Source organism: Microbacterium sp. Leaf159, from assembly GCF_001423615.1.
Lineage (GTDB): Bacteria > Actinomycetota > Actinomycetes > Actinomycetales > Microbacteriaceae > Microbacterium.
On the sequence record NZ_LMOU01000001.1, the window covers coordinates 1,465,893 to 1,521,025 of the forward strand.

Sequence of the window (55,133 nt, forward strand, 5' to 3'; positions counted from 1 at the left end):
TGGCCGTGGATTGTGACCACGGTCGGGTGCTCTAACACTAGGACTGAAAGGTCTCGCGTAGGGGTCGCCGATGTTTCGGTGCGTTAACGATCCGACACCGGGTTTCGCAGCCGTTGATCCGCCGGTTCAGACCAGCTCGGGCTGCGCGCTCCTCCGGCCTCGGCGGGCGGCCAGCAGCAGGTCGATGATGAACACGGCGATCGCGATCCAGACGATGACGAAACCGAGCCACCGCTCGAGCGGCATGGGCTCGCCCAGCACCGCTGCGCCGATGATGAACTGCATCACGGGAGTGACGAACTGGATCATCCCGATCACCGTGAGGTTGATGCGTCTCGTGCCCGCGGCGAACAGCAGGAGCGGCACGGCCGTGGCGACACCCGCGAAGGCGAGCAGCACGGCGTGCCACGCACCGTGGGCGCCCATCGTGATCCCGGTCGTCATCGCCACGACGATCAGCTGCACCACCGCGATCGGGATCAGCCAGAACGACTCGAGGGTGAGCCCGCTGATCGCGTCGACCGCGGGGCCGATCTTCTTCTTGATGAGTCCGTAGACGCCGAACGACGCGGTGAGCGACAACGCGATCCACGGGAACGAACCGTAGAAGAGGACGATCACGATCACCGCGACCGCGGCGATGCCGATCGCCGCCCACTGCAGCCTGCGGATGCGCTCCTTCAGCACGAACACACCGAGCAGCACGGTGGCGATCGGATTGATGAAGTAGCCGAGGCTCGTCTCGATGACGTGACCGTTGAGGGTTCCGATCAGGAAGACCTGCCAGTTGACGTAGATCAGGACTCCCGCGAGTGCAGTCCATCCCAGCAGCCTGGGCTGCCGGATGATCGCGCCGATCGCCGTCCAGCCGCGAGTCACCGTCAGCAGAAGGATGCAGAACACGAAGGACAGCAGCACCCGCCAGGCCACGACTTCCCACGGCCCCGTCGGCACGAGCAGCAGGAAGTAGAGGGGAAGGACGCCCCACAGCAGGTACGCCCCGCCGGCATACGCGACCCCCGCGGTCTGCGTCGCTCGGGCGGTGGCGGTGTTCGTCAGGGTCACCGCACAACCCTATTCCCGGCGCGAACAGGCTCCCGGCCCGGGGACCATCTCGGCCGGAGAATGGCAGGAATCGGTGGCCACGTGGCGGGATGCAGAAAGGGCCCGGATGCGAGAAGCATCCGGGCCCTTCCGAAGACGTTGTCTCAGCGGACGACGACTGCGAGCACGTCGCGCGCCGACAGGACGAGGTACTCGTCTGCGCCGAACTTCACCTCGGTGCCGCCGTACTTGCTGTACAGGACACGGTCGCCGACGGCGACGTCGAGCGGAACGCGGTTGCCGTTGTCATCGATGCGGCCGGGGCCCACGGCCACGACCTCGCCCTCCTGGGGCTTCTCCTTGGCGGTGTCGGGGATGACCAGGCCACTCGCGGTGGTCTGCTCGGCCTCGACCTGCTTGATGACGATGCGGTCCTCGAGCGGCTTGATGGAAACCGACACGGTCTACCTCTTCTTTCTTGACGCTGACAGGAAGACTTTTCGCACTCTCAACCCGAGAGTGCTAATCCAGTCTAGGCGCTTCGCTGGCACTCACGCAATGCGAGTGCCAATGCGCCGATCGGGCCGCCGCCTAAGCTGGGCAGGTGGAGATCTCCGAGCTGCGCGCCCTGCTCACGCCCGAGGGCCTCGAGCTGCTGGATGCACTCGGCCCGGTCGATCAGGTCGCCGACGTGGCCCGAGCCGTGTCGCGCCTGCGATCGGCCGGGCACTCCCCGGATCTCGTCTCGGCCGTGGTCGGGCAGGCGCACCTTCGAGTCAAGGCGAAAGCCAAGTTCGGAGACTTCGCGGCGAGGATGCTGTTCACCCGTGCGGGACTCGAGCAGGCGACGCGTCTCGGCGTCGCCGCCCGCCACGCGCAGCGGATGCGTCGGGCCGGAATCACGAGCGTCGCCGACCTCGGCTGTGGGATCGGCGGAGACGCCCTCGCCTTCGCCGGCGCAGGCCTCGACGTGCAGGCGGTGGACGCCGACGAGGTGACGGCCGCGATCGCGGCGTACAACCTCGCGCCCTTCGGCGAGAGCGCGGTCGTGAGACACGGTACGGCACAGGAGAACGTGCCGTCCGAGGTGAGCGGCACCGGGGCGATCTGGATGGACCCTGCTCGGCGCACCTCGGGGCACAGCGAGACGCGGCGAGTGTCGTCCGACGACTACTCGCCTCCGCTCGACTGGGCCTTCGACCTGGCGTCCCGCCGACCGACGGGCATCAAGCTCGGCCCCGGACACGATCGTGACTCCCTGCCCGCCGATGCCGAGGCGCAGTGGGTGAGCGCCGAGGGCAGCGTCGTCGAGCTGGTGCTGTGGACGGGAGCGCTCGCGCGTACGGGTGTCCGACGCTCGGCACTCGTGATCCGCGGCGAGCGCTCACACGAGATCACGGCCGGGACCGACGCGGAGGATGTCGCGGTGCGCGGACTCGGGGCATTCCTGCACGAACCCGACGGAGCGGTCATCCGCGCACGGCTGATCGGAGACGTCGGACGGAGCCTCGATGCGGGCATGCTCGATGAGCGCATCGCCTATCTGACCTCGGATGCCGCGCTGACGAGCCCGTTCGTGCAGTCGTTCCGGGTGCGCGAGACGATGCCGGCGAACCCCAAGGCGATCAGTTCCGTCCTCAAGGCGCATGACATCGGCACTCTCGAGATCAAGAAGCGCGGCATGGACGTCGATCCCGCGGCCTTCCGCAAGAAGCTCAGTCTCAAGGGGAGCCAGTCGGCGACGTTGATCCTCACCAGGATCGGCGACCAGCGGCGTGCGATCCTCGCCGACAGGGTGTCGGCGGCGGACTGACCGCTCACCCCTCGGTGTCGTCGGACGGGATCTCCACCTGGATCGGGTCCTGGTACTCCCCGCCCAGCTCCAGCGTCTCGCCGGGCCTCACGGTCGCCCCCGGGTTCACGGCCTCCACTGACGCCGCGTCTCCCGCTATCACGAGGTATGGGGTCTGGTTCGATGTGAAGGCCAGGGTGATCCTCCAGGCATCCTCGACCTCCCCTGAGCCGTCCACCGTCTCCCCGCCGAGGCTGAGGCCGGAGGACTGCGCCTGACCCAGCGGCCCGCACGCGATCCCGGCGATCGCGTCGACCACCAGGCAGTCCTCGGCGGTCGCTCCCTCGAGACGCTGGCCGTACCAGATCGGCGCATCCCGGAAATAGCCCACGACCGAGATGGAGTACTCCTGGAAGCCCTGCTGCAGGAGCTCCTCCGCCCGCACGCGCTCCTCACCCGGGAACTGCGACAGCCAGTCGTTCTCCGAGCTCGGCCACCGCTGGATGATCGCGACGAGCTCACCCTCTGTCGTCCGCACGGCAGACGCCCATATCTGTTCGGCATCCTCGCTCTCGCCCTCTCCGGAATCGAGGTTCACCGAGACACCGACAGCGTTGCCGTTCTGGACGTCCTCGCTCCGCTGGCACTGCGTCGCGGAGTCCTGCGGGGTGTCGAGTATGAGGCAGACCATCTCGCCGTCCTCCTTGGTCGCGTGCCAGACCAGGACATCCTCCTCCTGTCCGATCGCCCGCAGGCTTCCGGCGTCGTACCCGCCGTCTGCCTGGAGTTCTGCGCGCCGCTCCTGTTGATCCGCGGTGAGCTCGACTCCTCCCGCCCGACCGAACAGGGCCCACCCGGCCGCCAGCCCGACCACCAGCAATACGGCGGAGGCGGCGGCGATCGCCTTCCAGTGCCGTCGAAGGGCAGGGCGCAGAGCGGTCGTCTCGCGAGCGTGCACGTCGCCGGTCGGTGCGTTCGTGTCCGCCGCATCCGCCGAGTCGTCGTCGACGGACTCCTCAGCGACGGACCCATCAGGCGATTCCCCGTCGGACGATTCCCCGTCGGTCGTCTCCGGTACGGCAGCGTCCGATGCCGCAGTCGCTGTCGGCTTCGCCCCCCTGATCGCCTCGAGTGCACGCAACCGTGCGGCATCCGCATCGGTCAGACCGCCGTCGCGCCCGTAGGCTTTCACCTGCAGGGCGCGCAGCTCGGCGGCTTCACTCTCCTGCAGCATCGTCGGCACCCGGTCCCTTCGTCACGGTGAGGTACTGCTGACCGTAGCTGAATCGGTACTCGTAGCGCGTGATCTCGCCGTCATCGGTGCCGGCGACGTCGAGCACCAGCGTGCGGTCGGCATCGGCGAGCATCAGACTGTCGTCGCACACCATCGGGGGATCCGGCATCGATCCGTCGTAGACGAGGCAGTACCGCTGCGTCGACATGTCGATCCCGGTCCAGATCGGCACGTCGTCGTCGTAGCCGGCGACCATGATGCTGCGGCTGTCGAGACCGGTCTTCTCGGCGAGGGCCGCCGCAGCCTCCGCCTCGGCCTGGCTGGCGAACGTCGACGTCGACTGCGGAGACGCGATGTAGCTGCGGGCGATGACCGCCGGCCGGCCGTCCGCGGTGAGGAACATCTGCGCCTGGATGTCGTAGCTCTGAGACGCGTCGACGGCCTTCGTGAGCGTCGCGTTCACACCCTGGATCGTCGCCTGCTCACGGGTGGTGCACGCGGGAGCGGTGGCATCGGCGCTGGCGAGCACGAGGCAGACGTCTGCGCCGTCGTTCTTGGTCGCGAACGAGATGACGACGCCCTCCTCCTCCACCATCGCGCGGAGAGAGCCCGAGTCGAAGTCGCCCGACGCCACGATCGCGCTCTGCCACCCCTGCTGCTCCGCGGTCAGCGGGATGGGGGCAGCGCCTCGGTCGGAGAACAGCAGCCAGCCGACCGCGACTCCGATGAGGGCGAACCCCACGGCGATGGCGAGTGCGAGCCTCCAATGCCGTCGCAGGGTCGCGGCGAGGCGCTCGCCCCGCGAGTCGGCATCCGCCCCGGCACGATGACCCGGTGGCGCGGCGGTATCAGCCCCGGCGAAGCGCGCGGCGGCCGAGGCGGCCGTCGCAGGCACCGGTGCGACCGTGGCCACCGACGGCGCCGTCACCGGGGCGATGACCTGCTCCGGCACCTGCGGTCGGGGCTTCTCCGTCGTCCGCGACTCGCGCTCCGACGTTCGCGCCGCCTCCAGCTCGCGCAGGCGCGTCACCTCGGGTTCACTCAGCGCACCGGAACGACCGTAGGCGCGTGCCTGCAGGGCACGCAGCTCGACGGCGTCCTCGGCGTCGAGCATCCGCTAGCCGAGCCTCTCGAACTGCATGCCTGCCCACACCAGCCATCCGAGGCTGTACACGGTCGCGCACAGGCCGAGGACGAGCGCCCATCGCGCGATCGCGCGGCTCTCGACCGGCCGCCGCAACGACATGATCGCCGCGATCACCGCGACGACGGCGATCGGAACGCCCCAGCCGACGAAGAAGGACGCCACCAGAGCCACGATCGCCGCCATCAGCGCCCACGGCGCGAGCCTGGTGTCATCGACGGCTGCATCCGAGGTCGACGGCTGCCACTCGGCATCGTGACCGATGTCGTCAGCGACCGGTCCGCTCACGACCACCGGTTCGATACCGACCGGTCCCGTGGGCAGCTTGGTGTAGCCGTCACGCCGTGCGCCCGGAATCCGCGCCGAGCCGGCCGGGTGCTCGACCTCGCCGCTGGGCCCCTCGATCCTCGGACGAGGGAGGGCGGCATCCGGCACGGCAGCGGGGTCGCCTCCGTGCGGAGCGGGGGTGCGGGGAACGTCGCTCATCACATCACCGAGACGCGCTCATCGACCTGGATCTCGGTGACGGGCAGGGTCGAGTCCGCGCCGAACGCGAATGTCGACGGGCGGCGGCCCGACGCGATCAGCTCGGCTGCGAGAGCCGCGATCATCGCCCCGTTGTCGGTGCACAGAGACAGCGGAGGGATGCGGACCGTGACGCCCGCGGCCTCGGCCCTGGCGAGCGCGACCTCGCGCAGTCGACGGTTGGCGATGACGCCGCCTCCGAGCAGCAGACGGGGGACACCGAGGTCGGCACAGGCGGCGAGCGCCTTGGTCACCAGCACATCCACGACGGCCTCACGGAAGCTCGCAGCCACATCGGCGACGGGCACGGGCACGCCGTCTGCCTCGCAGCGCTCCACCCAGCGCGCGACGGCCGTCTTGAGGCCCGAGAACGAGAAGTCATAGCGGTGCTTCGCCAGGTCCGACGCCCGGGAGAGGCCCCGCGGGAACCGGATGGCTTTCGGATCGCCGTCGAGGGCTGCCCGATCGATCTCCGGCCCGCCCGGATACGGCAGCGACAGGAGGCGGGCGACCTTGTCGAAGGCCTCACCGGCCGCGTCGTCCATCGTCTCGCCGAGCATCTCGACGTCGGTGGTGAGGTCGCGCACGTGGAGCAGCGACGTGTGTCCACCCGAGACGAGCAGCGCGATCGTCGGATACTCCAGAGGATCGGAGTCAGGGGTGAGGATGTCGGCCGCGATGTGGCCCACGAGATGGTTCACCGCGTACAGAGGCTTGTCGAGCGCCACGGCGAGGCCCTTGGCCGCACCCACGCCGACCATGAGCGCGCCGGCGAGGCCGGGGCCGCTCGTCACGGCCACCGCGTCGAGGTCGTCGAGTCGCACACCCGCCTCGGCTAGAGCCGCGTCGATGGACGGCTGCAGCGCCTCGAGGTGCGCACGTGCCGCGACCTCCGGAACGACTCCTCCGTAGCGGGCATGCTCGTCCATGCTCGAGGCGATCGTGTTCGACAGCAGGGTGCGCCCGCGCACGATCCCGATCCCGGTCTCGTCGCAGCTCGTCTCGATGCCCAGCACCAGCGGTTCGGTCATGCGGTGGCCTCCTTCGCGGCATCCGTGCTCGCCTCGTCCTGATGGGCGGAACGAGGATGCTGCAGGGCGAGTCGCATCACGATCGCATCGACGTCATCGGGCTGGTAATACCGCGGACGGCGGCCGATCTCCTCGAACCCCTCGGACAGGTACAGTCCTTCGGCACTCGGGTTGTCGGCGCGGACCTCGAGGAAGACCTCACGGGCGCCTCTCTGCCCCGCGGCGTCGAGCAACGCACGCAGCAGCGCGCGCCCTCGCCCCGCGCCTCGGTGGTCGGCGTCGAAGGCGATCGTCTGGATGTCGGCATCCCGAGAGCCCTCGAGGGCTCGGACTCCCCCGTAGCCGATGATCGCACCGTCGAGGTCGTCGACGAGGTAGCGCCCATGCGGACTGGCGAGCTCGAGCGCCATGGCCTGCGGGCTCCACGCGTCGGTGGGGAAGGATCGGTGCTCGATCGCCATGATGGCGTCGAGGTCGTCCGGAGTGGCGTCGCGCAGAGTCACCGGCCCACCTTCTTCGGCGCGCCGGGCACGGTCACATCGGGGTGTCGCAGGTACAGCGGCTCGTCACCTGCGAGGGTGCGCCCCGCGGCCACGGCCCTGGCACCCACACGGGCGAGGTCCACGGCCGAGAGGGTCGCGACGTCGATGCGACGGACCCCGCCGAGGTGCTCATCCGCGTCCGCGCTCGGCACCAGCCTCGTGTCGACGGTCACGAGCGGGATGCCGTCGGCGTCCGTCCCGTCGAACACCGTGACCGCCACCTCACGACGACGCGCGTCCGTGACGATCGCGAACGGCCCCGAGACGGCATCCCGTTCGATCGCGGTGAGTGCCGCAGCGAGATGGCTCGGCACGGGGATGACGGGGATTCCGCGCCCCAGCGCGAATGCGCGCGCGGCCGCGATGCCGATGCGGAGTCCGGTGAAGGGGCCGGGCCCCATTCCGGCGACCACGTGGCCGATCTCCCCGCGTCCGGTCCCGCTGATCGCTCGGACCAGCAGATCTCCGATGACCTCGGCGTGCCCGAGGGGGTCTGCGGCGGAGGCGTCGGAGAGACGGGTGCCGTCGTCGTCGATGAGGGCGAGGGCGGTGCCCAGGGAGGTGTCGACGGCGAGGATCACCTCTCCAGGGTAGTCGGCGATCAACCGGCGATCGCTGAGCGTCCGCCGCGCATGATCGTCACATGCCGCGGAGCGTCGGCATCGAGCGCGGACGGGTCCAGATCGTCGTCGCCGCCGACAGGACGCTCGAGCTCGATGTCCCACCAGGTGTCGGCGAGGTCCTCGGCCAGCCCGCGCCCCCATTCGATCACGACGACCGAGCGGGCGAGGTCGAGATCGAGGTCGTCGAGCTCCGCTCCGGAGCCGAGACGGTAGGCGTCCACATGCACCAGCGGCGCACGTCCGACGAGTGAGGGGTGCGTCCGCGCGATCACGAAGGTCGGGCTCTGCACCGGACCACGCACGCCGAGGCCCTCGGCGAGCCCTCGCGTGAACGTCGTCTTGCCGGCGCCGAGGGGTCCGGTGAGTATCAGCAGGTCTCCCGCGTCGAGCTGCTCGCCGATGCGGAAGCCGAGCTGCTCCATCGCCTCCGAGGTCTCGATGTCGCGGCGTCCGAGGAAGCCCGGTTCGACGCTCATGCCGACCGCCGGGCGACACGTGCGCCGATGCGCGTCACGATCTCGTAGTTGATGGTCGAGGCGGCGTTCGCCCATTCCGCCGCCGACGGGACTCCGAGTGTCGGGTCGCCGAACAGCACGACCTCGTCGCCGATCGACACGGGCGCATCGCCCACGTCGACCACGAACTGATCCATCGCGATGCGGCCGACGTTCGTGTAACGGCGTCCGCCGATCGACACGGGCAGCCGGCCGGATGCGTGTCGGGGCACGCCGTCGGCATAGCCCAGCGGCACGAGCACGAGAGTGGTGTCGTGCGGCGCGCGGTGGTCGTAGCCGTACGAGACTCCCGCACCGGCCGGCACCCTGCGCACAGCGGCGATCGCACCCCGCAGCGTCATGGCGGGGCGGAGACCCAGCTCGGCGGACGAGCGGTCCTCGAACGGCGAGAGTCCGTAGATGCCGACGCCGATGCGGACCGCATCCAGGCGCATCTCCGGCAGGTCGATCGCGGCAGCCGTCGCCGCGATGTGGCGGATCTCCGGACGGATGCCGAAGGATGCCGCGGCGGCGACCCCCTCCTCGAATTTCGCCAGGGCGTCACGGTCGTCCTGCGCGGAGGTGTTCGACAGATGGCTGAACAGCCCGATGATGCGAAGGCGTCCGATGCGCTCGAGACGAGCCGCCTCCGCGAGCACACGACGCCAGTCGGCGGGCGCGATCCCGTTGCGCGACAGCCCCGTCTCGAACTTGAGGTGCACACCCACCGGACGATCGACGGACGCCGCGGCCCCCGCGGCCTCGAGCTGATCGAACGACGAGATGCCGACCTCGATGTCCTGCTCGGCGGCCTGCTCGAACCGCTCGCCCGGCGCGTGCAGCCACGCCACGATCGGCGCGGTGATGCCCTGTCGTCGCAGCTCGAGGGCCTCGGGGATCTCGGCGACGCCGAGACGCGTCGCACCGCCGGCGAGCGCTGCGACAGCCGCCGCGGCGGCGCCGTGGCCGTAGGCGTTCGCCTTGACGACGGCGATGACCTGCACGCCGGTGAGCCGACGGAAGTGGCGGACGTTGTCGGTGATGGCATCCAGGTCGATGCGCGCTTCACGGAACGGAACGGTCACAGCGGCTCTCCTTCGGCGACGACGAATGCGGCGGCGAGCCCCGCGTCGTGAGTGAGTGTCAGATGCAGTCGGGTGATGCCACGCTCGGCGACCACCTCGGCTGTGGTTCCCGTCAACACGAAATGCGGTCGCCCTGAGGCCTCGGAGGCGATCTCGATCTCGATCCAGTGGACTCCGTCAGAGCCACCGAGAGTCTTGATCAGGGCCTCCTTCGCGGCGTACCGCGCGGCGAGGGACGGAAGCCGCAGCGCCCGCTCCCCCGGCGCAAACAGTCGCTCCAGAAGTCGTGGCGTGCGCTCGAGTGTGCGCTCGAACCGCGGGATGTCCACGAGGTCGATGCCGGTCCCGATGATCACCAGTTCAGCCTAGTCGCGGCATCCCCTGGCGGCTGTCGCCACGGCCCCTCGGCCACCTGCCGCCCCGGAAACCCGAATCCATGCTCAAAAAACGGATGCATGTCCAGATCGCTGATCCGGGCATGCATCCGTGATTCTGACCTGCACGTGTACAGGCGGGGCCGACGAGCGCCGGCTAAGCGTTACTCGACGGTGACGGACTTCGCGAGGTTGCGGGGCTGGTCGACGTCGAGTCCCTTCGCGGTGGCGAGCGCCATGGCGAAGATCTGCAGCGGCACCACAGCGAGAAGCGGCTCGAACATCGCACCGGCGAGCGGGATGCGGATGACCTCGTCGGCGAACGGCAGCACCGCCGCGTCGCCCTCTTCGGCGACCACGATCACCCGAGCACCGCGAGCGCGGATCTCCTGGATGTTGGAGACGACCTTCGAGTGCACCACGGCCGAGTGACGCGGCGAGGGCACCAGGACGAAGACGGGCTGTCCCGGCTCGATCAGCGCGATCGGACCGTGCTTGAGCTCGCCCGCGGCGAAGCCCTCGGCATGGATGTACGAGATCTCCTTGAGCTTGAGCGCGCCCTCGAGCGCGATCGGGAAGCCCACGTGGCGACCGAGGAACAGCACAGAGCGGGTGTCTGCCATCCAGCCCGCGAGCTGAGTGACGTGCTCCTGCTCGCTCGAGAGCACCTTAGCGATCTTCTCGGGCAGTGCCGTGAGCTCGGCGACGTCGACGGAGGCATCCTCGACGGATCCGCGTACGCGGCCCATGTGCAGGCCGAGCAGCAGCAGAGCGGTGATCTGCGCCGAGAACGCCTTGGTCGACGCGACCGCGACCTCGGGGCCGGCGTGCGTGTAGACCACGGCATCAGACTCGCGCGGGATCGTGGCGCCCTGGGTGTTGCAGATCGAGAGCGTGCGCGCACCGCGCTCGCTCGCGTACTTCACGGCCATCAGGGTGTCCATGGTCTCACCCGACTGGCTGATCGAGACGACGAGGGTGTCATCGCCGATCACCGGGTCGCGGTAGCGGAACTCGTGGGCGAGCTCGACGTCGACCGGGATGCGGGCCCACTGCTCGATCGCGTACTTGCCGACGAGCGCCGAGTACGCGGCGGTTCCACACGCGGTGATGATGATGCGATTGATGCCGATGAACAGGTCGTCGAGACCCTCGAGTTCCGGGATGACGACCTGGTCGCCCTGGATGCGACCGCGGATCGTGTTGGCGACGGCCTCGGGCTGCTCGGAGACCTCCTTGGCCATGAAGCTCGACCATCCGCCCTTCTCGGCGGCGGCGGCGTCCCACGAGACGTCGAACGGCTCGGCCTCGACCGGCGTGCCGGCGAAGTCGGTGACGGTCACGGCGTCAGGGGTGATCGAGACGATCTGGTCCTGCCCGATGGCGAGCGCCTTGCGGGTGTGCTCGATGAACGCGGCGACGTCGGACCCGAGGAAGTTCTCTCCCTCGCCGAGGCCGATCACCAGAGGCGAGTTGCGGCGGGCGCCGACGACGAGCCCCGGGTGGTCCTGATGCATCGCGAGAAGGGTAAACGCACCTTCGAGGCGGTTGACCACACCGCGGAACGCCAGCTGCAGGTCACCGCCGTTGTTGCGGTATTCACGGCCGAGGAGCGCGGCGGCGACCTCGGTGTCGGTCTCGCTGCGGAAGCTGACGCCGTCTGCGAGCAGCTCGTCACGCAGCGCGGCGAAGTTCTCGATGATGCCGTTGTGGATCAGAGCGAGGCGATCGTCATCCGCGAGGTGCGGGTGCGCGTTCTCGTCGGTGGGACCGCCGTGGGTGGCCCAACGCGTGTGCCCGATGCCCGTGTTGCCATCCGGAAGCGACGAGTCGGCGAGCGAATCGCGCAGCACGGCGAGCTTTCCCGCCTTCTTGCGCATGCCGAGCGTTCCCTCGCCGTCGATGACGGCGACACCAGCGGAGTCATAGCCGCGGTACTCGAGGCGGGCGAGGCCGGCGAGCAGGATGTCCTGGCTGGGCCGCGGGCCCACGTATCCGACGATTCCACACATGTGGTCAAGAGTAAGCCGGGCTTTTTGCGAAGGTTCCGAACGAAACCCTCCGCCCGATCAGAGCTTGCGGAGCAGCACGCTCTCGACGCTGTGATCGACGCCCTTGTTGAGCACCAGACGGGCTCGGTGCTTGGTCGGCATGACGTTCTCGACCAGGTTCGGCATGTTGATCTCGTTCCAGTAGCCGAGGGCGGTCGTGATCGCCTCGTCATCGGTGAGGTGCGCGAAGACGTTGAAGTACGACGACGGGTTCGAGAACGCTCCCTGCCGCAGCGCGAGGAAGCGATCGACGTACCACTTCTCGATGTGCGACGTGTCGGCGTCGACGAAGATCGAGAAGTCGAAGAGGTCGCTGACCGCGACGTCGTTGGGCGCAGGCGGGGGCTGAAGGACGTTCAGTCCCTCGACGATCACGACGTCCGGGCGGCGCACGACGACGTGCGCGTCACGGACGATGTCGTAGCGCATGTGCGAGTAGAAGGGCGCCCGCACCTCGGCCGCCCCGCTCTTCACCTCGGTGAGGAACTCGAGCAGCGCCCGCCTGTCGTAGGACTCCGGGAAGCCCTTGCGCTCCATGAGTCCCCTGCGCTCGAGCTCGGCGTTCGGATAGAGGAACCCGTCGGTCGTCACGAGCTCGACGCGCGGTGTGCCCGGCCACCGGCTCATCAGCTCGCGCAGCAGGCGGGCGATCGTCGACTTTCCCACCGCCACAGAGCCGGCGACACCCACAACGAACGGCGTGGTCGAGTCGTCCTCCTGGAGGAAGGAGCTCGTCGCGGCACCCAGACGCTTCGTCGCCGTCGCATAGAGGCTGAGCAAGCGACTCAAAGGCAGGTAGACCTCGCGGACCTCGGTGAGGTCGAGCCGGTCTCCGATGCCGCGGAGCTCGACGACTTCGGTCTCGGTCAGCGGCTGGTCGAGTCCCGCCGCCAATCGCGCCCATTCGTCACGACCGATCTCTCGATACGGAGACAGCGGCAGCGTGGGGTCGGCGGTGGTCACGCATACATCGTAACGGCGCGCGAGTAGTCTCTATCCGTGCGCCTCGGAGTCCTCGACATCGGTTCCAACACCGTCCATATGCTCGCCGCCGATGTCCGCCCCGGCGGCAGGCCCCTGGCGAAGACCAGCGACCGCACTGTTCTGCGTCTGATGAGATATCTCACCGACGACGGGGCCATCTCCGAAGAGGGCGTGGCCGCGCTCGAGTCCGCTGTCGCGCAGGCACGGCAGGTCGCCGAAGCCGAACGGGTGGACGAGCTGCTCGCCACCGCCACGAGTGCGGTGCGCGACGCCCGCAACGGGGCCGAGGTGATCGCCCGGATCGAGGCGGCCCTCGGGCAGCCGCTGCAGGTTCTCGACGGCGAGACCGAGGCGGAGCTGACGTTCCTCGCGGTCCGCCGCTGGTTCGGCTGGTCAGCCGGACAGCTGCTGCTCCTCGACATCGGCGGCGGTTCGCTCGAGGTCGCGGCCGGAGGCGACGAGATGCCGGACGCCGCGGCATCCGTCCCGCTGGGAGCCGGACGTATGACCGTGCAGTTCCTCCCGCACGACCCTCCCGGCGAGGAGGATGTCGAGCGCCTGCGCGAGCACGCGACCGCGACGCTCGCCGAGGTCCTCCCCCGGTTCACGGCGCTCCCCCGCCCGGACCATGTCGTGGGCTCTTCGAAGGCGATCCGCTCGCTGGCGAGACTCGCCGGCTATCCGGTTCCCGGCTGGTCGGGCATCCAGCGGATGGTCCTGCCCCGCGCCTCTCTGGGATCGTGGATCCCGCGGCTCGCTCGCCTTCCCGCATCCGCGCGGCAGGAGCTTCCCGGGATCACCGCAGACCGCACGTTCCAGATCGTCGCCGCGGCGGTCTCGCTGCACACTGCCATGACCGCGCTGGACGTGGACGAGCTCGAGGTCTCACCCTGGGCACTCCGAGAGGGCGTGCTGCTGCGTTACATCGAGCAGCTGAACTGGAACGCGCCGCGCGGCTGACCTGAGGCCAGTGCCACGCGGCGCGCTCGACTGTTCAGAAGGAGTGGCGCTTCAGAGCGAAAGGCGCTCGCGCACGACGTCGACCAGACGATCGGCGTACGCCTGAGCCGAATCGGCATCCGCCGCCTCGACCATGACGCGGACGAGCGGCTCGGTGCCGGACTTGCGCAGCAGCACCCGACCGGTCTCGCCGAGCTCCGCCACGACCTCGCGGACCGCAGCCTGCACGACCTCATCCGAGTCGACAGCGTCCTTGTCGACATCACGGACGTTGATGAGGACCTGCGGGTAGACCTTCATCACGCCCGCGAGTTCGGCGATCGTCTTGTTCTGGCGTGCCATCTCGGCGACCAGGTGGAGCCCTGTCAGCAGGCCGTCACCGGTGGTGGCGTACTCGCTCATGATCACGTGGCCCGACTGCTCACCGCCGAGGGCGTAGCCGCCGGCGTTCATGTCCTCGAGGACGTAGCGGTCGCCGACCGAGGTCTGACGGACCGTGATTCCCTGCTCGCGCATCGCGACGTGCAGGCCGAGGTTGCTCATCACGGTGGCGACGAGGGTGTCGTCGGTGAGGTGACCGCGTTCCTTCATCGAGACCGCGAGGATCGCCATGATCTGATCACCGTCGATGACGTTTCCCTGCGCGTCGACGGCCAGGCAGCGGTCGGCGTCGCCGTCGTGGGCGATGCCGATGTCTGCTCCGAGCCTGACGACGGCTTCTGCGAGCTGGCCGAGGTGGGTGGAGCCGACACCGTCGTTGATGTTCCAGCCGTCGGGGTCGGCACCGATCACGGTGACATCGGCACCCGCATCGCGGAAGGTCTCAGGAGACACACCGGATGCGGCGCCGTGCGCGCAGTCGAGGACGACCTTGATGCCGTTGAGTCGGTTCGGCAGCGAGCCGAGGAGGTGAACGACATAGCGGTCCTCCGCGTCGGAGAACCGATCGATCCGGCCGACTCCGGCGCCGGTCGGGCGGAGCTTGTCGCCCGCCATCGCTTCTTCGATGCGCTGCTCGACCACGTCGGGGAGCTTCACGCCGCCCCGGGCGAAGATCTTGATGCCGTTGTCGGGCGCGGCATTGTGCGACGCCGAGATCATCACGCCGAAGTCGGCGTCACGGTCGGCGACGAGGAATGCGAGCGCCGGCGTCGGGATGACTCCGGCCTCGAGCACGTCGACGCCGGAGGACGCGAGACCCGCCGAGACCGCGGCAGTCAGGAAGTGACCGGAGACCCGAGGGTCGCGGGCCACGACTGCGGTGAGTCGCTTGCCTTCGGCTTTGCGAGCCTCCGCAGTACGGCCCTGGCCCAGGACGACAGCAGTCGCCTGGGCCAGGGTGAGCGCGAGGTCGGCGGTGAGGATGCCATTGGCAAGCCCTCGCACGCCGTCCGTGCCAAAGATCGGCATCGGAGCGGTGGACCTTAACGCTTCGAGTACTGAGGCGCCTTACGGGCCTTCTTGAGTCCAGCCTTCTTGCGCTCCTTGACGCGAGCGTCGCGCGACAGGAAGCCGGCCTTCTTCAGGGTCGGACGGTTGTTCTCCTCGTCGATCCCGTTGAGGGAGCGAGCGATGCCGAGGCGCAGTGCACCGGCCTGGCCCGAGGGGCCACCACCGGAGATGCGCGCGATGACGTCGTAGCCACCGGCGAGGTTGAGGATCGTGAACGGGTCGTTGATCAGCTGCTGGTGCAGCTTGTTCGGGAAGTAGTCCTCGAGCGTGCGGCCGTTGACCGTGATCGTTCCCGAGCCGGGGACGAGACGCACGCGGGCGATTGCCTGCTTGCGACGGCCGACAGCGGCACCCGGGACGCTCAGCACGGGGCGGGGAGCCGCCTCGACTGCGTCGGTCTCGGGAGTCGACGTCGAGAAGTTCTGGGGGTTTTCGGTGGTGTCCTGGATGTCAGCCACGAGTATGTCCTTAAGTCTTTACGGCGCTTACTGGGCGACCTGGTCGAGGGTGTACGTCTTCGGCTGCTGAGCGGCGTGCGGGTGCTCTCCACCGACGTAGACCTTGAGCTTCGACAGCTGCTGACGGCCGATGCTGTTCTTGGGGAGCATGCCACGGATGGCCTTCTCCACAGCGCGGACCGGGTTCTTCTCCATGAGCTCGGCGTAGGTGACCGACTTGAGGCCGCCCGGGTAACCCGAGTGGCGGTAAGCCAGCTTCTTCTGGAGCTTCTGACCGGTGAGCGCGACCTTGTCGGCGTTCACGATGATGACGAAGTCACCCGAGTCGATGTGGTTGGCGAAGGTGGGCTTGTGCTTGCCACGCAGGAGCGTAGCGGCGTGCGAAGCCAGGCGGCCGAGAACGACGTCAGTGGCGTCGATGACGACCCAGTCACGCTGGACCTCGCCGGCCTTCGGAGTGTAAGTGCGCGTCACGATAGTGCTGCTTTCTTGTTCGAACGGAGAAGTTCGTGAATCCCACTCCGGGGTGGTTCTTCCCTACAGGGAGGAACACGCCAGTGGAGGGCTCACGTTCGCGGCACTCGGCAGTCGAGTACCAAAGTGACAGCTTACGTCATTCGGAGCGGTATTCCCAATCCGAGCGCCCGCCGTCAGTCGAACCGCGTGGTCACGAGGATCGGGCGGTGGTCACTCAGCCCCTGGGGCAGCGTGGTGACGCGTTGGATCTCGAAGCCGACCGACGTCGCGAAGTCGTAGTGACCGCGGAAGACCCGGTAGCGCGTGTAGGTGTGGTCGTCGCTCATCGTGAGCGCGTAACCGTGCTCGCGGACCGTCTTGCCGAGGTTCTCCTTGAACACCGGATAGTTGTAGTCCCCGACCATCAGCTGCGGCAGTCCCTCGCCGAGGGTCGCGAGCTCCGTGAGGGCTGCGCGGATCTGGTGGCGCCTGAGCGAGTTCAGCGCGGTGAGCGGCGCCGCGTGGAACGAGGCCGCGATGAAGTCCCGGCCCGCGTCGATGTCCCGGAGCCGCGCGCCGAGCACGCGCTCGTGCGCGGGCTTCGCGATCCGGTCGTGCAGCGACTTCTTCAGCTCGATCGTCCGGATGCCCTGGAGGTGGAACTCGCTCGCGCGGTAGAACATCGCGAGGCCGAGTCGGTTCCCCTGCGTCGCATCCGCGAGTGCGAGGTCGCCGATGGTCTCGGGCAGATCAGCGACGTCGCACTCCTGAAGGCAGAGGATGTCGGGGTCGTGCTCCGAAGCCAGCGCGGCGAGTTCTCCGACGGCGCGGTGCTTCTGCAGGTTGTACGAGATGACCTTCATCGCACCTCACGGTAGTCCGTCAGGCTTGGATTCCGGTGGCAATAGTCGATCCTTCGCATGAAAGTCAGCTCCGCGTCACTCGTCGTAGCCCCATCGGATGCCGAGCACACCCGGCCCGAACCCGTGCTGCACGAGATGGACGGAGCCGCTGTGCACCGGCCGCATCGATGACGAGTACTCGTCCTCCGTCTCGACGTACTCCTCGCACCAGCTCGGCAGCGCGTCGGGGTGGAAACGCACCCAGACGAGACTCTCGCGAGCCGGCCTCGAGGTGGCGTGCCAGGCGGACTGCCGCGGCGGGTACCCGGCGGGAAACGTCTCGGTGAACTCGAACAGGGTGGTCTCCCCCGTCTCGATCGGTTCGTCGAGCGCGATCACCACGCCGGAGAGCAGTCGGCCGGGGTGCAGGTACTCGCGGTCGACGCGTCCGCCCACGACATCGGAGATCACCGACATCACATCGGTCTCGATCGGGGCGACGTCGATCAGTGGCACCTCGGAGATCGTCCCCTTCGTCGACTGCACGAGACAGCGCATGATCACGCTCTCGACGGCCCCCGAGGCACCCACGAACACGGTGACGTGGGTGGAGAGGTCGCGAAGCGCATCCTGTGGCGCGGCGCGCAGCTCTTTCAGCGTCTCCTCGGTTTCGCGCTGTTCCCGCTCCTCGTCGAACGGCAGTCGCGGCGGCGCCACGGGGCCCAGACGAGTGGGCGTGCGCAGCAGAGCGCCCAGATGACCGCGATCCAGACCGAGGTGGTCCTCGATGCCGTCGACCACGCTCAGCGACTGCGCTCCTTCGGCCTGCCGATCGCCGGAGCGCCAGTAGCTCAGTGTCGCCATCGAGACCGGGTTGCCGTCGTCGATCAACTGACTCCGCAGGCGCGCGAGGGTGATGCCCCGTTCAGAGATCGCCGCACGGAGCGCAGCGGCGAACGCGCTGCCCTGATCGTCGATCCGCTCCGTCACAGTTCCCCCGCCGCAGTGTGAATACGCCGTCCGTAATATCAGCATACGGTTCAGCAGCGCCACACCCCTCGGGCTGCACGAGTCGTCACCGCCGCGGATGGACTGGGGCCCGTCGCGGCGGCTCCCGCATCGTGGCCGCCTTCGGGGGAAGGCGGCCACGAATCGGTCATCGGCGCCGTCGGCGCTCCCGGGCGAACTTGCTCGTCTCGTCGCCGACGCGACCGACGTCGTCTTACGCGGTCGTGCTGTCGCGCCGGGCGCGCGTCTGCTCGGCCCTGGCCGAGAGCAGGTCGTCGGCGGGGTATCCGACCTCGGTGAGCGTCAGTCCTCTGGCCGCCAGCACCTTGAATTCGCTGGTCCTCGTGAGTTCGTCGCGCAGCACGGCCACATCGCCGACGTCGAGTCGCCCCTCGCCCACCGCCACGCACGCGCCGACGAGAGCACGCACCATGCTGTGACAGAAGGCGTCGGCCTTGACCTCGGCGACGAGCACGCCCTCGGCGTCCCGGGCCCAGCGGTAGTCCAACAGCGTCCGGATGGTCGTGGCCTCTTCGCGCGGCTTGCAGTAGGCCGCGAAGTCGTGGAGTCCGATCAGCGTCCGCGCCGCGGCATCCATCGCGTCGCCGTCGAGCACGCCCCTATGCGAGGTGGTGTCATGCCGACGGAGCGGGTCGAACCCTGCGGCCTCGTCGGCGAGCCGGTAGCGGTATCGGCGCCAGACCGCCGAGAAGCGGGCATCGAACCCCTCGGGCGCGATCGAGCTGCGCGTCACGGTGGCATCGGGGTATGCACCCAGGACTCCGCGCATGCGCCGGGCGATCGACGCCGCAGGATCCTGCGGAGTGCGGCCCTGTCGCGATTCGATGCGCGCCCACTGCTCGTCGTCGAGGTCGACGTGCGCGACCTGCCCCTGGGCATGAACACCCGCATCCGTGCGCCCGGCGACCACGAACTGCACGTCGGAGCCGACGATGCGAGCGAGCGCCGCTTCGAGAGTCCCCTGCACCGTGCGCAGGGTCGGCTGCTTGGCCCACCCGCGGAAGTGGGTGCCGTCGTAGGCGATGTCGAGCCGGATGCGCACGCATAAAGCCTAGGGCGTACCTGCGACCCGCTTCGAAGCGGTCAGATGCCGCCGTCGATCGAGCGGATGATGTCGCCAGGCTCGTCGGGCACCATGACCTGTGTGTCGCGGTTGAGGCTCTCGCCCCGGAAGAACCTCTTCGACCGCGGGAAGAGGTACCAGAGGAACATGAGCACCAGCCCGAACGCGAGCGAGCCGATGCCGATCACGAACGTGCCGCCGATGCCGAACAGCACGGTGTAGCCGTAGTCGACGTCCCACATGTCGATCGCCGACTGCACGAACGCGCCGGTCAGCATGAGGCCGCCGATCAAGGGGAACAGCCCCTTGAAGAAGAAGTCCCTGGCCGAGGTCGTGAGGTCCTTGCGGAAGTACCAGACGCAGGCGAAACCGGTGATGGCGTAGTAGAACGCGATCGCGAGACCGAGCGACAGGATCGAGTCCTGCAGGATGTTGTCGCTGATCAGAGTCATGCCGACGTAATACGCCGAAGCCACCACACCCATGACGATCGTCGAGAACGACGGCGTCTTGTAGGTCGGGTGCACGTCCTTGAACTTCGCGGGAAGGGCACGGTAGACGCCCATCGCGAGCGTCCCGCGGGCCGTGGGGAGGATCGTCGTCTGCGTCGACGAGATCGCCGAGATGATCACAGCGACGACGAGCATCCAGCCGAACGGGCCGAGCAGACCGTCTTTGATGGCGAGGAAGAAGTCGTCGGCGTTGGCCTCGTTGCCGAGACCCGTGCCGGTGTCGCCGAGTCCGGCGTACATCATCGCCGCGATCGTGACGCCGACGTAGGTGAACAGCAGGATGACGGTGGTCAGCAGCGCCGCGCGGCCCGGGATCTTCTTCGGGTCCTTCGTCTCTTCGTTCAGGGCGAGGCAGGTGTCCCACCCCCAGTAGATGAAGAGCGCGAGCAGGATCGATTCGGTGAAGCCCGACCACGAGGTGAACCCGAACGGGTTGAGCCACTCGAGATCGAACGGGGTCGGGTTCGGCGCCGTGCCGGCGAAGAACTGCCAGAGGGCCGCGACGACGAAGATCGCGAGGGCGAGGTACTGGATGCCGAGCAGGATGTTCTGGATGCGCTCGCCGATCTCGACGCCGCGCCAGCTCACCCAGGTCATGGAGGCGATGAAGAGCACAGCGACGAGGATGATCCGCCAGTCGTTGTTCTCGAGGTCGAACCCGATCAACGACCAGAAGTAGACCGAGGCGATCTGGGCGAGGTTGGCGAGCACGACCATGCCGGCGACGGCGACGCCCCAGCCGCCCATCCAGCCCACCCACGGGCCGAAAGCCTTCGTGCCCCACGTGAACGTGGTGCCGCAGTCGGGCACGGCGTTGTTCAGCTCGCGGTAGGCGAACGCGATCAGCAGCATCGGCACGAACGCGATGATGAAGGCGATCGGCGCCTGCGCTCCCACTGCGAGCACCACGAATCCGAGCGTCGCGACGAGTGAATACACCGGCGCGGTGGACGCGAGCCCGATGACCGTGGAACCCCACAGCCCGAGCGAACCGGTGGCGAGCCCCTTGCCTTCGGGGCGTTCGAGATGGATCGGCGTCGTAGCTGACATGTTCAGAACATACGGCTACTGCGGTTATCGCGTCAATCGTTTTCTCAGACCGATGGATTTCGTGGAAATCACTGCATCCGACCGATGGAATCCGTTGACTATCCTCGACCGGTCATGGTGTCGGCATGATCGGCCACCCACTCGACGAGCGGCAGCATCCGCTCCATCAGGTCTCGGCCCAGCGGCGTCAGGCTGTACTCCACGTGCGGGGGCACCGTCGGGAAGGATTCCCGATGCACGAGTCCGTCGTCTGCGAGGGTGCGCAGCGTCGAGGCGAGCATCTTCTCGCTGATGCCGCCGACCTCGCGCCGCAGCTCGCCCCAGCGGCGGGTCCCATCGGACAGCGAGGAGAGCACGAGCACACCCCACTTGCTCATCACATGATCGAGGATCACGCGAGTACTGCAGCCGGGCTCGAAGATCTGCGGTGTGGACTCCCGGATCTGCGCATAACTAACCGTCATGTATGTACCTTACTTCAAAGTGGGTACCTACTCCATGGAATGTTCCGCTCCCGCCTCGCGGTTGTGGGTCATGTCACCTACGAAAGGACACCCCATGACCATCCTCGTCACCGGCGCCACTGGCAACCTCGGACGCCTCGTCATCGCCAGCCTCCTCGAGCGCGGCGCGGACCCGCAGTCGATCATCGCCGGTGCCCGCGACGTCACCAGGGCTGAGAGCCTCGGCGTGCGAGCCGCCCGCCTCGACTACACCGACCCCTCCTCGATCGCGGCAGCTCTCGACGGTGTCGACTCCGTCCTGCTGATCTCGGGCTCCGAGGTCGGACAGCGCGTCGCGCAGCACGAGGCGGTCATCGACGCCGCCAAGGATGCCGGGGTCACGAAGTTCGTCTACACCAGTGCTCCGAAGGCGACGACGAGCGACCTCGTCCTCGCCCCCGAGCACAAGGCGACCGAGGAGCTCATCCAGGCTTCGGGCCTCCCCGCCGTGATCCTGCGCAACAACTGGTACACCGAGAACTACGCCGCAGACCTGGCCCGCGCCGCCGAGACGGGTGTTCTCGCCGCGGGTGTCGGCGACGGACGGGTCGCCTCCGCGAGCCGCAAGGACTTCGCTGATGCCGCAGCCGTCGTCCTGCTCGAGGACGGCCACATCGGCCAGGTGTATGAGCTCGGCGGCGATGTGGCGTGGAACTACGACGACCTCGCTGCGGCGATCGCGGAGATCTCCGGGCGTGAAGTGACCTATCAGCCGCTGACGGCGGACGATCAGCGTGCCGGTCTCCTGGCAGCGGGCCTCGATGAGGGCACCGCCGGATTCGTGGTCGCCCTGGACGCCGGCATCGCCTCCGGCGCACTCGCCGACAGCGACGGCACTCTCGCGCGCCTCATCGGCCGGCCGACGACGCCGCTCGTCGACGGCCTGCGCGCGATCGCCTGACCCTCGGGGCTCGTGCAGAGCCTCCGCACACCAAGAGGCGCCGATCTTCACCCAAGATCGGCGCCTCCCCGTGCTCACGCGGACTCAGTCCGACGATGCCTCCCGAGGATGGACATACGCGATCGTGAGCACGATGTCGGCGAGCGCCAGGCCGTCAGCGGTGAGGGTCCGCTCGACCACTGCACGCACCTCGCGGAGCGTGTCGACGGCGCCCGCCGAGTATTCGATCCCGAGCGACGCTTCGACCTGCGCGGCGTCTCCGGAGATCCGCACCGCGACGAGAGGTTCGTCGGAGCGGTTGATTCCGAGCGCGACCGCGCTCGTGCCGACGAGATTCGAGATCAGCGAACCGGCGCGGTAGAGACTGCGGACGCCTGACGTGGCGAGCACCGCCGCCTCCACACGCTCCGCGAGATCCTCGTGCTGCGCTGTGGTCGTCATGACTTCTCCTCCGTCGGGTCGCTGACCCTCTGGACATCACGCACCGTGATGTCGATTCCGGTCAGAACGAGATCGGTGTGCCTGTGCACGCGCTCGCCCACCTCTTGGCGCAGCCGTTCGACAGCCGCGGGGATCGACTCGCCGTACAGGGCGTTCACCTCGATGGCGATCCGAATCGGCACACCCACGGTCGTGACGTCGCCGTCGAGGGTCGAGTGACCGACGAGGATTCCGGGGACGGCGTTCTCCGCAGAGCGGATCAGGCCGCGGACGGCCCCCTCGGTGATCCCGAAGTCGACGCCCGTCTCCGGCTCGTCGAACGGGATACGGCGGCCGGCACGAGCATCCAGAGCGATCCCGCTGAGGATGCGGTCGACCCAGCTGTCGTCGACCTCCGGCATCGCCGCGGCATCCGCCTCCATCAGCTGCCCGCCCAACCCGCGCAGACGCTCGAGCGCGTCGAGCGCGAGCTGACATCCGGGCGAGCCCTCGATATCGGGGTCGGCCGGCAGCCGCCCCGCCTCGAGGTAGTCGGTCAGCTCTTCGAGCGTGTGTCCGTCGAGATCGCTCGGTTCGAGACCGAGCTGACGCACGTCGGGAGTCTCCTGCTCTTCAGTCATCGCCACGCCTCCATCCGCACGATCATGAACTTTCGGGCTCTGGCGAGAAGCCCACGGGCGGTCGAGACCGAGATCTCCAGCTCCGCGGCGATCTCGTCGTACGAGTACCCGCCCATCTCGCGGAGCACCCAGCACTCGCGCTGTGCGGCGGGCAGCTCCTGCAGAGCCGCGCCCAGCGCCGCCACGCCCTCGCGCGCCTCGACGACCCGCGCAGGCGAGTCCTTCGAGGGGGCCGCCTGCTCCATGTCGTCCACGTCGAGTGTCGGGCGCAGCGCACGGATGCGATCCACCGCCTTGCGGCTCACGATCCTCATCAGCCAGCTTTTGACCTTCGCCGGGTCGTCGAGCTCCGAGAAGCGCTGCCACGCGGTCACGAACGTCTCCTGCACGATGTCGTCGACGTCGGCGGAGGCGTTCAGCATCCGGTGCGTGTATGCGCGCATCATCGGCGTGTACCTGCGGACGAGCACCGCGAACGCGGCGACATCGCCGTCCATCGCGCGTCCGGCGACGATTCGATCGTCAGCCTGCTCGAGAGCAGTGCGGAATCGTTCCCCAGCCATGCGTCGACTCCTTTTCCTATGCCCCTGAATAGATTCGGAGCGAACCGGCCATCGGATGGGATCGATGATCCGATGGCGGGTTCACGAGGTGGTGATCCGATCACTCGTCCACACCTCGAGGGGTCACAGGACACGCGCCTCCGCACCACCGTCGAGGTCCACATCATCGGCCGGCTCGTCGTCGGCCGGGATGTGCACATCGTTGATCGTCACGTTGACCTCGACTGCCTGCTTGCCGACGTATTCGGCCATCGCGAGGGAGATCGCCGCTCGCACGTCGTCAGCGACCTTGTGCAGTGCGGCCGGGTACTCGGCGACGATGGTGACGTCGACGGCGACCTGGGTCTCTCCGACCTCGACGCTGATGCCCTGCGAGAGGTCGGTCGAGTTGAGCGCGTCGCGGATGGCGCCGACCGCGCGGGCCGCTCCCCCGCCGAGGGCATACACACCGGGCACCTCGCGAGCCGCGATGCCGGCGATCTTCGCGACGACACCGTTCTCGATGATGGTCTGACCTGTCGACGGCGCGCCCGCCTCGGTCGGCACGACCTGGACCTTCGACCGGGTGCTGTTCGTCACGTTCGCCATGATGCGCTCCTTCATCCGAGTGTCCGCCTCCTCGAGGGTGCGGGTCGCAGTGCCGCGACACCACTAAGACGGATGCTACGAACGATTCGTCACAAAGTGCTCCGAGAATTCTTCACAGTGCACTCTTAGGTTCAGAGTGCAATATTGCACTCTATGAGCGAGAGTGCAGATTCATTGCGGGAGCAACGCAAGCGCGAGACGTCGCGCGCGCTGACCGACACCGCGCGACGCCTGACCGCCGAGCGGGGCTTCGCCGGCTTCACGGTCGAGGAGCTGTGCGCGGAGGTCGGCGTATCGCGGCGGACGTTCTTCAACTACTTCGAGAGCAAGGAGAACGCGGTTTTCGGCTTCGCCGCGATCGACCCCCGGCAGGAGGCTCTCGAGGAGGACTTCGTGGTCGATACGGGTGACTTGCTCGACGACTTCATCGCGCTGACGATCGCCCGATTCGACCTCTTCAATCCACTCGACGACGCTCCCGCCATGTTCGCGATCATCGAGCAGGAGCCCCGACTCATCAAGGCCGCGTTCGAGCAGATCGCCAAGAACGAGCGCCGCGACATGGGCCTCATCGTGCGGCGGACGGGCGACGGCGATGACGCCGAGCTGCGCGCCGAGGTCCTCGTCCACTCGGTCGGCGCACTGGTGCGCCTGAGCATGGACCAGCTGCTCCACCACCACTCGACCGACTCGTTCAGCGACCTCCTCAGCCGTCGGCTCGAGGTCGCCCGCACCGTGTACGCACCATCACAGAAAGCCGACTGAATGTCCGCCACAGCCACCAAGGATGCGCCCTTCCTGCTCACCAAGCGCCGCATCTGGATCATCTTCAGCGCCCTGATCGCGGGGATGCTGCTCTCGAGCCTCGACCAGACGATCGTCTCGACCGCGATGCCCACCATCGTCGGCCAGCTCGGCGGGGTCGACCACCAGGTGTGGATCACCACCGCCTACCTGCTCGCGACCACCATCGTCATGCCCATCTACGGCAAGTTCGGTGACGTCCTCGGCCGACGCAACCTCTTCCTCGTCGCGATCGCTCTGTTCACGCTCGCGTCCGTCGGCTGCGCCTTCGCCACCGACTTCTGGATGTTCGTCATCTTCCGCGCCCTGCAGGGTCTCGGCGGCGGCGGTCTGATGATCCTGTCTCAGGCGATCATCGCCGACATCGTCCCGGCGAACGAGCGCGGCAAGTACATGGGACCGCTCGGTGCCGTCTTCGGCCTGTCTGCCGTGGCCGGCCCTCTCCTCGGAGGGTTCTTCGTCGATCACCTCACCTGGCAGTGGGCGTTCTACATCAACATCCCGGTCGGGATCGCGGCGTTCATCATCGCGCTCGTGGCGCTGAAGCTGCCCAGCAAGAAGGCTCAGAAGCCGATCGACATCTTCGGCGTGATCTTCCTCTCGATCGCCACCACGTGCCTGATCTTCTTCACCGACTTCGGTGGCGACAAGGAGTTCGGCTGGGATTCGCTGGCGACCTGGGCATGGGGTGCGGGGCTCATCGTGGCGGCCACCGCCTTCGTGATCACCGAGTCGAAGGTGCAGGACCCGATCATCCCGCTGAGCCTGTTCCGCAACCCGATCTTCGTGAACGCGACCGCGATCGGCCTCGTCCTCGGAATCGGCATGTTCGCGGCCATCGGCTTCGTTCCCACGTTCCTTCAGATGTCGTCCGGAACGTCGGCTGCGGCATCCGGGCTGCTGATGATCCCGATGATGGTGGGTCTGATCGGAACCTCGATCTTCTCGGGCATCGCGATCTCGAAGACCGGGAAGTACAAGATCTATCCGATCGTCGGCACGATCCTCACCGGCATCGCGATGGTGTCGATGACCACGCTGTCGGCCGAGACGCCGATCTGGCTCATCTGTACGTTCCTCTTCGTGTTCGGCGCCGGACTCGGTCTGATCATGCAGGTCGTCGTCCTGGTGGTGCAGAACGCGGTCCCCGCCGGCGAGATCGGCACCGCGACCAGCACGAACAACTACTTCCGTGAGGTGGGTGCATCGCTCGGCACGGCGGTGTTCGGAACGATCTTCACCACGCGGCTGACCGAGAACCTCCTCGGGGTCTTCGCCGATGCCGGAGCATCACCGGGCGACGCGTCCCAGGCGGCGTCGACCATCGATCCGGCCACGCTGAACGCACTCCCGGACGAGGTGCGAGACGGCATCGTGACGGCATACGCGGATGCCCTCGCGCCGGTGTTCTGGTACCTCGTGCCGTTCATCGTGCTCGCTCTCGTGCTCTCGCTCTTCCTCAAGCAGATCCCCCTCTCGGATCAGGCCGGACTCGTCGCACGCGGCGAGGCGATCAGCGGCGAGGAGGCCGAGCGCCTGGAGGCCGAACAGCGCGGCGGCTCCGAGCGCGGCGGCTCCGGTCGAAGCGACGCCACCCGCGATGACGAGGACCGCCTGGCGGCCAGCCGGAGCGACACCCCGCCCGCCGCTCGCTGACCCTCTCACGGACGCCACGGGCCCGCTCCTCATCCGAGGAGCGGGCCCGTTGTCTGTGCGCGGTCAGGGGAGGTCGCCGACCTCGAGCTCGTCAGGATGATCGGCGTTGTCGCCGTCGGCCTTCTGGTCCTCGCCCGGAGTCGCGGAGTCGACCTCGGGATCCGGGTCATTCGTCACGAAATCGGCATCCACGCCGATCGCGTCGATCCCGGAGCCTTCTTCCGGCGTTGTCTGAGGGTCTGACATGTTCGCTCCTGTCGTCGGTTGCGGCAAAGGAACATCAGTCTCGCCGCCGCGCGAGTCGGGCGGCATCCCCTTGACAGGGGATCGACCTTGCGGGGCTCTCGCCATGTCGACGATGACCATGCGACCATCGGACCATGAACGACATCCCGCTGGCCCTTCCGACCCTCGTGGGCGAACGAACGCGCCTTCGAGAGTGGCGCCCGGAGGACGTCGGCGTCGTGCAGGAGGCAGCCGGCGACTCCCTGATCCCGCTCGTCACGACCGTCCCGCACACCGCAGGTGAGGCGGAGGCTCTGGCATTCATCGGTCGCCAACACGATCGGCTCGACTCCGGCGCCGGCTACGCGTTCGCAATCGCAGACGGGAACGATAGCGCGGTCGGTCACATCGGTCTCTTCTTCGCGGGCGGCGCGCGAGCGAGCGTGGGCTACTGGATCGCACCCTCGCATCGCCGCCGCGGGTATGCGCTCGACGCGCTGCTGACCCTGACGACATGGGCGACTGGCCTCGAGAACCTCGATCGAGTCGAGCTCTACATCGAGCCGGGGAATCAAGGATCCTGGCGAGTGGCAGAGCTGGCCGGCTACGAGCGCGAGGCGCTCCTGCGCGCCTGGAAGCGGATCGGCGGCGATCCCCGCGACATGTACATGTACACCCGACTCACCGAGCGTGCCCTGGCTTCCTCAGCCCGGAGCTGACGCCGGATACGCAAAAAACCCCCGGGAATCCCGGGGGTTTTCATCTGTAGCAGGAGCGGGGCTTGAACCCGCGACCTCACGATTATGAGTCGTGCGCTCTGACCAGCTGAGCTACCCTGCCACACCGCATCCGCATCGCAGATACGAACGCTGTGAGCCCCGAGTCAGGATTGAACTGACGACCCCTTCCTTACCATGGAAGTGCTCTGCCACTGAGCTATCGGGGCGTGCTGCCCCTCGCGGGGCAACCACACGAGAATACCATCACTGTGGCGTCCTCATGAAATCGAGGCGGGTCAGTACGTGTACCGGCCCGCGTTCTCACGCAACCACGGCAGCGGATCGATCGTGCTGCCGTTGATGATGATCTCGAAATGCAGGTGGGCACCGTACGAACGACCGGTGTTGCCCGTGTGTCCGACGATGTCGCCGACCTTCACGGTCTGCCCTGCCTTGACCTGGAGCGAGCCGTACTGCATGTGCGAGTAGTGGCTCGTGATGACCTGTCCGTCGATCACGTGATCGATGTAGACGGTCACACCGTAGGCGCCACCCTGCTCGGTCGCGATGCGCACGACGCCGTCGGCGACCGCCTGGATCGGCGCGCCCTCACCGGGCACGAAGTCGATGCCCTCGTGCAGCCGGCCCCAGCGCATGCCGTAGCCCGAACTCATTCCCACGCCGACCTTGAAGGGCCACTGAATGGCCGCCTCGGGGTCGTTGGTGAAGATCTCGTTGGAGTAGTTGATGCCCTCTTCCGACGCCACCTGGATCAGAGATACGGTCGAGAAGCTGTCCGAGCGCGCGAGCGACTCGTTCTGCACATCGGAGGATGTGACGAACGCCTGGATCTCGTCGTCGGCCGCACCGGCGGTCGACGACCCGGAAGCGGCGACGAGCGACGTGGCGCCGAGCGGCTGCGAGCCCTGGACCGCAGCAACGGCCTCGGCGGGAAGAGTCATGCCGACCGCGAGGAGGCCGGCGAGGCTCATCACACCGACGGTCGCTCCGACTGCGAGGAACTTTCGCACCGGCGGGCGGCGCCGAGCGACGTGCTCAGCGGGCACGTCTTCGGCCGGAGCAGCCTCGGACGCCTCATCGGCGGAAGCCTGAGCGGTCTTGGGAGCGACGGAGCGGAAAGCGCGGGATGCGGAGGCGAAGGCATCTTCGTCGTACTCACCGTTCGACGCGGGGGTCTCGTCATCAGCATCCACCGGCGCGGCATCCACTGGAGCGGAGTCCACGGGCTCAGCCTGAGCGGCTTCGGCGAGCGGCTCGACGACGATCTCGGGGGCCTCGGCCTCAGCCTCGGCGATCTCGGTCGAGTCGGCGCCCGCAGATGCGGCGGCGACGGCGGTCGCGGCGAGGAAGACCTCGGCGGTGTTGAGCCGCTCACGAGCGGCGCGACGGGAAGCGGGGGCGTCCGAGGCGAGGGGGGCGGCTTCGGAGACGGCTTCCGTCACTCCTGCCGCAGAGGCCTCGAAGGCCGCAGTGCGGGGACGGCTGGAGCGGCGCGTGGGCGCAGAGGCAGCCTGTGAATTCTCGAAGGGCAAATCAGATTCTCTCGGGTCAAACGTCAAGCTCGGGGGCGCTTACAACGTTCATCGATTCGGGCCGATGAAAGTAACGATCGGATAAACCCTAGCCTGGTCCACCTGGGAATGCCATGAATTCGTCACGTTTCATCTCGAAGAACATCGAGGACACGGTCGTGGACCTGGGTTCCACCGGCGACGAGCATGGGTCTCAGTGACGTCGTGTCGGCCAGCGAGACGCGACCGCCGGCTTCAGTCACCAGCAGCGCTCCAGCCGCGTGATCCCAGGGCTTGAGCCCACGCTCGAAGTATCCGTCCAGCCGGCCGGCCGCGACGAACGCCAGGTCCAAGGCAGCGGATCCGGCGCGGCGGAGATCTCTGGCGATCGTCATGACCTTGCGCACGGTGGCGAGGTCGCCGTCGTGCGTGGCCGGGTCGTACCCGAAACCGGTCGCCAACAGTGCGCCCGCCGGCGTCTCGGTGGTGACGGAGAGTCGGATGTCTCCGAGGAATGCCCCCTCACCACGCGCCGCCGTGAACATCTCTCCTGCTGCAGGTGCGTAGACGGCCGCTGCGAGCGCCTCCCACTCCCCCGGGATGGTGCTTCCCCGGACCGCGGCGATACTCACCGCATAGGAGGGGATGCCGTAGGCATAGTTCACCGTGCCGTCGATCGGATCGACGACCCAGGTGATCCCGGTCTCACCCACCTCGGCCTCGGACTCCTCACCGAGGAACCCGTCTCCCGGCCGGGCGACCCGGAGACGTTCACGAATCAGCACCTCGACCTCACGGTCGGCGTCGGTCACGATGTCAGCGAGGCTCGACTTGGTCGCGGCGAGGTGCACGCCCTCCGCGCGACGCGTGCGCGCGAGCTCGCCGGCCTCGGAGGCGATGCTCGCGGCGAGGGCCGTCAGTTCGAGTTCGAGGCTCACTGCGGCGGGTACGGCGGAGCCGGCGGATAGGCAGCGGGCGCGTCAGGCGCCTGCGGCACGGGCGGGACCGGGTGACCCTGCGCGTAGGGCTCGGGGGCGACCGGGAACGGAGCGGTCTGGAACGGCTGCGGAGCCGACGCGACCGGCAGCGCCGCCTGCTGCTGCGGCTGCTGCGGCTGCGGCTGCGGCTGCGGCTGCACCGACGGGTACCCCGTGTAGTACGCGTTCCAGTCGGGCGATCCGTCGGGCAGGACGGGAAGAGGTGTGACACCGTCGGCGTACGACGGCCATGCCGGCGCGGCTGCGATGCCGTGCCCCGCAACGGCGGCCGCCGCGGGCTTGCGCGGTGCGAACAGCGCGTTCAGCAGCGGGATCAGCGTCGTGCCGACCGCGGCGAGGATCGTGAGGGCGACGACGATGCGCCAGTACAGCTCGCCGTACTCGAAGGTGTGCGGGAACGTCAGGAAGAAGACGAGCATGCCGACGAGACCCGCGAGGAAGGCGATCGTCGCGAAGTAGATGATCCGGGTGAACGTCGTCACATGGCGCTGCGCGGCGGGGGTGAACAGACGCACGTGCAGCAGCGCGAGCTGGAGGATGCCGACGACCAGGAGAAGCTGGAAGAACCGCTCCGCACCGGTGAAGTACTGGTCATCCTCCGGCAGCCAGATCTTGACTGCTCCGACCAGCAGGGCGACGATCCAGGTGACCATGCTCGACAGAGCGAGCCAGTCAGGACGGTTGGGAGCGAGCCCTGCCTCGAGGATCGCGATCCCCGCGAAGGCCGCGAGCAGAAGGATCGTCAGGAACGCCCGACCGATGAGACCGTCCTGATCCCCGATCAGCACCCACACGACGCAGACCAGCGCAGCTGCGATGAGCGCGCCGATGGCGATCCAGATCGCTCCTCGAATGAGGAGTGACATGTTCTTCTTCTCGACCAGCGCAGGTGCCTGCGGGGCGATCTCCGGCTGCGACATCGCGTTCCTCTCGTTGAGCGGCGTTGCGTTCATCCTTGCATGCACCGACGCCTGACCAGGAGCGCCAGCGCGATCGGGGACAACTTCGCGCTCGAGGCGCTCCCCGCACTCAGCCGCCCTTGCGAGCCGACGAGGCGGCGAACGCGGAGATCCGCGCCTGTGCATCGGCCGTCGCCATGGACGCTCCGATCGAGCGGGCCTCCTCGCTCAGCTGCTCCGCGAACGTGCGCTCGGGTTGCGAACGCACGAGCCGCTTGGCGTGGCCGTATGCCTCGGCGGCACCGGCCAGCCAGAAGCGGGCGACCTCCTCGGCGCGTGCCCGCACCTTCTCGGCTTCGTCCGGTGAATCGCTCCCCTCGACGGCCTCGGCGACGAGTCCCCACTCCACCGCCTCGGCGGCGGAGAGGAGGCGGTCCTGCAGTACGAGCTGAAGGGCCCGGCGCTGACCGATCGCATGAGCGAGCTGCGCCGACACCGAGAGGTCAGGGGTGAGCCCGATGTTCGCGTACAGACTGCCCAGACGAGAACGCGAGCCGACGACGGCGTAGTCGCTGCTGAGCAGGATGCCGAGTCCACCCCCGGCCGTCGTACCGTGGGCCGCCGCGACCACTGGCACCGCAGACTCGGTCAGCGAGCGGATGCCACTGTTGATCACCTCGGCGAGCGCGGTGATCTCGTCACCGGAGCCCATCGTCGTCGCCATCTCGATGACGTCGCCGCCCGCGCAGAACGCGGGACCTGCGGCATCGACCAGGATCGCCTTCACGTCCGCCCGCGCTGTCGCCTCGGCAGTCGCGTCCCGCCAGGCGTGCGCGAGGTCGGCATTGAAGGCGTTGAGTCGCGCGGGGCGGTTCAGCGTGAGCCGAGCCAGCCCTTCATCGACCGAGAACAGGATGGCATCGCTCATGGCTTCTCCTTCGAGCACAGGACGTAGGCCCTCAGGCTAATCGCGATCAGCGCTGTTCCTGCACGCGTTCGGTGAAAGCCTCCATACGCCGCCTGGTGCCGTCGAGACGGATGTCCACCTGCCCCGGCGCCAGTACCTCACTGGGCGCGAGGGGGTGCGCGAGTCGCACATTCTCGTGGCAGGACAGGTCGGCACACATGTAGGTTCCCACCGAATCGCCCCGCGCTCCCGCCTCGCCTACGCGCCGCGCGGAGAACAACGCGACCTGGTTGCCCGGTTGCATCGTGTGGCAGATGTTGCACATCCCCGAACGATGACGCCCGGGGTCCGATGCCCGGAGCACGACGCCCGAGATCCGCCCCTCGTGCTGGGTCAGGACGTAGCCCCGACGACCGGCACCCGGATCCCGCCATGCGAAGAAGTCCAGGTAGTCCCAGTCGATCAGCACGAGATCGTGTGGCATCTCCATGACCCGCAGCTCGTCCTCATCCGCGTTGACGAAGGACGCGCGGATGTCTGCTTCGGTGAGCGCTCGCATCCGTCCAGTCTATGAAGACGTCAGGGCATCGGCGCCATCCGGTCCGGCTGCTCGCTCTTCCGTACACCCGGGGTGAGTTCCGGGGTGAAAAAACGCGTGGATGAGTCAGACGGTCGAGTCGACGGCCCGGCTCCCACCTATCGTGAACACAGGTCGACGAGAGCACGAACCCCCAGGTTCGCCCCTCCCACACGCTCCCGACTGTGAAGCGCACCTCGCGTCACCCGATCACGAGGTGCGCCTCAGTCGACCGCCCGGCTCACTCGTCGAGCAGGCCCAGTTCCGCGGCCCGCAGAAGCGCCTGCTCTCTGTTCGAGGCTCCGAGTTTGCGATACGCGCTCCGACGTTGCACCTTCACCGTGTTCGGTGAGACGAAGAGAGCCGCGGCGAGCGCATCCGTGGACGATGTCCTCCGAAGCTCTCGCATGACGGCGAGTTCCCTCGACGTGAGCCGGACCGGAGGAGGCAGCGCCGGAAAAGGTCCTGTCTCCGATGCACGCGAGAGATACGAGTCGAGGTATTCCCGCTCGGCCGCTGCACAGAGGTCGCGGAGTTCACGCAGAACATCCGTTCCGAACAGTGCGAGGGGAGCATACGAATGCTCCTCCCGCATGACCGCCACGGCCCACGAGGCCGCCCTCGCGGCTGCCTCATGCCTGCCCAGCCGAGCAGCCGCAGTCGCAGTGATCAACGCCGCGAGACAGGCTCGATCGAGATCAGGATCACGTTCCACCTGTGCGACTTCGGCGGCCGCGAAGGCGTGCGGGTCGTCACGGGTGAGCAGCGCGACCAATGCCTCGATGACCTTTCGCGGTGGTTCGTCCGCCGGCAGAGCGGCCACGGCTCGACGGGCGGCGGCTTGGTCGCGCATCGACAGAGAGGTCATCGCCTGGGCGAACGCGAGTCTGGACGACCCGTGATCGGAGACCGCCGAGTTGACTCCCCGACCGAGCGCGTGAGTGAGCAGTCGCGATGCCTCAGCCGGATGGCCATCTCGCAGATCGATCTCGCTCCGGATGCAGACCAGGTACGGCCACAGCTCGGTGGTGCCGAGATGGTGGGCGATCGAATCCGTGCGATGCCGGGCTTCAGCGAGATCGAGCGCCGCGACGGCGACGATCGCGTGCGCGATCTGCTCGAGGATCCCGAACTGCTCGGTGCGCCAGGCGGGCGGTGGATCCGCGTCGTCGATCTCCTCCAGGACCCGACGCGCGTCGGACAGCCGCCCCCGCAGGGCGTAGGCACCGGCGAGAGCCGCCGCACAGTGGTACCAGCCGCCGCCGTCATCAGGCATCCGGAGTCCGACCCCGTCTTCGAGGATCACGACGGTGTGCGCGACGTGGATCGTCATGCCCAGTTCCAGCACCTCGACGGCATCTGAGATCCGCCCGAGTTGCAGGAAGCTCAGCCCGCAGTTGCTGAGCAGAAGCGCCGCGAACCCGGTGCACTCCGCGCGCTGCTCGGCGTCCATCTCGCCGTACGCCGCCACCACCAGATCGGCCGTGGCTCCCGAACGCCGGAACTGTCCGGCGAATCGCTCGGCGAGAGTCTTCGCGCTGAGCATCCAGAATCGCTCGACCGGATCATCGTCCAGCCCCCGGCGACGGAGGGACAGCGCGGCCCCCTGGAAGTATGCGAACGCTCGTAGCCGTTGGCCGAGACGCAGCAGCACCAGAGCCAGCAGCATGCCGAGCAGCGGATGACGCGCGAGAACGACGGGGTTCTCCCGTCGAAGCAGCGACTCGACGTCCTGCGGACTCGATCTGGACAGGATGAACCACGACTTGCGTCCGAGACGCGTCGCGAGAACGTAATCCTTCGCCCTCAGCGCGTTCGTCAACGCCTCGAGATGGCGGCCGTTCTCGGACGCCCAGAGCGCGACCGTTCGACGGATCGGCGCCACGGACTCGGACGATCGCTGATCGAGTCTGCGCACGAGCGCCTCCCGCAGCAGCGGCGTATAGAGGAAGGCCAGACCGTCGGCACCCGCCTCCCACATCCCCAGTCCATACAGCTCCGCTCGATCGAGGTGCTCGGCGCCGCCGTCCGGCCATCCGAGACGCTCGGCGATCTCGCGCGTCACCCGACCGGGAATCGAGGTCCGCAACAGGAACTCCTCGAAGTCCGCCGGGGCATCCGCACCGATGAGTCCCGCCATCAGAGCGTCAGCCAGTTCCTGCACCTCGATCGCAGCGATCTCGACGGGTGCGCTCTGCGTCGCGATCGTCAGCCCGAGCGCTCGAGCGGCGAGCGGCAGCGCGCTCTCGTCTCCGAGCGCATGCGGAGGGATCTTCTGCGCAGACACCCGTTCCACCACATCGCGAGCCTCGTCTCGGGTGAAGAAGAGATGTGCGGGTCCGATGACACAGACATCCGCGGAGACGAGCATCTGCAACGTCCGCGTCACAGTCGAGCGGCGCGTCGCCACGACGATCCGCAGAAGGGGTGCCGCATCGAGCAGATCGAGCGCCCGGCGTAGCAAGGATGTCTCGTCGACCCTCTCCGCGTTGTCGATCATGATCACGCAGTCCCGACTGAGCTCGCCGAGCAGGCGCCCGAGCTCGTCCGCGGGATCGCGGACGCTGTCGAACCCGCGAAGCGTCGAACGCGCGCCGCTCCGGTCGGCGATCAGGTCCTGAACGACGAGCTGCGCCAGTATGTCGCGGAGCATGAGGTGCTCGTTCGTCATGTTCTCGTCGAACCCGAGCCGCACCGATGCGATCCCTCGGCTGTCCTGCACCGCCGCCCACTGGCTGAGCAGAACCGACTTGCCTCCCCCTGCCGGGCCGCTCACCACCGTCAGAGCGTGACCACGATCGAAGACCTCGGTCAGCCTCGGGCGATCGAGCATGTGCAGCGGAAGACGCGCCCCGCGCGCTCGCCGTCCTGGGTCCTGCTCCATCGTTCGCCTCCCCCGAGAACGCGAAACTCTCCGCGCTCCGATCGTAGGTCTGCAAACGATCCCGGAATACTGCACGTGCGTACGTATACCGAGATATCAGTGGGACCGCAGCAATACCGCGGGTTCTTCGCAATCGAGGCCACGGCGGCGCCAGCAGGATTCGCGAGCGCAGACGACGCGCTGCGCTACCTCGGCGAGTTCACCGGCCTGGAATTGGCGGAAATGAAGCTCATCGGCGGTGCCTCGAGCCGTGCGCTGCGTCGAGCCCAGCGAGACACGCACCCCGACCACGGCGGCGATGCTGCGAGCTTCCAGCGGGTCTCGCTCGCCGAGGCGAAGCTCCGCAAGGCGGGTGTGTTGTGACTGTCCTAGTCCTTGGGCGTGGCTTGCTTGGTCTTGGCGAGAACTCGATCGTAGGTCGGGTTGAGCGCCGTGCTTGGGATCTCGTCGTTGACCCAAGAAACGAGAGCTACCTGCAGAGCGCGTACCTGGTTGTACGTCTTCGTCCCGTCGTTGTCCGTGTCCATCGGAATCGATCGGGCAAGCACGCGGGAGATATCCCCGCGTTCATCCTTGGCGACGGTGACAAGGAGTTCTGCAGTCGCCGTCGATCTCTCCTGCAGCGAGGCGACCACGCGGTCTGCGATCTTCAGATGAAGGGCAACTCCGACCATCTGATTAGCCGCCAGGACATGAACGACCGACTCGCGCAGACGCTGACGGCGATCACGTTGCTGGTCCTGACGAGCCTTGAGCGACTCGCGCACCCAAGGGACCACCGAGGACCCCGTCAGAGCGATCAGGGCGCCAACGATCACAGCGATTCCAGAATCCATGCCCGCACTCTATCGGGGGTGACCCGATGAGCGACGGAAAGCGAGGATCATCCCTCAGGGTCTCTGGTGGGCTCCAGTTCTGCGATCGATCGGATCTTTCCTTCGTCAGTCCGAGGCCAGCTGAGCGGACTACTCGCGTATCGCGACGGGTGAGAAGCGGTCATTACTTCGCTGTGAGCGTTGCTTGTTCTGTCCTGCCACTCGACGATCACAGTGGTGTCGCTGACGTCCGGGTACCGAATCGTGCTGTTGCTGTACTGCAGGGCGAAGGAGCCGTAAGACTGGCCCGGGAAGAACGTCCAGAACCCGGACGAGAGGATCCCCGCGGAAGCGTCGTCCACCGACAGCGTGACGTTGAAGGCCTCGCCAATTCCTGTGTTGACGAGCGCCCATCCGTTTTCTGCGATCGGGCGGACCGCGAAGCGCGCGGGCGGGTCGAGGGGAACCGGCTCTTGTGCCTTCTTCCGGAAGAAACCCGCGATGCGATTTCGCTCGAAGTAGGCGATGAGCGGTACGGCGACCCCGAGGAGAACGCCGAGCCAAGACGGCACATCGCCCCAGTCCAGATTCGAAAGCCATTCGGGCACCTCCGAACTATATCGGCGGTGACGACACCGCGAACTCGGAGCGCATCTGCGCGAAGGACATCGACCGCAACCGCGCCTACTGCGGCCGCCAGAACAAGCGCACCGCCGAGTGACCGCACGTGAACTGCGCCGACTGCCACGCGGCGGCGCGAGCAGAGAAGGAGGTAACGCGATGAGCGATCGAAGCCCCCTGCCTTTGAGCGGCCGATATTGCCCCCGCTCGACGAGCACGAGGGCATCAGCGTTGGCGACCGGATCACTTCCGAGACGGCGGCGAGTGCTCGCTGACCACCAGTGTCGTCGCCGAGCTCTACGTTGAGATGCACCTGAACGTAATCATTCGGGAGCTCGCGGGATCGGTGCTCGCCGAGGCCGTGCTCGTCGACGGGGTGGTGCACGCTGCTGGTTCAGGCGTGACAGGCCAGCCCCCGCCCCCGAGGTCGACGGCACGGTCGGCGCTGCACCGGAAGGAGCGCTGTTCTGATGCCGCTCTCATACCCACCCATCCGTGAGGTCATCGTCGACGGCGAGCGCCGGTGGGAGGGCTCTACGACACCACCCCGACCGTGCACTTCGACTACGACCGCTACGCGGGCGTGGTCGCGCAGGGTGGTGGAGCAGATGCCCGCGAGCTGTGGGGTGAGCTGATCGACTACTTCCACGCCGTCGTGCAGACCGTTGAGAAGACCACCACGAACTCACCGACAGTGCCGAGCAAGCCGGACGCCGATCCGCTCACCGCTCGAGGCGAGGCACTCGTCGCAGTGAAATTGCTCATCGACCACGGCGAACAGATAGCAGCAACGCCGACGCTCGCGAAGGAAGCGGATGAGCTGCTCTGCGGCATCCGTCACCTGCGCGGCCGATACGGAGTGTTCAACAGTCCCCGCCGCAAGCCCGAACTATGTACTGTCTGCCTCGAGTATCAGGTGCGGTCCGCATGGATCGGAAGCCGCGTCGGGCCCCGCTCCGTCGAGGTGAAGCGGTTCCGCAACAGTGGGAACGAGACCCGGGAAGAAACGACGCGGGGACGCCGTCAGACCATCGAGATTGACGGAAAGCCCATCACGGGCGACCGGAGGCGTCAGCGCGGCAGATAGAGCAGCGTTCGCGGCCCGTCTCGCTGCAGCGCGGAAGCACCAGCGCGACGGAGAGCCGTGGCTGAGCTAGTCGCCCGTCGCGGGGGTAAACCCGGGCTCGATCAGGACGTCGACCGCGCTCCCGCCATCGCCCCAGGCGAGGGTGTCGCTGTCGAAGTCGAGAGAGACGTCGTCGACTCCCTTGCTGCGGATCAGGTAGTCGTAGTTGCGGAGGGCGATCTCGGTCTCAGGAAGCATGACTTGAAGCTACGGGCTGTGCCGGTGGACCTCAAGACCGCGCAGGATAGTTACCTCACCTACCGGGAAGCAGCCGCCCGTACGAAGCGCTGCATCCGCAGCATCAACCGGTGGCGGCGCGGCGGGATGCCGGTGGAGTGAGAGAACCGAGACGGCCAGCGAGTCCGCGCCGTCCGAGAGGACATCCTCTTGAAGTGGTGGCGCGAACACCTCACCGCCTGGCCAACTCACCAATACCGACTGCGCAAGATGCTCAATGAAAAGACGAGCGACACGCCGAAAGTTCCATGATTGCGTGGAAGCACTGTCATACCGCAACGTAAAGACCAGACCGAACTGAGGAACTCCCCGCACCATACGGTCGGGGCGTTCGTCGTGTACTACCTCGGGGCGCCTCTCGCACCCCATCCCCAGCAGGGCGGCCGGTTCCCCAATCGGCCGCCCGCGCGGGATCAGGCGCTCTGATGCTTGCGGTCCTCGCCCACTCGAAGACGGAATGCGCTAATCGCAGCCGTCTGGGTATCGGAGTCGACCGTCTTGTCCATCGTGAAGAGGACTGCTCGAGCGGCATCTACGACGTCTTTCGACCCGAACAGTTCGGATCGTGAGCATGACCTCTGATGCCCTCACCAGGCTGTCGTGGGCCGACTCGTGATTGCAGGCGAGCATGTTCCGCGTGTACGCGAGACCAGCGGCCCAGAAGTCGGAGTACGCGCCCAGCTTCTTCTCGCGTAGCGCGATCGTGTCCTCGCGCTGCGCAGTCCGGCCGCATGTGAGACGCGCAAGCCCCCACGCAAGTACAGCACCGGCGAGGGTCGCGACCGGTGTCGCCCACCATGGCGCAGTAGCCGACATCCACCACGGGACAGGCTCAGCAGCAGCAGCCTGCATCACACCCAAGATCATGCGATTACCCTACCGACGGGGGTATCGTCCCGCCTGGCGAGCAGCGCGGGGCTATGAACTCGAACGGCCTTTGCGGTTTCGTAGTTCGTCCCACTCGCGCTGGTACCGATCCTTCTCGCGCCGCGCAGCTTCAGCAGCGCTGGCGGCCTGCTTCTTCCCGATGCGGTCGGTCCCGGCGCCGAGCACCATGAAGATGAACCCGAGGAAGAGGAACGCTGCGAGCACGGCGCCGCCGACGAGAATTACTGCGAGGAAGCCGGTCATAGGCGCACACTACAGTGCGGGACGCGGCCCCGACAGGTCTCGGCCACGACTAACGAGGCACTGCTGGATCCTCGGGCGGAGGGTCGAGGGCACGCGAGCCACTATGTCCCCTCCGTGGACACGACCACCCCTCCGCCGAGCGCCACGATCAGGAGGGCCCGTGTCTCAGCATCACAACAGCACCCGCGCCGACCGGATCGCGAAGAAGAAGCTCAAGGACGAGTGCAAAGCCGCTGACTTGCCGTGCTGGCTATCAGGCTGCACCATCGACTACGACACCGCATGGAACGATCTCGACAACCCGCGCCGCTTTCAACGCGACCATTTCTTCCGCACATCCACCCACCTCGACCTATACAACGACCCGAGCAATTGGCGACCCTCGTTCGCCGATTGCAACGACGCCCGCGGTAACAGCACGGCCGTCGGTGGGCTCGGCATCCCCTCGCGCCAATGGAGACCCAGCGAATAGGACGCGATCAGTAGGCCATCGCGTCGATTGCAAGCAGACGTTCTTGACCGCTCGCATCGGCTCTCGCTTTCGCCGCTTGGACGGCACGGTCATATTTCACCTTTCGCCACAGCTTCTTCACCGGGTTGTGGGGGGCTCCGGATGCCAGTTGAAGGAGCGCGGTCCACTCGTCCGCACGCCAAGAACCATCGGCCAGATTGAATGCCTCACGGTGGGCCTCGAGCAATCGGCGGTTTCGGACGTACTCATCTATGAACTGACGCAGGTCCATGTCGCTCTCGATCGCGTCGCGCAAGTCAGCGGTGACTCGGATGCGGTCGCCGATCTTCGGCCACTCCCACAACCACATCGGATCGTGGGGAGGGCGAAGCAGGCGTCGAATGTTGTAACCGACCGCGTCTGGGACGGCCATCAGGTCGTAGGTGGACTCGTACTTGGAACGCTGTCCGTCAATTGCATGCTCTGATGCTTCGAGGTCGTCGAGCAGGTCCACAACTCGATGCGCGTGGTGTGAGCCGGGGAACAGCTCGATGGGGTCTCCTGACGGAACGGCCTGAACGACGGGAACAAGACGGTCGAGGTGCGTCCGGCTTGGCTTCAGGTCGTAGAAGTCCGGGTCCCAAACCAGCGGGTGGCGGAGTACTGATCGGGCTTTCTCGACCACCGCAGCCTCCGCATTCGTGACCTCAAGGCTGCGCGTGCGCTTCGCTAACCGTCGCTCTGTGCCCAGAACGATCATCGCGACGATCAGACCCGTGCCGATTCCGATAAGCGCATCAGGCCCGAACGACGAGAAGTCCCACCAGCTCGCCCACCATCCCTTGTCCTCGGAGGTCTCTTCGACGGCGACAACGACCACATTCAACGACATGACAGAACTCAACCACAGACAGGGGGGGGGAGGGGCGTTCACATCCCTGGGCCCCCAACCCCGGCCCACCTCCCGCGTGGCGTCGGCATGAAGGACGTGTCGACGATGCCCGCCGCGCCCGCCGCACGCCGAGGTGTGGCGTACGTGGTCACAGTACTGATGAGCAGTTCGTGGCCGGGATGACGACGTGGTTGAACCAGGAACGGTGGATGCGTCCGCCTACTCGGCGGCCCGCTGCATCGCCTCATCAGCCTCCGAGACGATGTTCCGCATGGCGGCGGCCGCGGCATCCGCGTCGCCGCTCGCCACCGCGAACGCCACATCCCTGTGCCACTGCACCGCGCTCTGATTCGCCACGTGCGGCATCAGATCGTGCACGGTCCGCCCCCGCAGCACAGCTTCGACCGTGCCTCCGAGAGCGGCGAGCATCCCGTTGCCGGAGGACTCCAGCAGCAGGCGGTGAAAGCGGACGTCGGCAGTGAGATAGCGCTCACGGTCCGCCTCGTGATCCTCCTGCCCCATCGCCACGACGAGCGAGACGAGGTCGACCTTCTGTTCGGAGGTCGCCGTGCCTGCGGCGAGCTGCGCGGCCAGAGGCTCGATGACCGAACGGAGCTGACTGAGCTCGCGGAGCTGCTCGTCGCGGCCCGGCCCCGCGAGCCTCCAGGCGATGACCTCGGGGGCGTAGACGTTCCAGTCCGCGCGAGGCCGCACCTCGACGCCCGACTTGCGGCGCACCCAGACCAGGCCGAACGACTCGAGGACGCGAACGGCTTCTCGCGCGGCGGAGCGGGACACACCTCGCTCCTGTGCGACATCGACCGTGAGCATCCTCGATCCGGGAGCGTGCACCCCGTCTACGATCGCGCGTCCGAGCTCGGCGACGAGAGAGTCGTGAACGGGGCTTCCGACGCTGGAGACGGTCATATGACGAGTATGGCCGCATCGAGGTCGTCACGTGGTTCATCTCACACTCATGTTTCAATTATGTTGCGCATGACGTGGTATGCGTGCTTATTATGTACGGCATAAGGTCGTAAACAACGCCCGGATCAAGGAAGCTCATGGCACTCTTCACCCCCGCCGCTGACGCGCTCATGACAGCCGCCACCGACACCGCAGGCGCCGCTCAGCCGGCTGGCCAGCTCATCACCGCCGCTGTGATCGGCATCGCGATCATCATCGTGCTGATCACCTGGGTGAAGCTGCACCCGTTCCTGTCGCTCACGATCGGTGCGCTCGCCACAGGCGCGATCGCCGGCATGGACATCGGCGCCTCCGTCACCAGCTTCTCGACCGGATTCGGCACGACCATGGGCGGCGTCGGCATCCTGATCGCCCTCGGTGCGATCTACGGCAAGCTGCTCGCGGACTCCGGCGGAGCCGACCGCATCGTCGACACTCTCGTCAGTCGGGCGAGCGCCCGCTCCCTCCCCTGGATCATGGGCCTCATCGGTGCCGTCATCGGGCTGCCGATGTTCTTCGAGGTCGGCCTCGTGCTGCTCGTGCCGGTGATCATCCTCGTCGCCCGTCGCTCCGGCGCTCCGCTGATGCGCATCGCGATCCCCACGCTCGCGGGCCTCTCGGCGATGCACGGACTCGTCCCGCCGCACCCGGGCCCGCTCGCCGCCATCGATGCGCTCGGCGCCAACCTCGGTCTCACACTCGCGTTCGGCGTCATCGTCGCGATCCCCGCGGTCATCATCTCCGGGCCGCTGTTCGCCCGCTTCGCCGCCCGTTGGGTCGACGTCCCCGTCCCCGAACTCTTCGTGACCGAAGAGGACGAGGGCGTCGAGCAGCGTCGCCGCCCGTCGTTCGGCGCCACGCTGTTCAGCATCCTGCTCCCGGTCTTCCTCATGCTCGCCAAGGCCGTGGCCGACATCTCGGCCGCGGACTCCGACGCCCCCTGGAAGGTCGCGCTCGACTTCCTCGGAACGCCGGTCATCGCGCTGCTCATCGCCGTGCTCGCCGGATTCTTCATCCTCGGCCGCGGCGCAGGATTCGACCGCACCAAGATCAACGACATCGTGGGTTCGTCGCTCGGCCCGATCGCCGGCATCCTGCTGATCGTCGGCGCCGGTGGCGGTTTCAAGCAGGTGCTGGTCGACACCGGCATCGGCGACGTGATCGCGCAGTTCGTCTCGGGATCCTCGGTGTCGGTGCTGATCCTCGCCTGGCTCGTCGCCGTCGTCATCCGCATCGCGACCGGATCCGCGACCGTCGCGACCATCACCGCAGCCGGAATCCTGCAGCCCCTCACCGAGACGCTCGACTCCCCCATGGTCGCGCTGCTCGTGCTGGCGATCGGCTCCGGCTCGGTCTTCCTCTCGCATGTCAACGACGCGGGGTTCTGGCTCATCAAGGAGTACTTCGGCCTCAGCATCCCGCAGACCCTGAAGTCGTGGACGGTGCTCGAATGCCTGATCTCGGTCACGGGCCTCGCCGGGGTCCTCGTCCTGAGCATCTTCGTCTGAGCGCGCCATGATGTCCGTCAACGCTCCCGTCCTCGTCTTCATGGGTGTCGCCAGCACCGGCAAGTCCACAGTCGCGGCGATGCTCGCCGGCCGCCTCGGTTGGGCCTTCGAAGAGGGCGATGACCTGCACCCCGAGGCGAACGTCGCCAAGATGGCCGCAGGTCACGCCCTCACAGACGAAGACCGCTGGCCGTGGCTCGACCTCATCGCCGAGTGGATCGACGAACGCATCGAGGCGGGCGAGCCCGGCATCGTCACCTGCTCTGCGCTGAAGCGCAGCTACCGCGACGTGCTGCGCCGAGATGCGGTCACGTTCGTGCACTTCGCGGGCGAGCGCCAACTCATCCTCGACCGGATGCTGCGACGTGAAGGGCACTTCATGCCGACGACGCTGCTCGACTCCCAATTCGCGACGCTGGAAGCGCTGGAGGTCGATGAGAGGTCGATCGAGATCGACATCGCTCTGACGCCCGCCGAGCAGGCGGCGCAGATCGCCTCACGGCTGCGACTGCATCCCGACTATTGACGGACCCTGGTCCGCCAGGAGATCGCAGATCAGGGTCGCTCATGAACAGCACGTCCCTGCCCGTGTGACGGCGCGTCAGCCGAGTTCCCCCGACCCGTAGGGCCGGATCGGCTGCTGTCGCTGGAACGCGTACTCCCCGCCCTGTCGCCCTCCGAAGGGCCGGCCGTGGTCGGCGAACTCCTCGCGGTAGTAGGCGAGCCGCCAGGTGCCGATCTCGATGCGCGAACCTGTTCGCAGGATCCTGGCGTCCTCCTTGCTGTGCGGCAGATTGGGACGCCCGCCCCCGGTCGCGGCGAACGAGTAGAGCACGTACTCGTCATCCTCGTTGTGTCGGATCTCCGCATGCAGTTTCTCCAGCCCGTCCAGTCGCAGATCGGCGTCTGGCCCCGAGCCGATCGTCGTCCGTCCGGGCAAGAGGTCGAACTCCCGCGGCCTGCTGTCGTTCCAGTCGCCGGTTCCGACGGCGAAGATCAGCCGAGGACGCCCCGACCCCGGGATGTAGTGGGTCGTCGTGACGCGTCGGCGCACTCCCCTGGCAAGCGTCGGCAGGAGCGGGAAGAGCGTCGGCGGCGGGACGTGAAGCAGCGACGCCTTGCCGTGTTCGCGATGCTGCACCTCGGCGAGGATGGTGCCGAGCCGGCCGAGCTTGATGTGGGGGGAACCGGCGATCGCCCGGCCGACCGGGCCCGACTTGACGTCGCCGAGCTGCACGAGGGTGCCCTTCGGCCCCTCCACCCGCACACTGATGCCGCGGCGCGCGAGGGCGTCTGCGAGAGGCACGAGGTTCACGAGGTCGTGACGGCTCATGCTGCCGAGGTGACGGGTGTCCTCGAATGTGACCACGACCTCTTGACCGGCCGCCTGAACGGTGAACGGCGTGGACGTGTCGTCATCCGGGCCGATCTGCTCGACGCGCAGATCGATGTCGAGACGGATCATCGGCGTGGGCGTCGTTCAGGCCGCGCCGGAGTCGCCCGTTGCGCTGTCACTGGTCGTGACACGCAGGGTGCCGTTGAACTTCCACGTGGCACGAGGGGCGTCGGGTCCGATATCCCGTGGTACCTCGACCGTCATGTCGTCGAACGTGTAGTTCACGGCTGCGCCTCGACCGGTCAGGTATGCCCACATCTCCCGCCCGAGGTCGGTCCAGTCGGTGATCGACGCACCGCTGGGGCCCGATGCCGACGAGAACAGCTCCGAGGGTTCGTTCGTGTCACTCATGGGATGCTCCTTCGCAACGGCCATGTCCTGTGTGTGACGATTATGCGCTCACGAAACCTCACTGTCCAGTGATATCTGCACTCTGTCCAGAAATGGCTGTGAGGGCGCGGTCTCGGGAGCGTTCGCGGGGCCACGTGTCCCGACTCACCAGGGCGTCATCAGCGGGCGACGAGGAGTCCCAGGTCGCGAATTCCGGCGACCACCAGATCGTGGTCATCCGCCGACGGGAGGCCGGATACCGTGGCGACCGCGACGACGCCCACACCGTCGACGCGGATCGGAACGGCACCGCCCGCGACCGCGTAGACGACGGGATCGAGCCATCCGGGTTCGTACATGTCGCGTCCGCCGTTCTCGACACGCATCTCGAGCAGCGCGGTGCTGGTCTCGAACCGCAGGGCGGTCGCGGCCTTCTTCGCCGCCCACACGTCGTTGTCTCCGGTCGCGCCGGGCAAAGATGCATGGAACAGGATGCCGGACGACGTGCGCACATCCACAGTCACGGGGAAGCCCTCGGCCAATGCCCTCTCCACGATGGAGCGCCCCAGATCCCAGGCATCCCTGCGGTCGAACCGGCGGAGTACGAGCTCGACGTGCTCCGCCTCCAGCTGCGCCAGCCTCGCGTGGTCACTCATCGGCATGCCTCTCTCTCGTGGACGACTCGCCTCAGACTGTAGCCGGGCTACTCGCGGAGTGCCCGCCGGACTCTGAGCACGCCGAGGATGAGCAGCAGGACCGCTGTCAGGATGGCGCTCAGAATCGCGCTGTTCGCAGCGAACAACCACCAGTCGTACGAGGTCTCGATCGGATCATGCCACGCGCGCTGATACTCGAATTCGACCGTGGCGGGGTAAGCAACGGGTTCGTAGCGCGAGAGATCCTGCGTCACCCACCCGAACACCGCGTGCTGAAGCTCACCGTGCGTGGCCACTCTCACACTGCCCGCCACGAGGAAGAACACGGCGGCGGCGGCGGCTCCGAGAGGCAACAGGCACAGGAAGTACTGCAGGGCGCCTCTCGCCCATCGGCGCAGCGCTCGCCGGTCCTCTTCGTCCACAGCGGTCCCCCGGATGATCTGTCGCCCGACCCATACTGCCCTCTTCGCCCCGGAGACGACGAATGCCCCGGACGCGACGAAAGCCCCGGACGCCTGAGGCTGTTCGGGGCTTTTCGACGGTGAGTTGTACGTAGATCTCATCCGGCCGCTAGATTCCGCTGTAGTTCAGGTCCGCAACGACAACCGACCCTCTGGGGACGACGACGTAATCCTCTGGCTGCCGCACTTGACCGATAGCGCAGGCTCCTCAATCAGTTCTAGGCCGGGCCTCGATAGCCCGATACGACTGTTCTCCAGTGCGCTGGTTCGGTACTTCTTCACTCCGCGTGAAGGAGGCGGATCCCGAGGGTGTCGCGAAACAGCATCCGAACGGCGCATTACCGGCCGCCGCTCTCGGAGTGAGGCGTGGCACCTCGTCGCGTACTCTCTCCGTTGCCACATTCAGGGGATACGTCCACGCATCAGGGGCGCGATGTCCTTGGAGTACAGCTGCATTCCGTCATTCGAGGGCGAATGGAGAATAGTGTGAACGACCGGGAGACCGTGCGGTGCCAGCCAGCGCAGGTCGTGAGCCTCCCTGTCGTCTTCGTACCGAAGCCAGTCGGTCGCATCGATCCATCCGCGCGCCGCGAGCATGTCGTCCGTATCAGTCGTGACCAGCGCCCACGACAGTGGACGGAAGGTAACCGTTGCGAGCGTGTTGATTGCGCCGCTCGAACCGTCCAACAGACCGGTGAGCATGGGGCCTGCGAGCATCGCTGCCTTGCCGGGGTAGATCGCTACCCGCAGGCTCAGCCCGCCAGGCAGCGCGACGGGTCCACCCTTGTACATCTGATCGGCGAGGGATGGATGCAACACGCGCACGTGCGGGCTGATGCCGAGCATGCCGGAGAGGATCGCCCGGCTCACACGTCCGGGAGCGAGAGAGACCGGCTGCGTCGACGGGAGCGCCACGCGTGTACCGACCTGCAGCCACTGCCACAAGCGAGTCGCGAAATCGCCATAGGCCGTGTCGTACTGAGCTCCTGCGAAGGAGTTGCATTCTGCGCAGAGCCCGCGCACCCACATGCCGCCGATGTACCATTTGCCGGCGACGACCCCGCTGTCCGCGCCGTTCATCACGTCAGCTCGCTCCACCGGGCCGGTGTTTCCCGCGGCCTGAGGAGGGACGTGTGTCTTGGTGAGCGCGCGGTTCTCACCACACACGCCACACTGACCGCTTTTTCGGTTCAGCAGCAAGCCTGCAGCTACCGGGCCACGATACGTCATGCGGGGTCCGTTCTCGCTACTGGACTGTCTCCACTACCGCCGAGGGTTCGCTCCGACGACAGTGATGCTTGGGCCAGGGTTCGGGGTCAGCGTGGGCACGTCGATACGAGGAAGCACAACAGGCTTGACCGCGTTCACTCTGATGACGCCATACCCGGTCGGCGTCGACTGTACCTTTCCGAAGGACATACCCACAGTCTACGCCGAGGCCTCCGACGTTGGCGAAGGTGGAGGGGGTTCCATGTTGGCGACGGCGAACGCGGTCGCCAGGTGATCTGCGACGAGCTCGACGAGGTACTGGTCTCCGATGGAGAGCGTGTTTTTCAGTGGCGCGTCGACGGAGACCATCCCGTAAACGGAGCCTTCGGCCCAGATTGGTACGGAGATGAACGTCTCGTAGTCCGCCATCGACCCCTCGTATCCATCGGGTCTGTGCGTCGTAAGATCCGGATAGAAGGCGGGTTCGTGTCGTTCGACGAACGCGAGAGCGGCATCACCGCGCGCCGTTCCGGACTCGAACGCGCGTGGGGTGGTGCCGCGACCCGTGTGGGAGAGCCACGTCATGCGGTCCGGGTTGTCGTCCAGCACGAAGACGTTCGCGCGCACGTCCTTGATATGCGGTGAGATGAGCATATAGAGCGAGATGGTGGCCGCCTGCGCGACGTTCTGCAGTAGGAGTGAGCGCTCAGCGTACGTGTGCGAGGGAAGTTTCGCGGTGTACTCAGCGAGGGGCTTGAACGCATCCCGGAACCGCTGGCGGGCATCGGTGCGCTGCTCCTCCTCGGAGCTAAGACGCTTGTTGTCGCGGTGCAGTTGAACGATCTGCATGATCGCGGCTGCGAGGATTGCTGCGATGCCGGGGAGCAGCAGCAGAGCCCAGAACGGTCCGACCGCGCTGACGAACCCCAGCATCGTCGGTCCTCCCGTGGCCAGCACGAGGGTGGTTGCGGCGTACGCCGTCCGGCGGCGGGTAGCCGAGCGTTTCGCTGCGCTCATGGCTTTTCTCCCTTGAATGTGGGGCTCTTCTTCTGCTTCTCCCGTGCCTTCAGCCGAGCGCGACGTTCCTTGTCAGCCAGCTTCGCCTGCGCCTTGCGGGCCTCGTTGCCGAAGTCACCCTTCAGGGAGTACCAGTTCCGTACGGTGTATCCGGTGGGCGAGAGCGGAGCGAGTAGGTGCTCTTCGCGCCGGTGGAGCAGACCCGCCTTGTCGAGGTCGGCGATGCCGTTCTGTGCGCTCTTCGCGGAGATCCCGTACCACTCCTTCGCCTTGTTGTACGGGAGGTACATCTCCTTCTTCTTACTGGTCTCCTTGGCGATGATGAGCAGCATGGCGAGTCCCGGGAGCGAGAGCTTCGCGAAGATCTCCTCGTTCCAGAAGGCGTCGGGGATCGAGAAGTACGTGTTCCACCTGTCAGTGCGACCGCCAGGCACTTCATACTCCTCCGCTCCGTCCTCGCGACGGGGAATAATGGTGGTCGCCCGTCCCTGTCGCGTGCGCTCCTCAATCAGCCCCATCTCCTCGAGGTCGAGCCACGCACGCGACAGCGTGGATGGCGACCACGTGAGCCCGCCACCCTTCGGCGGCGTAAGAGCACGGATCCAGACCGACGCGGCGAGGGGCTTCTCGTTCTCCTTCAGCCAGGGCCAGCAGGTGAGGAGGAGGAGGTAGAGCAGCAGTGCACGGTGGCGGCGCTCGTGGACGGCTCGACCGACGATGCTCGCACGAGGCTTGTCTGAGTCGGGCAGTTGGACGAAGATGTGTCGTAGCTGCACGTAGCCACGCCCAGCCAGGCGAGTCATGGTCGCTCGAGTCTGTGCGGGAGTCGCCGCTCCGGTTTCTTCGGTCATGAGGCAATCATCCCATATGACCGAAAACATCCTGCCGGACAGTCGCTAGTTCGAGTTGCGGCCCGACGCCACGCAGTGCGACTCCTCCCTTGCGATTCCTCCGGTTCGATGCCCAGTTGCGACCCCCTGCGATTCACCGTAGTGGCGAGCCGTCACCACGGTGGCGGCGAGTTGACGGCCCATCGCGGCTTATGCCGTTTTCAGGAATCTTCTCCTCCGAAGAGGCAGGTCACCTCTACAGGAGTTCTAGGGCCCTGGGATTGTCGTAGTACTCATCCCGCCGTGTTTTCATCCCTGCGTTTGCACCGACCCTCCGTCGATGCGGCTGAAGTCCTTGATCGGCCCGACTGGCGTCGGTCATCGCGGCCACCGCCGCTTCGCTAGCGCCGCCCACAACTCAGCCGCTCTGGGATCATGCTCAGGAACGCTGTGCGGAAGACTGCCCACGTCCGTAGTCAGGATCACCAAAGTCGTGGGCGCGTCTGGTGAAGACCCTGTTCAGGTACTCCTCGATGATCTCTAGGTGAAGGTCGCGGTCGAAGAGCGTGACCTGCCGACTGAACTCTCGCGCGACCTCGGGGTTGGTGTCAGTGAGACGGTCGAAAAGCTCGAAGGCGAAGATCATGAACGCTGCGTTGACAGCGGACCCTCGCCGGGACTCCTCGCCGTCCACGTTGGACTGGACTTCACGGAGCAACGCTGCAGCGCCGCGTCGCCGACTACGGATGCTGAGGTGCGCGTACTCGTTGAGCGCCCTCATCAGCACGGCTAGCCGACCCCACCCCGATTCGCTGAGCCACCGGGACGAGGATGGCGTTCCCGCCGCTTCCAACCGCTGGGCTCGTCCCGGTTTGAGCCGGTGGGTGCGCAATCGCGCCACCTGCTCGAGAAGGACGCGGATGCAGCCAACGGCGTCGTCGGAGTCTTCCAGCCATAGGTGAGTGGCGCCGTCCGCTGCTTGCGCCGCCACGATCAGTGCGTCCCGTTCCACTCCGCTCGCGTCCGGGACGATCTGTCGGGCCGTCTCAGCGATGGTGCGCTGACGGAACATGCGTGATGCGAGGTCGCCGGGTGAGAACTCCTCACCCAATGCTGCTTTCTCATCATCGAATGCCCCTCGCGCTCGTTCGATTGCCCGCCCGCGCCGTTCCAAGAAGGCGCGGACGGTCATGAGGGAGTTTGTCTTTTCGACCAACCCCCAGACCTCGTCGGTGACGTCAGCTCGGTAGGCCTGACCGCCACGCACCCATTGCTCGGATCGCTTTCTGTACGCCTCGAAGTACTCGAGTGGTACGAACGCGAAGCTGAGTCCGAACGGCTCTGCGATGGTCATGTCGCGGTGCACGGAGCGTAGCGACAGAGACGCGTCGTCAATGCCTTGCTGTTCCGCGAGGAGATCGATCCCTCCCCGTATGTACCCCAAGACGATGTCGACGACGGCGGATATGGCGTCGTGGTGAGCAACGTTTTGAGTTGCAATGGGGCTCAGCGGCTGCGCCGCGCGGTCGCCAAACGCTGGGTGACCGGGGCGCGCGTGCAGGAACTCGGACAACCACGCCCACCACCGGCCCGCCTCATCCGGCAGGCTCGGGTGCCGCAGGGTGAGCCACACGCGAGTGATGTACGCCTCTTCGCTTTCGGTCTCTTGCCGGCTGAGGCCGAACTGGTGGGCAACGTTCAGTGTCCACCGCTCGAACAGTCTCCGCGCGATGAGCGCGGCAGGAACGGGTAGCCCGGCTCGAAGGAACCAGCAGACCTGAACAATGTCATCGACGCCGAGAAAGAGGTGATTCGGCCAGTTGGTCGGCGCGGCCCTCGGATCCCAAGTTCCGCCGAGCGTCGTTCGAAGTCGATCTGTTGCCGGGATGACCGACAACACGCCCCAGGCGCGCGGGGGCAACAGATCGGGCGTCGCTTGCATGGCGTCGTATCGCCGTTGCGCGAATGCGAGGAGTGCACCGCCGAACAGTTCGGGCCGTTTGCGTGCTGCCCACTCGAGGCTTTTCATCCGTGGGGTGAGTTGGAAGACAAGTTCTCTGCCTTCGGGCAGCGTCCCCTGCACTGCAGGAAGCTCCACCCCCTCGACGAACTCCCCGAACTCGGTGTGCATGACCAGATGCTCCCACACCATTCAGGAACACCGCCCGGATGTGTTGATCGCTGAAGGTGCCCGCCGGGCCGGTGGCACAGCGCTCTCGCACTCCTTCTACACACGCACGTCAGTACACAAGGGAAGGCCGTCGGATAGATGCACATGGTTCCGCGGATCAAGCTCGCCGTCCGTGTGAGGCAACTTGGTGAGCAACGGTTCTCATCCAGTGCCCGTGATACTCCGCATCAGCCTGTTGAGCCAGCTGACGCGTTGGCGCTCGCCGACGCTGTGATCACTCGGCACGACGCCTTCACGTTGATGCTCCGCTTCTCCCCCAAAAGTCTCGGCCTCACACTTCTGCACCAACTGTTCCCAGTACTCCTGGGGTCGCGGCCCGACCTGCCTTGAGAGGGTCTCTTCGCGAATCCACGTTTCTATCGACTCGAGCCGGTGCTGGTGGTCGTCTAGGCGCTTGTCGACCTCAGTGTCAGCGGCCATGAGCATCAGGGAGTAGGTGTTGTCTTTGACGAGGCCCCGTGGGCGCAACCTCTCTCGGAAGAGCGGGAGCGCTTTGTCGTCCGTCACCAGCAACACGCCGCCGTCTTCCGGCGAGAAAGCCCCTCTGAAATCTGGATTGATACTCAGGTCGATGCTGGACAAGTGGGCAAGATCCCATGCAGCCCCCCACAGTTCTCTAGAGGGGTTGCGACCGAATTTCATTAGCTTGTCGATGTATTCAACTCGGTCCCCTCGTTGACTACCGACGAACCGATCAAACGCCACGCGCAGCGGGTAGCTGAGGTTGTAGCCGACCTCGTCCAACATCCATCGAGCAAACTCTTCGAACAGGTCCAACCGTTGAACTGCGCGGAACTGTCCGGCGGTACGACGCCACAGTTGAAAGATCTTGAGCAAGCAAACGTAGTACGCGAGCTGAACTTCGTACTGCGATTCGCCCAGGCCGCCCGGCGTGCGCATATGGTTCGCCAGAGCTTCGCGGTAGTGAGCACGCACTTCAGTTAGATCCTGAGTCCGAGCGATACTCCCTTCTCCGAACCAGGCGTCGACGGTCGCACCAAGGCTCGCTGCTCGCGCATAGTTCCGGGTTCCTGTTTCACGGTCCCAACTCAACTCAGCGATGGCGAACCCACCCTGGACAGTTCCGTGCGCAATCTCGGAAGCAACTTGCTGAACTTCCCGATCTCGCCCAGCATCCTTTGAGGCGTCCTTGGCGACCTTCTCGAGGTGAACTAGGACGTTCGAGTCCAAGAACACATGCTTGTCGGTCGTGGTGACCCCGCGTCGGCCATCGACACCCAGGAAGACATATCGTGTGCTTCCCTGCCCGCTTTTCATCGCGGTCGCGTATCCTCCGAATGCGCGCCGTGAGCTCAGAAGCGTGCGGAGATCGAAGTCGGCTGGCGTTCGCTGCTGTGCAACGATCACGAGAACCCTGCCCAGCCGGCTCGCGATCTCTTGCCATTCTTCCGAGGGCTGTTCGCTATGGCGAACCTTGACACCACGTCGCCCGCCCTCGAAACGGATTCCTAAGGAGCTGTATGCGACCAGCGCGTCCGGCACTCCATTCGGAACGTCGGTAAGGAATCTATCCAGCTGACAGAACCCAAACTCGCTAGCAAGAGTCTCCACCGTCGAGCGCGCGACTCGAACGTGGCGATCTCCTAGCTTCGCGCCAACGACCTCCGCCTCGAAAGTGGCGAGCAGCAGCACTGGCTCACGACGATAGATCGTCGGGATCGCCTGAAAGCTGGGTGTTACATGGTGGCTCACTCAACGATTCTCCTCCAGCGACCAGGACACATCGGAGCCGCGACCTTAAGGTGGCCCGGAAAGTCCATGGGCGCCTCGTCACCCCAGTTCGAGAGTCGCTCTATCCCGGTGGACGTCTCAAGGCGCCGACCGCGGTGTATCAAATTAGACACTGAATCAGAACGGCCAGCGGTCCTTGGCGGACGGTGCTCAGACTGCCGCGCTCAGGAGTCCTGGATTTTCCGGGCAGCCTGTCGCTGTTCGTCCGCCACTGTGTCGACCACCGCAGCGGGGCCACCCGCGTTCCGTCGCGCCTACTGAGGCGCGACGACCATCACGCCAAGTCGGGTGTTCGGCGCCCAGCTGTTCGCTGCCTTGCTGTGCTCGAACCTCAGGGACAGCGCTACCAAGCCGGGGGCCGCGTCGAAGCTGCGGACGGCATCGACGGCGATCTCCGCCATCTCGTCTACGGCGGCATTCTCGGCTTCGACGAAGGCCATCCCACCGAGAATGATGGCGAACACGAACACGAGTCGTGCATGGGTTGCTGTAGACATGAACCACCTATTCGGGAGGGATCCACCGACATGGACCCACCTCTGACTTCGCTCACGCCACAAGCAACCGCTAGTCACGCAACCCCTCACACGACTGATCCTCAACTCGTAGCTCTGGAGAACCAATGACCGAGAACCACGAACCCCTCGAGGGCACTCAGGTCTCAGCGATCATGCGCACGCTGTTCATGGACCAGGCGGTTGCGTTGACAGAGATCGACAAGCGCATCGCCAATGCGTCGAACGAGTGGCAGACCGTGGGGAGCAACGCGCACACCGCCGAACTGCATGCCACGCTGAGCGGAGCGCAGGAGGGGCGGGCCATCGAAATCTTCGGCCGCGCGGCGTCTGCCGGCGAGCAGCTCGGATTGGCGCTGACTCTGAGCCTGGATGCGCGACGCTGGTTGGCGACCGAGGACACCGAGGTTCATCTGCCGGTTCGCGCTCTCACCGAGATGCAGGAGTACTACACGCTCGCGGCCGCCGCAGGTCTGGCCAACGTGATCCTACGCATCGGCCTGCTCCACAAAGACATCCGGGCACGGATCGAGAACCGTTGGAAGAACAACGCCGGCTTCCATCCGTTCTCTGGAGACCGCAACGACTGGATCCAGTTCAGCGAACGGGCCTTCCTCGTCGTCAGAGGCGCGGTCGACGAAGCAGACGCCCCCGAACTCCAGGCCTCTGCTGAAGCGCTCCTTCGTTTGCGCAGAGACCCGCGATGGGAGGACCTGGATCGCCGAAGGTCGCTGGACTACCATCAATGGCGCCCACAGAGCATCGCGGGCGGGGTTCCCGCGGAGAGCCTATGGAGCGCGCTGGCGGACGGCGGACGGGAAGCGTCCTTCCCCGCTGCGTCCCAGGTTCTTCCAGACCTCGCAGAGGTGTGCGCCGAGAGCGATGCGGCATTGGAGCTTCTCGGTGACACCGCGGCGGAGATCCGCACGCGGTTCCCGACTGCGTTGCGGGAAGTGGGTCTTGCGGTGTACCGCTCGGACGACGCCACGTGACCCGCACTCAGTGCGAGCGTGGGACAGGCTGCATTGCAGATATCGGGACAGCGTCGTTTTCCGGACGGAGCGAGAGGTGAACCTGCGCCGTCGTCGGTGGCGCTGAGTAGGCTTGAACACGCGCACCAGAACTGTCAGAGCGAGGATAACTCCGTGATCGCAGCGGACTCGTCTACTGAGCTACGCATCCCACAACTCCGCTAAACGAGAAGGCGACCCATGGCTAAGCCTCCGGCACAAGCTCCCAAGCCGAACCAGGACTGGAAGAAGACGGGTTACAAGTCTCCTGCGCAGGAGAACTACGGGACGAAGCGACCCCCGCTGGACAAGCCCAAGAAGCCGACCAAGTAGCTCCCTGTGCTCAACCTTCGAGGTCGGGGCCGCCAGCTGCAGATGCTCTCGGATGAGCTAGATCACGAGATCTCTCACATCGCGCAGCGCGCCACCGCCATGGAGCAACGGGGGGCGATGCTCA

General features: G+C 66.7%; 62 protein-coding genes and 2 tRNA genes (1 of these 64 only partly in view). 14 read left to right on the plus strand and 50 right to left on the minus strand.

Annotated elements, in window-relative coordinates:
- Positions 1–126: 126 nt before the first annotated feature.
- On the minus strand, positions 127–1,059 hold the full coding sequence (gene rarD, locus ASF80_RS06985; RefSeq protein WP_056311889.1) for an EamA family transporter RarD: 933 nt from the start codon (positions 1,057–1,059) through the stop codon (positions 127–129).
- 149 nt (positions 1,060–1,208) lie between these two features.
- Complete coding sequence (gene groES / locus ASF80_RS06990) at positions 1,209–1,505, minus strand: co-chaperone GroES (RefSeq protein ID WP_039394204.1); 297 nt, start codon at positions 1,503–1,505, stop codon at positions 1,209–1,211.
- Positions 1,506–1,648: 143 nt separating this feature from the next.
- Here groES and ASF80_RS06995 point away from each other — a divergent pair, with 143 nt between their 5' ends.
- Positions 1,649–2,857 carry a class I SAM-dependent methyltransferase gene (locus ASF80_RS06995; protein WP_056309231.1) on the plus strand — a complete coding sequence of 403 codons (1,209 nt, stop codon included), beginning with the start codon at positions 1,649–1,651 and terminating at the stop codon, positions 2,855–2,857.
- 4 nt (positions 2,858–2,861) lie between these two features.
- Here the strand turns inward: ASF80_RS06995 and ASF80_RS07000 are convergent, their stop codons facing one another.
- From ASF80_RS07000 to coaA, 11 genes are all read right to left on the minus strand, one after another.
- Positions 2,862–4,079 carry a hypothetical protein gene (locus tag ASF80_RS07000; RefSeq protein ID WP_056309233.1) on the minus strand — a complete coding sequence of 406 codons (1,218 nt, stop codon included), beginning with the start codon at positions 4,077–4,079 and terminating at the stop codon, positions 2,862–2,864.
- Positions 4,054–5,184, minus strand: a complete 1,131-nt coding sequence (locus ASF80_RS07005) for a hypothetical protein (RefSeq protein ID WP_056309236.1) — start codon at positions 5,182–5,184, stop codon at positions 4,054–4,056. Before ASF80_RS07005 ends, ASF80_RS07000 begins: the two co-directional genes overlap by 26 nt.
- A gap of 3 nt (positions 5,185–5,187) precedes the next feature.
- Positions 5,188–5,700: a hypothetical protein gene (locus ASF80_RS07010; protein WP_056309238.1), complete on the minus strand. Its 513-nt coding sequence runs from the start codon at positions 5,698–5,700 to the stop codon at positions 5,188–5,190.
- On the minus strand, positions 5,700–6,770 hold the full coding sequence (gene tsaD, locus ASF80_RS07015) for a tRNA (adenosine(37)-N6)-threonylcarbamoyltransferase complex transferase subunit TsaD (RefSeq protein ID WP_056309240.1): 1,071 nt from the start codon (positions 6,768–6,770) through the stop codon (positions 5,700–5,702). The genes ASF80_RS07010 and tsaD overlap by 1 nt, the downstream gene beginning before the upstream one ends.
- Entirely contained in the window at positions 6,767–7,273 is a 507-nt protein-coding gene (rimI, locus tag ASF80_RS07020) for a ribosomal protein S18-alanine N-acetyltransferase (protein ID WP_056309242.1), read from the minus strand. Before rimI ends, tsaD begins: the two co-directional genes overlap by 4 nt.
- Entirely contained in the window at positions 7,270–7,893 is a 624-nt protein-coding gene (gene tsaB / locus ASF80_RS07025) for a tRNA (adenosine(37)-N6)-threonylcarbamoyltransferase complex dimerization subunit type 1 TsaB (protein WP_056311891.1), read from the minus strand. The genes rimI and tsaB overlap by 4 nt, the downstream gene beginning before the upstream one ends.
- 20 nt (positions 7,894–7,913) lie before the next feature.
- The gene (gene tsaE / locus ASF80_RS07030) at positions 7,914–8,411 is read right to left on the minus strand and encodes a tRNA (adenosine(37)-N6)-threonylcarbamoyltransferase complex ATPase subunit type 1 TsaE (RefSeq protein ID WP_056309244.1); all 498 of its coding nucleotides are present in this window, start codon (positions 8,409–8,411) and stop codon (positions 7,914–7,916) included.
- Positions 8,408–9,514 (minus strand): alanine racemase, encoded by a 1,107-nt coding sequence (alr, locus tag ASF80_RS07035; RefSeq protein WP_056309246.1) that lies wholly within the window; start codon positions 9,512–9,514, stop codon positions 8,408–8,410. Before alr ends, tsaE begins: the two co-directional genes overlap by 4 nt.
- Positions 9,511–9,870: a holo-ACP synthase gene (locus tag ASF80_RS07040; protein WP_056309248.1), complete on the minus strand. Its 360-nt coding sequence runs from the start codon at positions 9,868–9,870 to the stop codon at positions 9,511–9,513. The genes alr and ASF80_RS07040 overlap by 4 nt, the downstream gene beginning before the upstream one ends.
- Positions 9,871–10,052: 182 nt before the next feature.
- Positions 10,053–11,900: a glutamine--fructose-6-phosphate transaminase (isomerizing) gene (gene glmS / locus ASF80_RS07045; protein WP_056309251.1), complete on the minus strand. Its 1,848-nt coding sequence runs from the start codon at positions 11,898–11,900 to the stop codon at positions 10,053–10,055.
- Positions 11,901–11,957: 57 nt separating this feature from the next.
- Positions 11,958–12,902, minus strand: coding sequence for a type I pantothenate kinase (gene coaA, locus ASF80_RS07050; RefSeq protein ID WP_056309253.1), 945 nt, complete (start codon positions 12,900–12,902; stop codon positions 11,958–11,960).
- A 36-nt stretch (positions 12,903–12,938) separates the two neighbouring features.
- Between coaA and ASF80_RS07055 the strand changes: the two genes are divergently transcribed.
- Positions 12,939–13,883, plus strand: a complete 945-nt coding sequence (locus ASF80_RS07055; RefSeq protein ID WP_056309255.1) for a Ppx/GppA phosphatase family protein — start codon at positions 12,939–12,941, stop codon at positions 13,881–13,883.
- 51 nt (positions 13,884–13,934) lie between these two features.
- On the opposite strand, the gene glmM is transcribed toward ASF80_RS07055, so the two are convergent.
- The 8 genes from glmM to ASF80_RS07095 all read right to left on the minus strand — a co-directional run bounded on the left by glmM (position 13,935) and on the right by ASF80_RS07095 (position 21,209).
- Positions 13,935–15,293 (minus strand): phosphoglucosamine mutase, encoded by a 1,359-nt coding sequence (glmM, locus tag ASF80_RS07060; protein WP_056309257.1) that lies wholly within the window; start codon positions 15,291–15,293, stop codon positions 13,935–13,937.
- A 14-nt stretch (positions 15,294–15,307) separates the two neighbouring features.
- Positions 15,308–15,793 (minus strand): 30S ribosomal protein S9, encoded by a 486-nt coding sequence (gene rpsI / locus ASF80_RS07065; protein ID WP_042539158.1) that lies wholly within the window; start codon positions 15,791–15,793, stop codon positions 15,308–15,310.
- 27 nt (positions 15,794–15,820) lie between these two features.
- Positions 15,821–16,267: a 50S ribosomal protein L13 gene (rplM, locus tag ASF80_RS07070; RefSeq protein WP_045253410.1), complete on the minus strand. Its 447-nt coding sequence runs from the start codon at positions 16,265–16,267 to the stop codon at positions 15,821–15,823.
- Between the two features lie 176 nt (positions 16,268–16,443).
- Complete coding sequence (locus ASF80_RS07075) at positions 16,444–17,112, minus strand: endonuclease/exonuclease/phosphatase family protein (RefSeq protein WP_056309259.1); 669 nt, start codon at positions 17,110–17,112, stop codon at positions 16,444–16,446.
- Positions 17,113–17,187: 75 nt separating this feature from the next.
- The gene (locus ASF80_RS07080; RefSeq protein WP_056309261.1) at positions 17,188–18,081 is read right to left on the minus strand and encodes a hypothetical protein; all 894 of its coding nucleotides are present in this window, start codon (positions 18,079–18,081) and stop codon (positions 17,188–17,190) included.
- A gap of 232 nt (positions 18,082–18,313) precedes the next feature.
- A complete protein-coding gene (gene truA, locus ASF80_RS07085) occupies positions 18,314–19,162 on the minus strand; it encodes a tRNA pseudouridine(38-40) synthase TruA (protein WP_056309263.1) in 849 nt (282 codons plus the stop codon).
- A gap of 41 nt (positions 19,163–19,203) precedes the next feature.
- Complete coding sequence (locus ASF80_RS07090; RefSeq protein ID WP_056309265.1) at positions 19,204–20,745, minus strand: APC family permease; 1,542 nt, start codon at positions 20,743–20,745, stop codon at positions 19,204–19,206.
- A gap of 98 nt (positions 20,746–20,843) precedes the next feature.
- Positions 20,844–21,209, minus strand: a complete 366-nt coding sequence (locus ASF80_RS07095; RefSeq protein ID WP_056309267.1) for a winged helix-turn-helix transcriptional regulator — start codon at positions 21,207–21,209, stop codon at positions 20,844–20,846.
- 94 nt (positions 21,210–21,303) lie between these two features.
- Here ASF80_RS07095 and ASF80_RS07100 point away from each other — a divergent pair, with 94 nt between their 5' ends.
- Entirely contained in the window at positions 21,304–22,149 is an 846-nt protein-coding gene (locus ASF80_RS07100) for an SDR family oxidoreductase (protein ID WP_056309269.1), read from the plus strand.
- 84 nt (positions 22,150–22,233) lie between these two features.
- Here ASF80_RS07100 and ASF80_RS07105 read toward each other — a convergent pair whose 3' ends face one another.
- The 4 genes from ASF80_RS07105 to ASF80_RS07120 form a co-directional block, all read right to left on the minus strand.
- A complete protein-coding gene (locus tag ASF80_RS07105) occupies positions 22,234–22,590 on the minus strand; it encodes a hypothetical protein (RefSeq protein WP_056309271.1) in 357 nt (118 codons plus the stop codon).
- Positions 22,587–23,210, minus strand: coding sequence for a hypothetical protein (locus ASF80_RS07110; RefSeq protein WP_056311893.1), 624 nt, complete (start codon positions 23,208–23,210; stop codon positions 22,587–22,589). The genes ASF80_RS07105 and ASF80_RS07110 overlap by 4 nt, the downstream gene beginning before the upstream one ends.
- Complete coding sequence (locus ASF80_RS07115; protein WP_056309273.1) at positions 23,207–23,773, minus strand: RNA polymerase sigma factor; 567 nt, start codon at positions 23,771–23,773, stop codon at positions 23,207–23,209. The genes ASF80_RS07110 and ASF80_RS07115 overlap by 4 nt, the downstream gene beginning before the upstream one ends.
- A gap of 123 nt (positions 23,774–23,896) precedes the next feature.
- Complete coding sequence (locus ASF80_RS07120) at positions 23,897–24,361, minus strand: Asp23/Gls24 family envelope stress response protein (protein WP_082488358.1); 465 nt, start codon at positions 24,359–24,361, stop codon at positions 23,897–23,899.
- A 153-nt stretch (positions 24,362–24,514) separates the two neighbouring features.
- Between ASF80_RS07120 and ASF80_RS07125 the strand changes: the two genes are divergently transcribed.
- On the plus strand, positions 24,515–25,126 hold the full coding sequence (locus ASF80_RS07125; protein WP_056309277.1) for a TetR/AcrR family transcriptional regulator: 612 nt from the start codon (positions 24,515–24,517) through the stop codon (positions 25,124–25,126).
- The gene (locus tag ASF80_RS07130) at positions 25,127–26,821 is read left to right on the plus strand and encodes an MDR family MFS transporter (protein WP_056309279.1); all 1,695 of its coding nucleotides are present in this window, start codon (positions 25,127–25,129) and stop codon (positions 26,819–26,821) included. It begins immediately after the preceding gene.
- Positions 26,822–26,884: 63 nt separating this feature from the next.
- On the opposite strand, the gene ASF80_RS07135 is transcribed toward ASF80_RS07130, so the two are convergent.
- Positions 26,885–27,067: a hypothetical protein gene (locus tag ASF80_RS07135; protein ID WP_056309281.1), complete on the minus strand. Its 183-nt coding sequence runs from the start codon at positions 27,065–27,067 to the stop codon at positions 26,885–26,887.
- A 134-nt stretch (positions 27,068–27,201) separates the two neighbouring features.
- Between ASF80_RS07135 and ASF80_RS07140 the strand changes: the two genes are divergently transcribed.
- The gene (locus ASF80_RS07140; RefSeq protein WP_056309283.1) at positions 27,202–27,765 is read left to right on the plus strand and encodes a GNAT family N-acetyltransferase; all 564 of its coding nucleotides are present in this window, start codon (positions 27,202–27,204) and stop codon (positions 27,763–27,765) included.
- Between the two features lie 47 nt (positions 27,766–27,812).
- Here the strand turns inward: ASF80_RS07140 and ASF80_RS07145 are convergent.
- From ASF80_RS07145 to ASF80_RS07180, 8 genes are all read right to left on the minus strand, one after another.
- Positions 27,813–27,886 (minus strand) — tRNA-Met (locus tag ASF80_RS07145).
- A 34-nt stretch (positions 27,887–27,920) separates the two neighbouring features.
- Positions 27,921–27,992: transfer RNA gene (locus tag ASF80_RS07150), tRNA-Thr, on the minus strand.
- A gap of 69 nt (positions 27,993–28,061) precedes the next feature.
- On the minus strand, positions 28,062–29,318 hold the full coding sequence (locus ASF80_RS07155; protein ID WP_056309285.1) for a M23 family metallopeptidase: 1,257 nt from the start codon (positions 29,316–29,318) through the stop codon (positions 28,062–28,064).
- Between the two features lie 122 nt (positions 29,319–29,440).
- Complete coding sequence (locus tag ASF80_RS07160; RefSeq protein ID WP_056309288.1) at positions 29,441–30,235, minus strand: inositol monophosphatase family protein; 795 nt, start codon at positions 30,233–30,235, stop codon at positions 29,441–29,443.
- A complete protein-coding gene (locus tag ASF80_RS07165) occupies positions 30,232–31,215 on the minus strand; it encodes a hypothetical protein (protein ID WP_056309290.1) in 984 nt (327 codons plus the stop codon). The genes ASF80_RS07160 and ASF80_RS07165 overlap by 4 nt, the downstream gene beginning before the upstream one ends.
- A gap of 109 nt (positions 31,216–31,324) precedes the next feature.
- Positions 31,325–32,122 (minus strand): enoyl-CoA hydratase/isomerase family protein, encoded by a 798-nt coding sequence (locus ASF80_RS07170; protein WP_056309292.1) that lies wholly within the window; start codon positions 32,120–32,122, stop codon positions 31,325–31,327.
- A gap of 46 nt (positions 32,123–32,168) precedes the next feature.
- Positions 32,169–32,660 (minus strand): FBP domain-containing protein, encoded by a 492-nt coding sequence (locus ASF80_RS07175; protein ID WP_056309295.1) that lies wholly within the window; start codon positions 32,658–32,660, stop codon positions 32,169–32,171.
- Between the two features lie 259 nt (positions 32,661–32,919).
- On the minus strand, positions 32,920–35,562 hold the full coding sequence (locus ASF80_RS07180) for a LuxR C-terminal-related transcriptional regulator (RefSeq protein ID WP_082488210.1): 2,643 nt from the start codon (positions 35,560–35,562) through the stop codon (positions 32,920–32,922).
- Between the two features lie 99 nt (positions 35,563–35,661).
- Here ASF80_RS07180 and ASF80_RS07185 point away from each other — a divergent pair, with 99 nt between their 5' ends.
- Positions 35,662–35,925 (plus strand): hypothetical protein, encoded by a 264-nt coding sequence (locus tag ASF80_RS07185; RefSeq protein ID WP_056309299.1) that lies wholly within the window; start codon positions 35,662–35,664, stop codon positions 35,923–35,925.
- Positions 35,926–35,930: 5 nt separating this feature from the next.
- Here ASF80_RS07185 and ASF80_RS07190 read toward each other — a convergent pair whose 3' ends face one another.
- Complete coding sequence (locus tag ASF80_RS07190) at positions 35,931–36,398, minus strand: hypothetical protein (protein ID WP_157520989.1); 468 nt, start codon at positions 36,396–36,398, stop codon at positions 35,931–35,933.
- Between the two features lie 47 nt (positions 36,399–36,445).
- Positions 36,446–36,985 carry a hypothetical protein gene (locus ASF80_RS07195; RefSeq protein ID WP_056309303.1) on the minus strand — a complete coding sequence of 180 codons (540 nt, stop codon included), beginning with the start codon at positions 36,983–36,985 and terminating at the stop codon, positions 36,446–36,448.
- Between the two features lie 536 nt (positions 36,986–37,521).
- Here ASF80_RS07195 and ASF80_RS07200 point away from each other — a divergent pair.
- Complete coding sequence (locus tag ASF80_RS07200; protein ID WP_056309306.1) at positions 37,522–38,085, plus strand: hypothetical protein; 564 nt, start codon at positions 37,522–37,524, stop codon at positions 38,083–38,085.
- Between the two features lie 66 nt (positions 38,086–38,151).
- On the opposite strand, the gene ASF80_RS19090 is transcribed toward ASF80_RS07200, so the two are convergent.
- On the minus strand, positions 38,152–38,322 hold the full coding sequence (locus ASF80_RS19090) for a hypothetical protein (RefSeq protein ID WP_164481740.1): 171 nt from the start codon (positions 38,320–38,322) through the stop codon (positions 38,152–38,154).
- A gap of 957 nt (positions 38,323–39,279) precedes the next feature.
- Complete coding sequence (locus ASF80_RS07205) at positions 39,280–39,492, minus strand: hypothetical protein (protein WP_056309308.1); 213 nt, start codon at positions 39,490–39,492, stop codon at positions 39,280–39,282.
- Positions 39,493–39,652: 160 nt separating this feature from the next.
- Between ASF80_RS07205 and ASF80_RS18880 the strand changes: the two genes are divergently transcribed.
- Positions 39,653–39,964 carry an HNH endonuclease gene (locus ASF80_RS18880; RefSeq protein WP_157520990.1) on the plus strand — a complete coding sequence of 104 codons (312 nt, stop codon included), beginning with the start codon at positions 39,653–39,655 and terminating at the stop codon, positions 39,962–39,964.
- 7 nt (positions 39,965–39,971) lie between these two features.
- On the opposite strand, the gene ASF80_RS07210 is transcribed toward ASF80_RS18880, so the two are convergent.
- Together ASF80_RS07210 and ASF80_RS07215 are read right to left on the minus strand one after the other, a co-directional pair.
- Positions 39,972–40,835, minus strand: a complete 864-nt coding sequence (locus tag ASF80_RS07210; RefSeq protein WP_056309310.1) for a hypothetical protein — start codon at positions 40,833–40,835, stop codon at positions 39,972–39,974.
- A 219-nt stretch (positions 40,836–41,054) separates the two neighbouring features.
- The gene (locus ASF80_RS07215; protein ID WP_056309312.1) at positions 41,055–41,762 is read right to left on the minus strand and encodes a FadR/GntR family transcriptional regulator; all 708 of its coding nucleotides are present in this window, start codon (positions 41,760–41,762) and stop codon (positions 41,055–41,057) included.
- A 137-nt stretch (positions 41,763–41,899) separates the two neighbouring features.
- Between ASF80_RS07215 and ASF80_RS07220 the strand changes: the two genes are divergently transcribed.
- On the plus strand, positions 41,900–43,309 hold the full coding sequence (locus tag ASF80_RS07220; RefSeq protein WP_082488211.1) for a gluconate:H+ symporter: 1,410 nt from the start codon (positions 41,900–41,902) through the stop codon (positions 43,307–43,309).
- Positions 43,310–43,316: 7 nt separating this feature from the next.
- Positions 43,317–43,835 carry a gluconokinase gene (locus tag ASF80_RS07225; RefSeq protein ID WP_157520991.1) on the plus strand — a complete coding sequence of 173 codons (519 nt, stop codon included), beginning with the start codon at positions 43,317–43,319 and terminating at the stop codon, positions 43,833–43,835.
- 75 nt (positions 43,836–43,910) lie between these two features.
- Here ASF80_RS07225 and ASF80_RS07230 read toward each other — a convergent pair whose 3' ends face one another.
- From ASF80_RS07230 to ASF80_RS07275, 10 genes are all read right to left on the minus strand, one after another.
- Complete coding sequence (locus tag ASF80_RS07230; protein WP_056309314.1) at positions 43,911–44,774, minus strand: FHA domain-containing protein; 864 nt, start codon at positions 44,772–44,774, stop codon at positions 43,911–43,913.
- A 15-nt stretch (positions 44,775–44,789) separates the two neighbouring features.
- A complete protein-coding gene (locus ASF80_RS07235) occupies positions 44,790–45,056 on the minus strand; it encodes a hypothetical protein (protein ID WP_056309317.1) in 267 nt (88 codons plus the stop codon).
- Positions 45,057–45,214: 158 nt separating this feature from the next.
- Positions 45,215–45,691: a heme-binding protein gene (locus tag ASF80_RS07240; protein ID WP_056311899.1), complete on the minus strand. Its 477-nt coding sequence runs from the start codon at positions 45,689–45,691 to the stop codon at positions 45,215–45,217.
- 47 nt (positions 45,692–45,738) lie between these two features.
- Complete coding sequence (locus tag ASF80_RS07245) at positions 45,739–46,113, minus strand: hypothetical protein (protein ID WP_056309319.1); 375 nt, start codon at positions 46,111–46,113, stop codon at positions 45,739–45,741.
- Positions 46,114–46,554: 441 nt separating this feature from the next.
- A complete protein-coding gene (locus tag ASF80_RS07250) occupies positions 46,555–47,382 on the minus strand; it encodes a hypothetical protein (RefSeq protein ID WP_157520993.1) in 828 nt (275 codons plus the stop codon).
- A gap of 198 nt (positions 47,383–47,580) precedes the next feature.
- Positions 47,581–48,378 carry a GAF domain-containing protein gene (locus ASF80_RS07255; protein ID WP_082488212.1) on the minus strand — a complete coding sequence of 266 codons (798 nt, stop codon included), beginning with the start codon at positions 48,376–48,378 and terminating at the stop codon, positions 47,581–47,583.
- Complete coding sequence (locus ASF80_RS07260; RefSeq protein ID WP_056309325.1) at positions 48,375–49,229, minus strand: hypothetical protein; 855 nt, start codon at positions 49,227–49,229, stop codon at positions 48,375–48,377. The genes ASF80_RS07255 and ASF80_RS07260 overlap by 4 nt, the downstream gene beginning before the upstream one ends.
- A 418-nt stretch (positions 49,230–49,647) precedes the next feature.
- Positions 49,648–51,339 carry a hypothetical protein gene (locus ASF80_RS07265; RefSeq protein WP_157520994.1) on the minus strand — a complete coding sequence of 564 codons (1,692 nt, stop codon included), beginning with the start codon at positions 51,337–51,339 and terminating at the stop codon, positions 49,648–49,650.
- Positions 51,340–51,540: 201 nt separating this feature from the next.
- Positions 51,541–53,112: a hypothetical protein gene (locus ASF80_RS07270; RefSeq protein WP_157520995.1), complete on the minus strand. Its 1,572-nt coding sequence runs from the start codon at positions 53,110–53,112 to the stop codon at positions 51,541–51,543.
- A 293-nt stretch (positions 53,113–53,405) separates the two neighbouring features.
- Positions 53,406–53,648 (minus strand): hypothetical protein, encoded by a 243-nt coding sequence (locus ASF80_RS07275; RefSeq protein ID WP_157520996.1) that lies wholly within the window; start codon positions 53,646–53,648, stop codon positions 53,406–53,408.
- A 125-nt stretch (positions 53,649–53,773) separates the two neighbouring features.
- Here ASF80_RS07275 and ASF80_RS07280 point away from each other — a divergent pair, with 125 nt between their 5' ends.
- The 3 genes from ASF80_RS07280 to ASF80_RS07285 form a co-directional block, all read left to right on the plus strand.
- Positions 53,774–54,658, plus strand: coding sequence for a hypothetical protein (locus ASF80_RS07280; RefSeq protein ID WP_056309334.1), 885 nt, complete (start codon positions 53,774–53,776; stop codon positions 54,656–54,658).
- 219 nt (positions 54,659–54,877) lie between these two features.
- On the plus strand, positions 54,878–55,009 hold the full coding sequence (locus ASF80_RS19510; RefSeq protein WP_268776018.1) for a hypothetical protein: 132 nt from the start codon (positions 54,878–54,880) through the stop codon (positions 55,007–55,009).
- A 6-nt stretch (positions 55,010–55,015) separates the two neighbouring features.
- A protein-coding gene (locus tag ASF80_RS07285) for a hypothetical protein (protein WP_157520997.1) crosses the window boundary here: on the plus strand, positions 55,016–55,133 show its start. Its footprint extends 383 nt past the window's final position; 118 of the gene's 501 nt are visible here — the first part of the coding sequence; it begins with the start codon at positions 55,016–55,018; its stop codon lies off the right edge, out of view.

Bases quoted from the DNA above. Each gene is read 5' to 3' on its own strand.
- ASF80_RS07250 (WP_157520993.1), bottom strand. From the start codon at position 47,382: ATGACGTATCGTGGCCCGGTAGCTGCAGGCTTGCTGCTGAACCGAAAA.
- ASF80_RS07175 (WP_056309295.1), bottom strand. From the start codon at position 32,660: ATGCGAGCGCTCACCGAAGCAGACATCCGCGCGTCCTTCGTCAACGCG.
- ASF80_RS07090 (WP_056309265.1), bottom strand. From the start codon at position 20,745: ATGTCAGCTACGACGCCGATCCATCTCGAACGCCCCGAAGGCAAGGGG.
- ASF80_RS07220 (WP_082488211.1), top strand. From the start codon at position 41,900: ATGGCACTCTTCACCCCCGCCGCTGACGCGCTCATGACAGCCGCCACC.
- glmM (WP_056309257.1), bottom strand. From the start codon at position 15,293: ATGCCGATCTTTGGCACGGACGGCGTGCGAGGGCTTGCCAATGGCATC.
- ASF80_RS07215 (WP_056309312.1), bottom strand. From the start codon at position 41,762: ATGACCGTCTCCAGCGTCGGAAGCCCCGTTCACGACTCTCTCGTCGCC.
- ASF80_RS07005 (WP_056309236.1), bottom strand. From the start codon at position 5,184: ATGCTCGACGCCGAGGACGCCGTCGAGCTGCGTGCCCTGCAGGCACGC.
- ASF80_RS07115 (WP_056309273.1), bottom strand. From the start codon at position 23,773: ATGGCTGGGGAACGATTCCGCACTGCTCTCGAGCAGGCTGACGATCGA.
- ASF80_RS07130 (WP_056309279.1), top strand. From the start codon at position 25,127: ATGTCCGCCACAGCCACCAAGGATGCGCCCTTCCTGCTCACCAAGCGC.
- tsaD (WP_056309240.1), bottom strand. From the start codon at position 6,770: ATGACCGAACCGCTGGTGCTGGGCATCGAGACGAGCTGCGACGAGACC.
- ASF80_RS07280 (WP_056309334.1), top strand. From the start codon at position 53,774: ATGACCGAGAACCACGAACCCCTCGAGGGCACTCAGGTCTCAGCGATC.
- ASF80_RS07260 (WP_056309325.1), bottom strand. From the start codon at position 49,229: ATGACCGAAGAAACCGGAGCGGCGACTCCCGCACAGACTCGAGCGACC.
- ASF80_RS07165 (WP_056309290.1), bottom strand. From the start codon at position 31,215: ATGTCGCAGCCGGAGATCGCCCCGCAGGCACCTGCGCTGGTCGAGAAG.
- ASF80_RS07235 (WP_056309317.1), bottom strand. From the start codon at position 45,056: ATGAGTGACACGAACGAACCCTCGGAGCTGTTCTCGTCGGCATCGGGC.
- glmS (WP_056309251.1), bottom strand. From the start codon at position 11,900: ATGTGTGGAATCGTCGGATACGTGGGCCCGCGGCCCAGCCAGGACATC.
- ASF80_RS07105 (WP_056309271.1), bottom strand. From the start codon at position 22,590: ATGACGACCACAGCGCAGCACGAGGATCTCGCGGAGCGTGTGGAGGCG.
- ASF80_RS07275 (WP_157520996.1), bottom strand. From the start codon at position 53,648: ATGTCTACAGCAACCCATGCACGACTCGTGTTCGTGTTCGCCATCATT.
- ASF80_RS07135 (WP_056309281.1), bottom strand. From the start codon at position 27,067: ATGTCAGACCCTCAGACAACGCCGGAAGAAGGCTCCGGGATCGACGCG.
- ASF80_RS07075 (WP_056309259.1), bottom strand. From the start codon at position 17,112: ATGAAGGTCATCTCGTACAACCTGCAGAAGCACCGCGCCGTCGGAGAA.
- ASF80_RS07180 (WP_082488210.1), bottom strand. From the start codon at position 35,562: ATGGAGCAGGACCCAGGACGGCGAGCGCGCGGGGCGCGTCTTCCGCTG.
- ASF80_RS07240 (WP_056311899.1), bottom strand. From the start codon at position 45,691: ATGAGTGACCACGCGAGGCTGGCGCAGCTGGAGGCGGAGCACGTCGAG.
- ASF80_RS19090 (WP_164481740.1), bottom strand. From the start codon at position 38,322: ATGCTTCCTGAGACCGAGATCGCCCTCCGCAACTACGACTACCTGATC.
- ASF80_RS07265 (WP_157520994.1), bottom strand. From the start codon at position 51,339: ATGCACACCGAGTTCGGGGAGTTCGTCGAGGGGGTGGAGCTTCCTGCA.
- ASF80_RS07230 (WP_056309314.1), bottom strand. From the start codon at position 44,774: ATGATCCGTCTCGACATCGATCTGCGCGTCGAGCAGATCGGCCCGGAT.
- ASF80_RS07125 (WP_056309277.1), top strand. From the start codon at position 24,515: ATGAGCGAGAGTGCAGATTCATTGCGGGAGCAACGCAAGCGCGAGACG.
- ASF80_RS07225 (WP_157520991.1), top strand. From the start codon at position 43,317: ATGATGTCCGTCAACGCTCCCGTCCTCGTCTTCATGGGTGTCGCCAGC.
- ASF80_RS07210 (WP_056309310.1), bottom strand. From the start codon at position 40,835: ATGTCGTTGAATGTGGTCGTTGTCGCCGTCGAAGAGACCTCCGAGGAC.
- ASF80_RS07120 (WP_082488358.1), bottom strand. From the start codon at position 24,361: ATGGCGAACGTGACGAACAGCACCCGGTCGAAGGTCCAGGTCGTGCCG.
- ASF80_RS07170 (WP_056309292.1), bottom strand. From the start codon at position 32,122: ATGAGCGATGCCATCCTGTTCTCGGTCGATGAAGGGCTGGCTCGGCTC.
- ASF80_RS07190 (WP_157520989.1), bottom strand. From the start codon at position 36,398: ATGGATTCTGGAATCGCTGTGATCGTTGGCGCCCTGATCGCTCTGACG.
- ASF80_RS07140 (WP_056309283.1), top strand. From the start codon at position 27,202: ATGAACGACATCCCGCTGGCCCTTCCGACCCTCGTGGGCGAACGAACG.
- ASF80_RS07110 (WP_056311893.1), bottom strand. From the start codon at position 23,210: ATGACTGAAGAGCAGGAGACTCCCGACGTGCGTCAGCTCGGTCTCGAA.
- tsaE (WP_056309244.1), bottom strand. From the start codon at position 8,411: ATGAGCGTCGAACCGGGCTTCCTCGGACGCCGCGACATCGAGACCTCG.
- ASF80_RS19510 (WP_268776018.1), top strand. From the start codon at position 54,878: ATGGCTAAGCCTCCGGCACAAGCTCCCAAGCCGAACCAGGACTGGAAG.
- ASF80_RS07010 (WP_056309238.1), bottom strand. From the start codon at position 5,700: ATGAGCGACGTTCCCCGCACCCCCGCTCCGCACGGAGGCGACCCCGCT.
- ASF80_RS07255 (WP_082488212.1), bottom strand. From the start codon at position 48,378: ATGAGCGCAGCGAAACGCTCGGCTACCCGCCGCCGGACGGCGTACGCC.
- ASF80_RS07205 (WP_056309308.1), bottom strand. From the start codon at position 39,492: ATGACCGGCTTCCTCGCAGTAATTCTCGTCGGCGGCGCCGTGCTCGCA.
- ASF80_RS07095 (WP_056309267.1), bottom strand. From the start codon at position 21,209: ATGACGGTTAGTTATGCGCAGATCCGGGAGTCCACACCGCAGATCTTC.
- ASF80_RS07100 (WP_056309269.1), top strand. From the start codon at position 21,304: ATGACCATCCTCGTCACCGGCGCCACTGGCAACCTCGGACGCCTCGTC.